Annotated in this window: 52 protein-coding genes and 1 pseudogene (1 of these 53 running past the window's edge); 38 read left to right on the forward strand and 15 right to left on the reverse strand. The window is 39.7% G+C overall.

What is annotated here, in order from left to right; translation table 11 throughout:
* From dnaA to recF, 3 genes are read left to right on the forward strand one after another with little or no spacing between them, the layout of a single operon-like run.
* On the forward strand, positions 1-1356 hold the full coding sequence (dnaA, locus tag NYR60_RS00005; protein ID WP_279466951.1) for a chromosomal replication initiator protein DnaA: 1356 nt from the start codon (positions 1-3) through the stop codon (positions 1354-1356).
* A gap of 16 nt (positions 1357-1372) precedes the next feature.
* Positions 1373-2476, forward strand: a complete 1104-nt coding sequence (gene dnaN, locus NYR60_RS00010; protein WP_279466952.1) for a DNA polymerase III subunit beta — start codon at positions 1373-1375, stop codon at positions 2474-2476.
* A 59-nt stretch (positions 2477-2535) separates the two neighbouring features.
* Positions 2536-3618, forward strand: coding sequence for a DNA replication/repair protein RecF (gene recF / locus NYR60_RS00015; protein ID WP_279466953.1), 1083 nt, complete (start codon positions 2536-2538; stop codon positions 3616-3618).
* A 53-nt stretch (positions 3619-3671) separates the two neighbouring features.
* On the opposite strand, the gene NYR60_RS00020 is transcribed toward recF, so the two are convergent.
* Positions 3672-4235, reverse strand: coding sequence for a superoxide dismutase family protein (locus NYR60_RS00020; RefSeq protein WP_279466954.1), 564 nt, complete (start codon positions 4233-4235; stop codon positions 3672-3674).
* 184 nt (positions 4236-4419) lie between these two features.
* Between NYR60_RS00020 and asd the strand changes: the two genes are divergently transcribed.
* The gene (asd, locus tag NYR60_RS00025; RefSeq protein WP_279466956.1) at positions 4420-5532 is read left to right on the forward strand and encodes an aspartate-semialdehyde dehydrogenase; all 1113 of its coding nucleotides are present in this window, start codon (positions 4420-4422) and stop codon (positions 5530-5532) included.
* Positions 5533-5601: 69 nt separating this feature from the next.
* On the opposite strand, the gene sohB is transcribed toward asd, so the two are convergent.
* Complete coding sequence (gene sohB / locus NYR60_RS00030) at positions 5602-6654, reverse strand: protease SohB (RefSeq protein ID WP_279466957.1); 1053 nt, start codon at positions 6652-6654, stop codon at positions 5602-5604.
* Positions 6655-6683: 29 nt separating this feature from the next.
* Complete coding sequence (gene lpxB, locus NYR60_RS00035; protein WP_279466959.1) at positions 6684-7865, reverse strand: lipid-A-disaccharide synthase; 1182 nt, start codon at positions 7863-7865, stop codon at positions 6684-6686.
* A gap of 148 nt (positions 7866-8013) precedes the next feature.
* Here lpxB and NYR60_RS00040 point away from each other — a divergent pair, with 148 nt between their 5' ends.
* Positions 8014-9144: a porin gene (locus NYR60_RS00040; RefSeq protein ID WP_279466961.1), complete on the forward strand. Its 1131-nt coding sequence runs from the start codon at positions 8014-8016 to the stop codon at positions 9142-9144.
* 81 nt (positions 9145-9225) lie between these two features.
* On the opposite strand, the gene NYR60_RS00045 is transcribed toward NYR60_RS00040, so the two are convergent.
* Complete coding sequence (locus tag NYR60_RS00045; protein WP_279466962.1) at positions 9226-10074, reverse strand: MBL fold metallo-hydrolase; 849 nt, start codon at positions 10072-10074, stop codon at positions 9226-9228.
* A gap of 140 nt (positions 10075-10214) precedes the next feature.
* Here NYR60_RS00045 and NYR60_RS00050 point away from each other — a divergent pair, with 140 nt between their 5' ends.
* Positions 10215-11159, forward strand: coding sequence for a GlxA family transcriptional regulator (locus NYR60_RS00050; protein WP_279466964.1), 945 nt, complete (start codon positions 10215-10217; stop codon positions 11157-11159).
* Between the two features lie 25 nt (positions 11160-11184).
* On the opposite strand, the gene mfd is transcribed toward NYR60_RS00050, so the two are convergent.
* Positions 11185-14634: a transcription-repair coupling factor gene (mfd, locus tag NYR60_RS00055; RefSeq protein ID WP_279466966.1), complete on the reverse strand. Its 3450-nt coding sequence runs from the start codon at positions 14632-14634 to the stop codon at positions 11185-11187.
* Positions 14635-14735: 101 nt separating this feature from the next.
* Between mfd and pepN the strand changes: the two genes are divergently transcribed.
* Entirely contained in the window at positions 14736-17345 is a 2610-nt protein-coding gene (pepN, locus tag NYR60_RS00060) for an aminopeptidase N (RefSeq protein WP_279466968.1), read from the forward strand.
* Positions 17346-17468: 123 nt separating this feature from the next.
* Here pepN and plsY read toward each other — a convergent pair whose 3' ends face one another.
* Positions 17469-18059 carry a glycerol-3-phosphate 1-O-acyltransferase PlsY gene (gene plsY / locus NYR60_RS00065; protein ID WP_279466969.1) on the reverse strand — a complete coding sequence of 197 codons (591 nt, stop codon included), beginning with the start codon at positions 18057-18059 and terminating at the stop codon, positions 17469-17471.
* A 72-nt stretch (positions 18060-18131) separates the two neighbouring features.
* Here plsY and folB point away from each other — a divergent pair, with 72 nt between their 5' ends.
* From folB to cdd, 3 genes are read left to right on the forward strand one after another with little or no spacing between them, the layout of a single operon-like run.
* Positions 18132-18485, forward strand: a complete 354-nt coding sequence (folB, locus tag NYR60_RS00070) for a dihydroneopterin aldolase (protein WP_279466970.1) — start codon at positions 18132-18134, stop codon at positions 18483-18485.
* Positions 18485-19402, forward strand: coding sequence for a DMT family transporter (locus NYR60_RS00075; protein ID WP_279466971.1), 918 nt, complete (start codon positions 18485-18487; stop codon positions 19400-19402). Before folB ends, NYR60_RS00075 begins: the two co-directional genes overlap by 1 nt.
* On the forward strand, positions 19402-20295 hold the full coding sequence (gene cdd, locus NYR60_RS00080) for a cytidine deaminase (protein ID WP_279466973.1): 894 nt from the start codon (positions 19402-19404) through the stop codon (positions 20293-20295). Before NYR60_RS00075 ends, cdd begins: the two co-directional genes overlap by 1 nt.
* A gap of 45 nt (positions 20296-20340) precedes the next feature.
* On the opposite strand, the gene ftsX is transcribed toward cdd, so the two are convergent.
* From ftsX to ftsY, 3 genes are read right to left on the reverse strand one after another with little or no spacing between them, the layout of a single operon-like run.
* A complete protein-coding gene (ftsX, locus tag NYR60_RS00085; RefSeq protein WP_279466975.1) occupies positions 20341-21279 on the reverse strand; it encodes a permease-like cell division protein FtsX in 939 nt (312 codons plus the stop codon).
* 9 nt (positions 21280-21288) lie between these two features.
* Positions 21289-21942: a cell division ATP-binding protein FtsE gene (gene ftsE / locus NYR60_RS00090; RefSeq protein ID WP_279466978.1), complete on the reverse strand. Its 654-nt coding sequence runs from the start codon at positions 21940-21942 to the stop codon at positions 21289-21291.
* Between the two features lie 51 nt (positions 21943-21993).
* Positions 21994-23730, reverse strand: coding sequence for a signal recognition particle-docking protein FtsY (ftsY, locus tag NYR60_RS00095; protein ID WP_279466979.1), 1737 nt, complete (start codon positions 23728-23730; stop codon positions 21994-21996).
* A gap of 77 nt (positions 23731-23807) precedes the next feature.
* Here ftsY and rsmD point away from each other — a divergent pair, with 77 nt between their 5' ends.
* From rsmD to tehB, 4 genes are all read left to right on the forward strand, one after another.
* A complete protein-coding gene (rsmD, locus tag NYR60_RS00100) occupies positions 23808-24401 on the forward strand; it encodes a 16S rRNA (guanine(966)-N(2))-methyltransferase RsmD (protein ID WP_279466981.1) in 594 nt (197 codons plus the stop codon).
* A gap of 62 nt (positions 24402-24463) precedes the next feature.
* Entirely contained in the window at positions 24464-24775 is a 312-nt protein-coding gene (locus NYR60_RS00105) for an HI1450 family dsDNA-mimic protein (RefSeq protein WP_279466983.1), read from the forward strand.
* Between the two features lie 15 nt (positions 24776-24790).
* Positions 24791-25303 (forward strand): 4-hydroxyphenylacetate 3-monooxygenase, reductase component, encoded by a 513-nt coding sequence (gene hpaC / locus NYR60_RS00110; RefSeq protein WP_279466985.1) that lies wholly within the window; start codon positions 24791-24793, stop codon positions 25301-25303.
* Between the two features lie 124 nt (positions 25304-25427).
* Positions 25428-26300, forward strand: coding sequence for an SAM-dependent methyltransferase TehB (tehB, locus tag NYR60_RS00115; protein ID WP_279466986.1), 873 nt, complete (start codon positions 25428-25430; stop codon positions 26298-26300).
* Positions 26301-26373: 73 nt separating this feature from the next.
* Here the strand turns inward: tehB and hslO are convergent, their stop codons facing one another.
* From hslO to NYR60_RS00130, 3 genes are all read right to left on the reverse strand, one after another.
* Positions 26374-27264, reverse strand: coding sequence for an Hsp33 family molecular chaperone HslO (gene hslO, locus NYR60_RS00120; RefSeq protein ID WP_279466987.1), 891 nt, complete (start codon positions 27262-27264; stop codon positions 26374-26376).
* Between the two features lie 129 nt (positions 27265-27393).
* Complete coding sequence (gene hslR / locus NYR60_RS00125; protein ID WP_279466988.1) at positions 27394-27801, reverse strand: ribosome-associated heat shock protein Hsp15; 408 nt, start codon at positions 27799-27801, stop codon at positions 27394-27396.
* A gap of 1 nt (position 27802) precedes the next feature.
* A complete protein-coding gene (locus tag NYR60_RS00130; RefSeq protein ID WP_279466989.1) occupies positions 27803-28732 on the reverse strand; it encodes a hypothetical protein in 930 nt (309 codons plus the stop codon).
* Between the two features lie 123 nt (positions 28733-28855).
* Here NYR60_RS00130 and nudE point away from each other — a divergent pair, with 123 nt between their 5' ends.
* The 7 genes from nudE to gnd all read left to right on the forward strand — a co-directional run bounded on the left by nudE (position 28856) and on the right by gnd (position 36585).
* Positions 28856-29410, forward strand: a complete 555-nt coding sequence (gene nudE / locus NYR60_RS00135) for an ADP compounds hydrolase NudE (protein ID WP_279466990.1) — start codon at positions 28856-28858, stop codon at positions 29408-29410.
* 12 nt (positions 29411-29422) lie between these two features.
* On the forward strand, positions 29423-30238 hold the full coding sequence (gene cysQ, locus NYR60_RS00140; RefSeq protein ID WP_279466991.1) for a 3'(2'),5'-bisphosphate nucleotidase CysQ: 816 nt from the start codon (positions 29423-29425) through the stop codon (positions 30236-30238).
* A gap of 65 nt (positions 30239-30303) precedes the next feature.
* Positions 30304-31791: a glucose-6-phosphate dehydrogenase gene (gene zwf / locus NYR60_RS00145; protein ID WP_279466992.1), complete on the forward strand. Its 1488-nt coding sequence runs from the start codon at positions 30304-30306 to the stop codon at positions 31789-31791.
* A 172-nt stretch (positions 31792-31963) separates the two neighbouring features.
* On the forward strand, positions 31964-32662 hold the full coding sequence (pgl, locus tag NYR60_RS00150; RefSeq protein ID WP_279466993.1) for a 6-phosphogluconolactonase: 699 nt from the start codon (positions 31964-31966) through the stop codon (positions 32660-32662).
* 132 nt (positions 32663-32794) lie between these two features.
* A complete protein-coding gene (locus NYR60_RS00155) occupies positions 32795-34117 on the forward strand; it encodes an MFS transporter (protein ID WP_279466996.1) in 1323 nt (440 codons plus the stop codon).
* A gap of 185 nt (positions 34118-34302) precedes the next feature.
* Entirely contained in the window at positions 34303-34836 is a 534-nt protein-coding gene (locus NYR60_RS00160; RefSeq protein ID WP_431831756.1) for a DUF1016 N-terminal domain-containing protein, read from the forward strand.
* Positions 34837-35130: 294 nt separating this feature from the next.
* Positions 35131-36585, forward strand: coding sequence for a decarboxylating NADP(+)-dependent phosphogluconate dehydrogenase (gene gnd, locus NYR60_RS00165; RefSeq protein WP_279466998.1), 1455 nt, complete (start codon positions 35131-35133; stop codon positions 36583-36585).
* Positions 36586-36657: 72 nt separating this feature from the next.
* Here gnd and cysZ read toward each other — a convergent pair whose 3' ends face one another.
* Positions 36658-37539 carry a sulfate transporter CysZ gene (gene cysZ / locus NYR60_RS00170; protein ID WP_279466999.1) on the reverse strand — a complete coding sequence of 294 codons (882 nt, stop codon included), beginning with the start codon at positions 37537-37539 and terminating at the stop codon, positions 36658-36660.
* A gap of 119 nt (positions 37540-37658) precedes the next feature.
* Here cysZ and zipA point away from each other — a divergent pair, with 119 nt between their 5' ends.
* From zipA to adk, 6 genes are all read left to right on the forward strand, one after another.
* Complete coding sequence (zipA, locus tag NYR60_RS00175) at positions 37659-38672, forward strand: cell division protein ZipA (protein ID WP_279467001.1); 1014 nt, start codon at positions 37659-37661, stop codon at positions 38670-38672.
* A 64-nt stretch (positions 38673-38736) separates the two neighbouring features.
* Positions 38737-40785, forward strand: a complete 2049-nt coding sequence (ligA, locus tag NYR60_RS00180) for an NAD-dependent DNA ligase LigA (protein ID WP_279467004.1) — start codon at positions 38737-38739, stop codon at positions 40783-40785.
* Between the two features lie 63 nt (positions 40786-40848).
* Positions 40849-41865, forward strand: coding sequence for a UDP-glucose 4-epimerase GalE (gene galE, locus NYR60_RS00185; RefSeq protein WP_279467005.1), 1017 nt, complete (start codon positions 40849-40851; stop codon positions 41863-41865).
* Positions 41866-41940: 75 nt separating this feature from the next.
* Complete coding sequence (locus tag NYR60_RS00190) at positions 41941-43221, forward strand: AmpG family muropeptide MFS transporter (RefSeq protein WP_279467007.1); 1281 nt, start codon at positions 41941-41943, stop codon at positions 43219-43221.
* Between the two features lie 196 nt (positions 43222-43417).
* Entirely contained in the window at positions 43418-45541 is a 2124-nt protein-coding gene (locus NYR60_RS00195; RefSeq protein WP_279467010.1) for a TonB-dependent receptor domain-containing protein, read from the forward strand.
* Between the two features lie 107 nt (positions 45542-45648).
* Complete coding sequence (gene adk / locus NYR60_RS00200; RefSeq protein WP_279467011.1) at positions 45649-46293, forward strand: adenylate kinase; 645 nt, start codon at positions 45649-45651, stop codon at positions 46291-46293.
* Between the two features lie 171 nt (positions 46294-46464).
* Here adk and mdh read toward each other — a convergent pair whose 3' ends face one another.
* Positions 46465-47418, reverse strand: coding sequence for a malate dehydrogenase (gene mdh / locus NYR60_RS00205; RefSeq protein WP_279467013.1), 954 nt, complete (start codon positions 47416-47418; stop codon positions 46465-46467).
* A 191-nt stretch (positions 47419-47609) separates the two neighbouring features.
* On the opposite strand from mdh, the gene argR reads away from it, so the two are divergent.
* Together argR and NYR60_RS00215 are read left to right on the forward strand one after the other, a co-directional pair.
* On the forward strand, positions 47610-48071 hold the full coding sequence (gene argR / locus NYR60_RS00210; protein ID WP_279467014.1) for a transcriptional regulator ArgR: 462 nt from the start codon (positions 47610-47612) through the stop codon (positions 48069-48071).
* Positions 48071-48961: a TIGR01777 family oxidoreductase gene (locus NYR60_RS00215; RefSeq protein ID WP_279467016.1), complete on the forward strand. Its 891-nt coding sequence runs from the start codon at positions 48071-48073 to the stop codon at positions 48959-48961. Before argR ends, NYR60_RS00215 begins: the two co-directional genes overlap by 1 nt.
* Positions 48962-48999: 38 nt before the next feature.
* Here NYR60_RS00215 and NYR60_RS00220 read toward each other — a convergent pair whose 3' ends face one another.
* Entirely contained in the window at positions 49000-50394 is a 1395-nt protein-coding gene (locus NYR60_RS00220; RefSeq protein WP_279467985.1) for a DegQ family serine endoprotease, read from the reverse strand.
* A gap of 257 nt (positions 50395-50651) precedes the next feature.
* Between NYR60_RS00220 and mlaF the strand changes: the two genes are divergently transcribed.
* From mlaF to dnaQ, 9 genes and pseudogenes are all read left to right on the forward strand, one after another.
* Entirely contained in the window at positions 50652-51455 is an 804-nt protein-coding gene (mlaF, locus tag NYR60_RS00225) for a phospholipid ABC transporter ATP-binding protein MlaF (protein ID WP_279445859.1), read from the forward strand.
* Positions 51394-52224, forward strand: coding sequence for a lipid asymmetry maintenance ABC transporter permease subunit MlaE (gene mlaE, locus NYR60_RS00230; RefSeq protein ID WP_279467018.1), 831 nt, complete (start codon positions 51394-51396; stop codon positions 52222-52224). The genes mlaF and mlaE overlap by 62 nt, the downstream gene beginning before the upstream one ends.
* An 18-nt stretch (positions 52225-52242) precedes the next feature.
* Entirely contained in the window at positions 52243-52767 is a 525-nt protein-coding gene (gene mlaD / locus NYR60_RS00235) for an outer membrane lipid asymmetry maintenance protein MlaD (protein ID WP_279467019.1), read from the forward strand.
* A gap of 71 nt (positions 52768-52838) precedes the next feature.
* Entirely contained in the window at positions 52839-53477 is a 639-nt protein-coding gene (gene mlaC, locus NYR60_RS00240) for a phospholipid-binding protein MlaC (protein WP_279467020.1), read from the forward strand.
* A gap of 10 nt (positions 53478-53487) precedes the next feature.
* A complete protein-coding gene (locus tag NYR60_RS00245; protein WP_279467021.1) occupies positions 53488-53847 on the forward strand; it encodes an STAS domain-containing protein in 360 nt (119 codons plus the stop codon).
* A gap of 6 nt (positions 53848-53853) precedes the next feature.
* Positions 53854-54114, forward strand: a complete 261-nt coding sequence (locus tag NYR60_RS00250) for a BolA family protein (protein ID WP_279467022.1) — start codon at positions 53854-53856, stop codon at positions 54112-54114.
* Between the two features lie 132 nt (positions 54115-54246).
* Positions 54247-55524, forward strand: coding sequence for a UDP-N-acetylglucosamine 1-carboxyvinyltransferase (gene murA / locus NYR60_RS00255; RefSeq protein WP_279467023.1), 1278 nt, complete (start codon positions 54247-54249; stop codon positions 55522-55524).
* 181 nt (positions 55525-55705) lie between these two features.
* Positions 55706-57375: pseudogene (gene ettA, locus NYR60_RS00260) on the forward strand (energy-dependent translational throttle protein EttA).
* A gap of 86 nt (positions 57376-57461) precedes the next feature.
* Positions 57462-57671, forward strand: partial view of a DNA polymerase III subunit epsilon gene (gene dnaQ / locus NYR60_RS00265; protein WP_279467024.1) — the 5' end (the start) only. Its footprint extends 564 nt past the window's final position; only the first 210 of its 774 coding nucleotides appear in the window; its start codon is at positions 57462-57464; its stop codon lies off the right edge, out of view.

Here is a 57671-nt window from a genome sequence, read left to right on the forward strand (position 1 = left end):
TTGGAGCAAATCGTGTCTTCCCTTTGGTCTGATTGTCTTAATCACTTACAAACGAAAGTATCGCCGACTGATTACAGCACTTGGCTACGCCCTTTGCAGGCAAGTTTTGCAAATGGGGAACTCACGCTTTATGCTCAAAACCAATTTGTTGAAAATTGGGTGAAGGATAAATTTTTGGCGGAGATTGTCGATCTTGCTCGTTTTTTATCCAAGAATGACAATTTAGCGGTTTCAATTCGTGTTGGGATTAAACCTGTAGAACATAAACCGACCTCTCCGAGTACGACAAGTACCGATTCAAAAGAAGAAGTACCAGAAACCAATAAGAATTTCAGAACAGGTTTAAACGAATCACTCACTTTTGAAAATTTTGTACAAGGTAAATCAAACCAGTTAGCCAAAGCGGTTGCTCAGCAGGTGGCGGATAATCCGGGTGAAAGCCACTGTAATCCGTTTTCACTTTACGGCGGTACCGGTTTGGGTAAAACCCACTTATTACATGCGGTCGGTAATGAAATTCTAAAACGTAACCCGCAAGCGAGGGTGGTTTATATTCACTCTGAGCGTTTTGTGCAAGATATGGTTAAAGCCTTGAAGGGTAATACGATTGAGAATTTTAAGAAATTCTATCGTTCGCTTGATGTACTGATGATTGATGATATTCAATTCTTTGCTAATAAAGAAGCCTCACAAGAAGAGTTTTTCCACACGTTTAATTCATTATTCGAGCGTAATAAACAGATTATTTTAGCTTCGGATAACTTCCCGAAAAATATTGAGAATATCGAAGAACGCATTAAATCTCGACTAAGTTGGGGCGTAAGCACTGCAATTGAGCCGCCTGAATTAGAAACTCGTGTGGCGATTCTGATGAAAAAAGCGGAAGAACGTGGGGTAGAGTTGCCGGAAGAAGTGGCATTTTTCATCGGGCAAAAATTGCGTACCAATGTACGAGAATTAGAAGGTGCGTTAAACCGTGTGATTGCATGGCGTAACTTTACCAAGCGTCAAATCACGATTGATGCGGTGCGTGAAGCCTTAAAAGATCTGATCGCTTCTTACGATCACTTAATTACGATTGAAAATATTCAAAAAACGGTTGCCGAATATTACAACATTAAAATGTCCGACTTAAAGTCGAAGAGTCGTACCCGTTCGGTCGCTCGTCCTCGTCAAATGGCAATGGCATTGGCAAAAGAATTAACCAATCACAGCTTACCGGAAATCGGTCGAGAATTTGGCGGACGTGATCACACTACCGTGATGCACGCTTGCAAAACGATTAATGAATTACGTGATACCGATAGCGGTATTCAAGAAGATTATACCAACTTAACCAGAAAATTATCGTCATAGGCGATAAGGGATTATTATGCAATTTACGATAACCAGAGAACAGTTACTTAAGCCTTTACAACAGGTCTGTGGCGTATTAAGCAGCCGCCCGACTTTGCCTGTGATTAATAATATTCTGCTTGAAATCGAAGGCGACCGCTTATCACTAACCGGCACGGACTTGGAAGTGGAATTAACCACGGTGGCAACCCTTGAACAAGCGGTCGATTTTGCCGGAAAATTTACCATTCCTGCGAAAAAATTCCTCGATATTTGTCGTAGTTTGCCGGAAGATAGCAGCATTTCGGTTCAATTCGAAGAAGATCGTGCTTTAGTTAGAGCGGCTCGCAGTAAATTTAATTTAGCCACATTACCGGCAAGCGATTATCCGAATTTAATGGATTGGAAGCCGGAAGTGGATTTTTCGATTGAACAATCCACCCTTGCTCGTTTGATTGATGCGACGCAATTCTCAATGGCGAACCAAGATGCACGTTATTTCTTAAACGGTATGAAGTTTGAAACCGAAGGTAATTTATTACGTACTGTGGCAACGGATGGACACCGTCTAGCGGTTTGTACCATGGCGTTAAATCAAGAGTTATTAACTCATTCGGTCATTGTGCCTCGCAAAGCGGTATTGGAATTATCTCGTCTTGTCGCTGTGAGCGATGAAACGGTACGTTTAGAAATCGGTACCAGCAATTTACGTGTATCAATGAACGGTGTGGTGTTTACCTCTAAACTGATTGACGGGCGTTTCCCTGACTATCGTCGAGTATTACCACGCAATGCAGATCGCATTTTAGAAGCGGAAACCGAAGTGTTAAAACGTGCATTAATGCGTGCGGCAATTTTATCGAATGAAAAATTCCGTGGCGTGCGTTTGGCGTTAAGCGAAAACTTATTGAAAATTACCGCCAATAACCCGGAACAAGAAGAAGCGGAAGAGATCATTGACGTGGCATATCAAAGCCCGGAAATGGAAGTCGGCTTTAATGTGAGTTATTTGTTAGACGTGCTGAACACCTTAAAATGCGAGCGTGTGCGTTTTAATTTGGTGGACGTAAGCTCAAGTTGCTTAATTGAAGATTGTGATAACAGCACTGCCGAATACGTTATTATGCCAATGCGTCTTTAATCCTATTTGCGGAGCTACAATTATTTCTGTGTAGCTCCGTGTTTTCCGTGGTTATTTTTATGCCCCTATCTAGATTAATCATCAATAATTTCCGTAATCTCCAATCTCTCGATCTTGAACTCAGTCCGAATTTTAATTTTATCGTAGGGCATAACGGCAGCGGTAAAACCAGTCTACTGGAAGCGATTTTTTATTTAGGACACGGTAGATCGTTCAAAAGCCATATCAGTAATCGAATCATTAATTACCAAGCGGAAGATTTTGTGTTGCACGGTCGTATAGATGAGGGACAACATCAGTGGTCGGTCGGGATTCAGAAAAAACGTTCAGGCGATACGCAACTCAAAATTAATGGTGAAGACGGTAATAAAATTTCCGATTTGGCACATCTATTACCGATGCAGGTGATTACGCCGGAAGGATTGACATTATTAAATGGCGGGCCGACTTATCGCCGAGCATTTTTAGATTGGGGGCTATTCCACCAATATAGCGAATTTTATAGCTGTTGGGCGAATTTGAAACGTTTGCTTAAGCAACGGAATGCCGCATTACATCAAGTACGTAGTTATGCCGAATTAAAGCCGTGGGATATTGAACTGGCGAAATTGGCGGAAACGGTAAGCCAAATGCGGGCAAACTATGCAGAAGCATTACGACCGGAAATTGAGAAAACCTGTCAGTTTTTCTTGCCTGAATTGGAAATAAGCGTGAGTTTCCATCAAGGCTGGGAGAAAGGTGCAGATTATGCCGAGATTCTTGCTCAAGGCTTTGAACGAGATAAAGTGATGGGGTATACCATGATTGGCCCGCAAAAGGCGGATTTTCGTTTTCGGGCGAACGGTTTACCGGTGGAAGATGTGCTTTCTCGTGGGCAGCTTAAATTACTGATGTGTGCGTTGCGTTTAGCTCAAGGCGAATATTTGGTGGCACAAAAAGAGCGTCAGTGTTTATTCTTGATCGATGATTTTGCTTCCGAGTTAGATCCGACTAAACGAGAACTGTTAGCGCATCGTTTGCGAGAAAGCGGTTCACAGGTGTTTGTGACAGCGATTACCAAAGACCAGCTAAACCAAATGCAATGGCAAGAAAGCGAACAAGATAGGTTGTTCCATATTCAACAAGGGATGCTAACTAAATAGCCAAAGGGGATGTGTTAAACATCCCCTTTTTCATACATTTAAATTTAATTATGTTATTTAATTACGCCACACGCCATACGAGGACCGCCACCGCCTAATGCTGCCGGGTGGTCAGAGTGATTATCGCCACCTGCGTGGATCATTAATGAATGGCCTTTAACATCCGCAAGTTTTGTTAAACGTGGTGCGAGTACAGGGTTTGTTGCCGTACCGTCTTGCATAACGGATAATGCTGGTAAGTCACCTAAGTGAGCGTTATCAGACCATGGGAAACCGTGCTGTTTTGCACCTTTAGGATCCCAGTGACCGCCTGCACCTAAACCAGCGACTAATTTACCGTCTTTTTCTTTTGCTTCACAGCTTGGGTTTTCATGAATGTGGAAACCGTGTAAACCTTGAGCTAAACCGGTTAAGTTCGGTGTAAACACTAAACCGTATGCAGATTCAGTAATTTCAACCGTACCTACATCTTTATTGCCTTTTACTGGGTCAAGTTGTTGTACTTGTACAACCAATTTTTCTGTACTTGGTGCTTCAGCTTTGTGTTCGGAATGAGCAACAGCTACCGCTGATGCACTAAAGAGTGCGATAGAAAACGCAAGTTTTGTTAATTTCATAGATTTTCCTTTTTATTCAATGACTAAGGGAGATTAATTCTAGCCTACTACAAAACATTTTGGTTATATTTTATAAATAGCCTAAAAGTCATTGCATTTTTACATAAAATCTTGTATTTATCACATCTATTTTCAAAATAAATTCAAACATAACTTTATACTTTTCAATTTAGGAGCAAACACAATGCAAAATGTAGGTTTTATCGGTTGGCGTGGTATGGTCGGTTCAGTTTTAATGGATCGTATGGTACAGGAAAACGACTTCGCAAACATTAACCCAATTTTTTTCACGACCTCACAAGCGGGTCAAAAAGCACCAGTTTTTGCAGGTAAAGATGCAGGCGATTTAAAGAATGCATTTGATATCGAAGAACTTCAAAAGTTAGATATTATCGTAACTTGCCAAGGTGGTGACTATACCACAGAAGTGTATCCTAAATTACGTGCAGTAGGTTGGAATGGCTATTGGATTGATGCTGCATCAACTTTACGTATGGAAAAAGATGCGATTATCGTTTTAGATCCGGTTAACCAACACGTGATTACAGATGGCTTAAAAAATGGCGTAAAAACATTTGTCGGCGGTAACTGTACCGTAAGTTTAATGTTAATGGCGATCGGCGGTTTATTCGAAAAAGATTTAGTTGAATGGGTTTCTGTCGCAACTTACCAAGCGGCTTCAGGTGCGGGTGCCAAAAATATGCGTGAGTTACTCTCACAAATGGGCGAATTAGAAGATTCTGTAAAAGCGGAATTAGCAAACCCTGCATCATCAATTTTAGATATTGAGCGTAAAGTAACGGCGAAAATGCGTGAAGATAGCTTCCCAACCGATAACTTCGGTGCGCCACTTGCCGGTAGCTTAATTCCTTGGATCGATAAATTATTAGAAAGCGGTCAAACCAAAGAAGAATGGAAAGGTTATGCGGAAACCAACAAAATTTTAGGTTTAAGTGATAACCCGATTCCGGTTGACGGTTTATGTGTGCGTATCGGTGCATTACGTTGCCACAGCCAAGCATTCACTATTAAACTGAAAAAAGACCTACCGTTAGCGGAAATCGAGCAAATTATTGCGGCACATAACGAATGGGTGAAAGTGATTCCAAACGACAAAGAAACCACTTTACGTGAATTAACACCGGCGAAAGTAACCGGTACATTAAGCGTTCCGGTCGGTCGTTTACGTAAATTAGCGATGGGACCTGAATATCTTGCGGCATTTACCGTGGGTGACCAATTATTATGGGGTGCGGCAGAGCCGGTACGCCGTATCTTAGTTCAATTAACTAAATAATTTGAGTTAACCAAAATGGACAAGCGGTCGGATTTTGTAAGAAAATTGCAAAATCCAACCGCTTATTTTTTACATCATTGTCGAACGGTTTCGATGTAAAACTTTCGCAATGATATTTTCAACAGACATCTCCACTTGTTCGCCTAAACGTTGTGTAAGATTTTTCTTTTGTTTGAATTTAAGTTCAATCACTTCTTTGTGTTTAACCGCATCAAGTAAGAAATCGTCACTCGTGCTGATTTCATCCACCAATTTAAGTTCCAATGCTTGTTTCCCAAACCAATGTTCTCCAGTGGCAATTTTTTCAATTTCTAATTGTGGACGATTTTGTGCCACAAATTGTTTAAATAATTCGTGGGTTTCTTCTAATTCTTGCTGGAATTTTTGTTTGCCTTTTTCAGTATTCTCGCCGACTAAAGTAACTGTGCGTTTATACTCACCGGCAGTCATCACATCTACATCAATATCGTGTTTTTTCAGTAAACGATGAATATTCGGCACTTGTGCCACGACACCAACCGAGCCGATAATTGCAAAAGGTGCAGAAACAATTTTGTTTGCTACGCACGCCATCATATAACCGCCACTCGCCGCTACTTTATCAACTGCAACCGTCAGCGGAATATTGTGATCACGTAAGCGTTGTAATTGAGAAGCGGCTAAGCCATAACCGTGTACTACACCACCAGGGCTTTCTAATTTGAGTAAAACCTCATCATCAGGTTTCGCAACAGATAAAATCGCACTAATTTCTTTGCGTAATGCACTTGCTGCACTCGCTTGAACATCGCCATTAAATTTTAAAACAAATAGGCGAGATTTTTCCGCTTCGGTTTTCTCTCCGCCTTCTTTTAAGCGTTTTTTCTCGGCTTTCGCTTTTTCTTTTGCAGCTTTTTTCTCATCTTTTTCAAGTTGTTTTTGTTCTGCTTCGCTTAAGAAGAAACCTTGCAGAGATTTTTGTTGCTCTTGATATTTTTCAGTTAAATTTGTAATTGAGATTGCACCGTTTTCAGGTTGTTTTCGTGCTTCTAAAATTAACATCACAACAACCGCAACAATGCCAAATACGGTGAGTAATTCTAATAAAAAAATACCATAATTAAGTAAAACTTCTTTCCACATCTTGTGAGATTCCTTTTGTAAAAATAAAATTAATTTTGACCGCTTGTTTCCGCTTCTAGCACATCGACTACAGCTTGTGCCGCCTGTGTATCCGCATCACATTGAATCAGTTTATGTAATTCAGTAAAACGTTGCTTTAATTCGTTTCGCTGTTTTATATGGTCTGCATCATCTGCTAAATAATTACCTAAATACCACGCTAAATTTTCCGGATTACATTCGTCTTGGATTAATTCAGGCACTAACATTTCATCCGCTAATAAATTAGGTAGCGAAATATATTTAGTTTTCACTAAACGTTTAGCCAGCCAGTAAGTCGTTGCTTTCATTTTATAACCGACTACCATTGGCGATTTGCATAACATTCCTTCTAACGCCGCTGTACCTGAAGCGAGTAGAGTAGCTTCTGCCGCAATCATTGCTTGGCGAGCATTGCCTTTTAGAATGTGTACATCTAGTTCTGGTGCAACTTGTGATTTAATTTGTTCAAATTGGGCAATGCGTTTATCGTTGACCAATGGCACTAAAAATTCCAATTCTGAATATTTTTGTTTAAGAAGCTGTGCGGTCTTTAAAAATGGCTCAGTTAAAAAACCAACTTCGCTTGCTCTGCTACCGACCAAAATTGCAAGATAACGTTTGTTTTCATCTAAATTTAACGTAGCACAAGCCTCTACACGATTCGGCTTAAGTGCAATCGAATCTGCCATTGTATGGCCGATAAAACGGCAAGGCACATCAAAACGATCATAGAACGCTTTTTCAAACGGTAAAAATGCCAATACTAAATTTGTTGCACGTGCAATTTTATGTACACGGCTCTGACGCCATGCCCAAACTGATGGACTAACATAATGAATGGTCTTGATTCCACTCGCTTTGAGTTTTTCTTCAACAGTTAAATTAAAATCTGGTGCATCAATACCGATAAAAATATCCGGTTTTTCCGCTAGCATTGTTTCAATCACTTGTTTACGGCGTTTAAGTAAACGGGGCAGATGTTTTACTACTTCCGCCAATCCCATTACTGCTAACTCTTCCATATCAAATAGCGTTTCGCAGCCAGCTTGTATCATTCGGGGACCTGCAACTCCAATAAAACGGGCATTCGGATAATGCAATTTAAGGGCGTTAATCAGCCCTGCACCGAGAATATCACCAGAAATTTCCCCGGCAACGAGGGCAATAAGCGGTGTATCTTTTGTCATCATAATTTTACTCTCATTAATTATTCATTAATTTACTTTTATTATAGGCGGATTATAACCAATCACAATATAAACTAACAAAATCACATTGATTGATGTTTTCACTCCAAGTAAACTATAACCTTTAATTTATATTTCATTTGGAGTGAATATGAAAAAAACAGCATTAGCCCTTTTTGCTTCTGCTTTTGTGGCAAGCTCAGCATCAGCAGTTGAATTATTTAACTTAGACTCAACCGGCACTAAAGCGGAATTTATCGGTTCTGCTCGTGTGAAATGGACAAGTAATTCGACAAAAGATACTTATCGTGATGGTTCAGTTGTTCGTAACCACGTAAATAAACCAGTACAAAATAACGGTTCACGTTTCGGTTTTCGTTTAACACAACAACTTGGCAATGGTTTCTATGCTTTAGGTCGTGTCGAATGGCGTTTACGTGGCGCTGACGAACGTGGTGCATCTCGTTCTCAACACGATTTTGATCATATCTATGCTCACCAACTTTATGCAGGTTTAGGTCATAAACAATATGGCGAAGTGACTTACGGTAACCAAACAGTGATTACCGATGAAGTAAAACAAACTGATATTCCGAATACTTTAAGTTTATCAGACGGTTTATTAGTTTCTGGTGCACGTCGTTCAGTACAATATGTTTATAAAGGTATTGAAGGCTTAAAAGTTGGTGCATACTACGGTGGTCATAACCAACGCTCAAATACAAATATGGACTTAAGCCAAGATCGTAAAGATGTATGGGGCTTCGGTTCAATTTATAATTATAAATTTGATGATGTTCAAAGCGTACAAGTGGCGACCGGTTTCTCTCGCGAACGTTTTGAACGTGTTGGTTCAGCACCGGCTTATGACCGTAATGCTTATTCGGTAGGTGCAGCATATACTTACGATAAAACTACTTTCGGTGTGGATTTAGAACGTAGTAAAACCGAAAACCAATCTGTACAGGGTAACGAACGTACTGAGAAAGAAGTACGTACTCTTGTGTATCATCGTTTAACCGATGACTGGCGTGCATACGGTATGTATGCTTATAAAACCAATCGACTAGAGCGTGCAATCGGTAGCGATAATAAAGAAAGAAAACATCAATTTATGGTGGGTACGGAATATTATTTACCTCAAGTTGTCGCTCAATTAAAAACCAAACTTTTCGTAGAGTGGCAAGCAACTCGTACTAAACATCCAGAAAGAAAAGTTGGAGATGGCGTAAGTAAATCTCGTGACTATACGACAGTTGTCGGTTTCCGTGCTTATTGGTAGCCTCAAATTTATCCTTAGCAAAAGAAAGCCCAAGCATTGCTTGGGCTTTTGCGTCTAGATCGTTTGTCTTTTCTATACAAATTAATATTTGAGTGTTTCGCCTTCAGTTGGCACGGCAACTTGTTTTAAGCCTTTCGTTTTCACAAATTCACGCATATCTTTGGTACTGACCGTTGCGTGGTTTACAGCGTCCATATGCACGGTAATGATGTCTGCTTTTGGTGCAACTTGACGCATTTTCGCTACATCTTCTTTACCCATAATGATTGCATCTTTTGGTTCTAACATTTCAGCACGACCTGTGTTCATCACGATCACTTCAGGTTTGAAGTCTGCAATTGCATTGTCCACTGATTGATTCCAAATGGTGTCGCCCACAACGTAAGTGGTTTTCTCGCCTTTTGCTTCCATCACGAAGCCCATCGCATCGCCTAACATTTCCGCTAACATTGGGTTAGCATACATTGCGTCTGTACCGTGCTGACCACCTTTAACACGCGTTAATTTCACGCCGTTAAATTCAGTGTGATTGCCCACTACACGCACATCTTTAAAGCCTTGACCACGAATGATTTTTGCATCATCCGCATTTTGTACGAAAATCGGTAAATCTTTTGGTAATTTCTCTTGAGCCGCTTTATCCCAGTGGTCATCGTGAGTATGAGTCACGATTACCGCTTGCACGCCTGTAATCACATCTTCCGCTGATTGTTTCATATCAATCAATGGGTTACGTTTTTCAAAGTTTACTGTACCAGCAAAACCTTCATAAGCACCTTTAGTCGCTAAATATGGATCAACTAAGAATGTTGTACCTGCGTAATTGATTTTCGCTGTTGCGTTACGAACGTGTTGATATTCCAATGCTGACGCGGAATTTGCGACGAATAAACCTAATGTTAATGCTGATAAAGTTGCTTTAAGTTTCATATTGTATCCTTTGTAAAATTTTTCCGAAAAACGACCGCTTGTTGCGGTGTAGGAATATTATGCAAAAATTCGAAGAGGAGAAAAATTGACTTTTAGGACAATAAGCGAAAGAATTGAGCCAAATTTCTTAGGAGAATGTTATGCCCTTAAAAATTGCTCTTGTATTACAGCAAAATCTTAATCTTTTCCAATTTTCCGTGCCGTATGCAGTATTTACCACCGCTTTGCCATCTGATGATTTATTTTCGATTACGCTCGTGGCAGAAGAGCCGAATGTAAAAAGTCATTTACTGAATGTGCAAGCAGAGCGTGGTTTGGATTATTTGACGGAAGCGGACATTGTAATGATAGCGGGGTGGTCAGATTTAAATGAACTACCGAGCCAAGCATTGCAGACAGCGCTACAAGAGGCCTATCAACGTGGAGCATATTTAGTAGGATTATGTTACGGCACTTATGCGTTAGCTTATGCAGGCTTACTAGATGGTAAACAAGCTACTACCCATTGGCACGGTGAAGCGGATTTTCGCCAACGTTTTCCACAAGTAACATTAGATGCCAATGCGCTTTATATAGAAGATGAGCGCTTGATCACCTCGGCAGGCACAAGTGCAGGATTAGATTGTTGTCTTTATATCATTCGTAAATTCTATGGCGTGAAAATTGCCAACCACGTTGCACGCATTATGGTTGCACCACCGCACCGAGAAGGTGGACAAGCACAATTTATTGAACCTCTGAAACTAGAAACTTCACAAAACGACAGATTGCACGAAATGTTGCAATATGTACGTCAAAATCTGCAAAAATCTCATAATATTGACGAGTTGGCTGAAATGGCGCACATTAGCCGACGCACTTTTACTCGCCATTTCCAGAAAATAACCGGTACAAGTTTCACTCAATGGCTTATCGCTGAGCGCTTACAAAAAAGCCTCGAATTACTAGAGAGTAGTGAGTTTTCTATCGAGGCTATCAGTGAAAAAATTGGCTTCCAAAGTGCAGTCAGTTTCCGTCAACACTTCAAACAACGCTTCCACGTTAGCCCAAATGAATGGCGGAAGACTTTTGGTGGCAATGAATGAACATAGGGGAGTAATCCCCTATGAGTTATACTAATTTCCCAATTAATTCTTCCACAAACGCCAAGCGTTCTGCATTATCGGCAAGCGGTAAATTAAAGCGGAATTTTTGCGCGCCTTCAAATTTATAGACATTCTTATCCGATTGGATCAGTTGTAAGAACTTCATTGGGTCAGGTTGTGCGTTTGGTTTAAATTCCAAATAGCCACCGTTAATCCCTGCATCAACTTTCTTCAAGCCGAGTGGTGTTGCCAAATGACGAAGCTGAGTAATTTGGAATAGATTTTTCGTTGCCTCCGGCAATAATCCGAAGCGATCGATAAGTTCGACTTTCAAATCTTTCAACGCTTCGACATTTTCCGCTGAAGCGATCCGTTTATAGAACGATAAACGCATATTCACATCCGGTACATAATCGTCCGGCAACAATGCCGGTATGCGTAACTCAATCTCGACCTGATTTTGTGTGATTTCTTCTAAAGTCGGTTCACGTCCTTCTTGTAACGCTTTTACCGCATTTTCAAGCAGATCCATATAGAGCGAGAAACCGATACTTTCAATCTGTCCGCTTTGTTCAGAGCCGAGCAATTCGCCCGCACCACGGATTTCTAAATCGTGAGTCGCTAGCACAAATCCGGCACCGAGATTATCAATCGAACTGAGTGCTTCCAAACGTTGTTGAGCGTCTTTGGTTAATGTTTTTGGCGGTGGTGTCAGTAAATAGGCGTAAGCCTGATGATGAGAACGTCCGACACGTCCACGTAACTGGTGCAGCTGTGCCAAGCCGAATTTATCCGCACGATCAATAATAATCGTGTTAGCGGTCGGCACATCAATTCCCGTTTCAATAATGGTGGAACAGACCAATAGATTAAAACGCTGATGATAGAAATCACTCATCACACGTTCCAATTCACGTTCACGCATTTGCCCGTGTCCAATCACAATCCGAGCTTCCGGCACGAGTTCCGCTAACTTAGTCGCACAATTTTCGATTGTTGCCACATCGTTATGTAAATAATACACCTGACCGCCACGCAGAATTTCACGCAAAATTGCCTCTCTTACGACTAAATCATCATGTTGGCGGACGAAAGTTTTAATCGTTAAGCGACGTGCTGGAGGACTAGCGATAATAGACAGATCGCGCATGCCGTTTAATGCCATATTCAGCGTACGAGGAATTGGCGTTGCGGTGAGCGTGAGAATATCGACATTGGCTCGCAATTGTTTGATTTTCTCTTTTTGACGCACGCCGAAACGGTGTTCCTCGTCAATCACGAGTAAACCGAGATCACGGAATTGTACGTCTTCTTGTAGCAGTTTGTGTGTGCCGACCAAAATATCCACTTTGCCTTCTGCCACCTTTTCCAAAATTGCTTTTTGCTCTTTGGCAGTTTTAAAACGAGAAAGCACTTCGACATTAATCGGATAGTTGGCAAAACGATCTTTGAAATTCTCGAAATGTTGTTGTGCCAAAAGCGTAGTCGGTACAAGCACGGCAACTTGTTTATGGTTTTCAACCGCTAGGAAAGTGGCTCGCATTGCCACTTCGGTTTTACCGAAACCGACATCCCCACAGACAAGGCGATCCATTGCTTTTGGCAAGCACATATCGCTAATGACCGCATTGATTGCGGTTTTCTGGTCTTCAGTTTCTTCAAACGGGAAAGTGTGGCTAAATTGCATAAAACTGTCTCGATCGTAGGCAAACGCAAAGCCTTTTTGCGATTCTCGTTTGGCATACACATCAAGTAATTCCGCCGCCACATCTCGGATTTTCTCCGCTGCTTTTTGGCGTGTTTTCGCCCATGCTTCCGAACCGAGTTTATGTAGTGGAGCGGTTTCATCCGCTCCACCGATATAACGGGAAATCAGATGTAATGAAGCAACCGGTACATAGAGCTTCGCCTCGTTCGCATAGAGTAAGACAAGGTATTCCGCTTTAATGCCGCCGGCGTCCAATACGGTGAGTCCTGCATAACGTCCAACACCGTTTTCTAAATGTACCACCGCTTGCCCGATTTTGAGTTCCGCAAGGTTACGAATGAGCGTGTCCGGATTGACCGTTTTGCGATTTTTCTCCGTACGTTTTGTTTGAACTTTTTCGCCCAAGAAATCCGTTTCGCAAATAATTGCTAAATTTTGACCGCTTGCATTTTCAATAATAAAGCCTTGATCAAGCGGTGAAATCATCAATGAAATTTGCGAATCAATTTCCGCTAATGATTTAACCTGTTTCGGTTTGATTTTGAGCGGTGCAAGTAATTCGAGCAAGGTTTCTCGGCGACCTTCACTTTCTACAGAAAATAAAAGCTGCCCATCAAATTTGCTACGGAATTTATTGAACGCTTCAAACGGATCTTTTAACTGCGAGTTAATCGCCAATTCCGGTAGCTTATCAACATTGGCATTTTGTTTAGTTACTGATTTTCTCACTTTTTCCGCACTTAGTGTCAAACGTGGATAAGCTTTTAAGCCACGATTGACTTCATCAACCGAGAACCATAATTTGTCTGGCGGTAATAATGGACGCATCGGATCCACTCGGCGACTTTCATAGCGTTGAGCGGTATCTTTATGGAATTGTTCCGCCTTTTCGGCAATGCCGTCAAAGGTAATAAATAGGGTATTTTCTGCTAAATAATCAAATAGGCTCGCCATTTCTTCAAAGAATAGTGGCTGCCAATATTCAATCCCTGCGTTCAAAATCCCTTTACTGACTTGCTGATAAATATGCTCCGGTTCACGGCGGATTTCACCGAATTGTTCACGGAATTTGCTTCTAAAATGCTCGATCCCATTGCTATCGGTCGGGAACTCGTGTGCCGGCAGTAAATTAATTTCGTTGATCTCGGCTATTGTGCGTTGGCTATCCACATCAAAGGTGCGGATCGAATCGATTTCATCATCAAAAAAATCTAAACGGAACGGACTTTCCGCTCCCATTGGGTAAAGATCAAGTAACGCACCACGTACCGCATATTCGCCGTATTCCAACACTTGTTCCACGGCACGATAACCGGCATTTTCCAACTGTAAACGTAACGATTGAATTGAAAAGCGGTCACCTTTCTTAATCAATAATACATTATTGGCGAGATAACTCGGCGGACAAACTTTCTGTAACAGCGTATTGATTGGCAATAGAAAAATCTGTTTATTGCCTTGTTGCAAATGAAACAAGGCGGAAAGGCGAGCGGAAATAATATCTTGATGCGGTGAAAAATTATCGTAAGGCAAGGTTTCCCAGTCCGGAAAGACTGAAACCGGTAATTTACTGAATTGTGTTAAGGCTTTTTCAAGGCGTAATGCGGTGCGGGTATCTGGCGTAACTACTACGCTCAAACCGTTAAATCGCTGAGTAGCTTGTGCAATAACAAGCGTGTCTGCGTGTCCGATTAGATTGCCAAGCGTTTGATGATCTTGGTATTTTCCTCCGATTTCCGGTAGGTTTAGATTAAAATGGAATGTCATAAGCGGTTAGATTTTTTGGAAAATTTGCGACTATTTTAGTACAATTATGTTCGCTTCTCTATGGTGAGTTTCTTCTTACCAAATCATTCAAGGAAAATAGTATGCAACCTAAAGCCAAATATAGAAAAGATTATCGTGCACCGGATTTTACTATCACTGATATTTATCTCGATTTTCAACTTGACCCTAACCGCACTTTCGTTACCTCAACCTTAACTGTCGAACGTAAAAATGAGGAAGCGACACATATTCGTTTAGACGGACATAGCTTTGATTTTCTCTCATTAAAATTAAATGGAGAAACCTTTGAGCGTTTTGAGAAAGATAGTGAATCATTAACCGTTGATGTTACCGGGGTTGCATCTCCATTTGAATTACAAATTGAAACCGGTTTAAATCCTGCACAAAACACGTCTTTACAAGGTTTATACCAATCCGGTGACGGCATTTGTACTCAATGTGAAGCGGAAGGCTTCCGTCAAATTACCTATATGTTGGATCGTCCGGATGTGCTTGCAAAATATCGCACAAAAATTACCGCTTCCAAAGCTAAATATCCGTTCTTGCTTTCCAATGGTAATCGCATTGCACAAGGTGATTTAGAAGATGGTCGTCATTGGGTTGAATGGGAAGATCCGTTCTTTAAACCAAGTTATTTATTTGCATTGGTTGCCGGTGATTTTGATCTGTTACAAGATAAATTTATTACTAAAAGCAGTCGTGAAGTTACATTAGAGATCTATGTTGATCGTGGCAATTTAGATCGTGCCGGCTGGGCGATGGAAAGTTTAAAACGTGCAATGAAATGGGATGAAGATCGTTTCGGTTTAGAATACGATTTAGATATCTATATGATTGTCGCAGTTGATTTCTTCAATATGGGCGCTATGGAAAACAAAGGCTTAAATGTTTTCAACTCTAAATTTGTGTTGGCAAAACCGGAAACGGCAACCGATACCGATTATTTAGATATTGAAAGCGTGATTGCCCACGAATATTTCCATAACTGGACCGGTAATCGCATTACTTGCCGAGATTGGTTCCAATTAAGTCTTAAAGAAGGTCTAACTGTATTCCGTGATCAAGAATTTACCTCAGATTTATGGTCACGTCCGGCAAAACGTATTGAAGATGTACGTTTACTACGAGCGGTGCAATTTGCCGAAGATGCCAGCCCGATGGCACACCCGATTCGCCCTGAAAAAGTGATTGAAATGAATAACTTCTATACTGTTACCGTCTATGAAAAAGGGGCAGAAGTGATTCGTATGATTCACACCTTATTGGGCGAAGAAAAATTCCAAAAAGGGATGCAATTATATGTTGCGGAAAATGACGGTTCTGCGGCAACGTGTGAAGATTTTGTATCTGCAATGGAACGTGCTTCAGGCGTTGATTTAAGCCAATTCCGTCGTTGGTATAGCCAATCTGGTACGCCTGAACTTAGTGTGAGTGATGAATATGATGAAATGCACCATATCTATCGTTTACATGTTTCGCAACATACGCCGGCAACCGCAGATCAGCTGGAAAAAGTCAATTTACATATTCCGTTAAAAATTGAGTTATACAGTCAACAAGACGGTTCGCCGATTGCATTACAGTTTGAAGGTACAACACTAAATAGTGTATTGGATATTTTGCAAGAGCATCAAATCTTTGAGTTTCATAATGTCATGCATAAGCCTGTTCCGGCATTATTATGTGATTTCTCGGCGCCGGTACGCTTAGATTATGCGTATAGTAATGCACAATTAATCGCATTACTCAAATTTGCTCAGAATGATTTTGTTCGTTGGGATGCAGCACAAACCTTATTTAACAATGAGTTACGTCTGAATTTAACTCGTCATCAATCGGGTGAGGCATTTACGTTCTCCGCTGATTTAACTGAGGCATTGGTTTATTTATTGGATAATTATGAGTCAGATCCGGAATTAACCGCTTTAATGCTGACATTACCGAAAGAAACGGAATTTGCAGAAGTGTTTAAAGTGATTGATCCAGTAGGTATTGCCGTCACCCGTGAATTTATGTTACGCAGTATTGCTGAAACATTGCGAGATCGTCTATTACACGTATATAACCGTAATCGTTGTGATGTTTATCGTGTTGTGGCTGAGGATATGTCAAAACGTGCATTACGTAATCTATGTTTATCTTATTTAGCCTTTACAGATTTAGGTAACGGATTAACTTATAAGCATTATCAGCAAGCGGATAATATGACCGATACTTTAGCGGCACTTTCGGCGGCGACTAAAGCACAATTAGCCTGTCGAGATCAACTATTAGCGGATTTTGAACAGAAATGGCAGCATGACGGTTTAGTTATGGATAAGTGGTTTATGTTGCAAGCGACACGTCCGGATGAAAATGTATTGGAAATCGTTCAAGGTTTGTTAGAACATCGTAGTTTTAACTTTAACAATCCGAATAGATTACGTTCATTGGTCGGTGCTTTTGCAAGCCAAAATCCTAAAGCATTTCATGCAATTGACGGTTCAGGCTATCGATTCTTAGTTGATGTTTTAATTAAACTGAATGATAGCAATCCGCAAGTTGCATCACGTTTAATTGAACCGCTAATTAAACTTTCTCGTTATGATAATCAGCGTCAAACCCTAATGAAACGTGGCTTGGAACGTCTTGGTAGCTTAGACGGTTTAGCACGTGATTTATATGAGAAAATTGAAAAAGCGTTACAATAAGATGATAATTGAATAGATAAAAGCCTAATTCAAACGAATTAGGCTTTATTTTTATAAGTGATACAAACGGTTGAATTAGCTAAATTTTTGTCAATTTTCCATTAAATTTGACCACTTGTTTAATTATCTTCTTGCCCAAAGCGGTTGTTCTTGTCCTCGCCATAAACGTTGAATATTTTCGTGGTGGCGATAGACCAATAAACAGCAGACTAATGCAACTGGAAAGGTAAACTCGGGGCGGAACCACCAAACGTAAAAAGGCAATAATAAGGCAGTTAAGACGGCACTTAATGATGAGTAACCAAATAACAGGAAGACAATCAGCCAGCTACATAATGCAACGGCTGAAACGGCTAAACTAATCGGTAATAACGCACCGAAGGCAGTTGCAACACCTTTGCCTCCACGAAATTGAAAAAATACTGGGAAGATATGCCCTAAACAAGCGGCTAAAGCAATAAAGCCGATGGCTGAAGGCGTTAAATCAAATAGAAATGCCAATATGACTGGCACAGTGCCTTTTAAAATATCAAATAACAACACGCCTAAAGCTAAAAATTTTCCACCGATTCGTAGTACATTGGTTGCACCAGGATTATGTGAGCCTTTTTCCCTCGGATCCGGCAAACCGGCTAAGCGGCATAAAATAATGGCACTTGAGATCGAGCCTAACAAGTAGGCAAATACAATTAACAAATAGGCGGTAATACTCATAAATTGTCCTTACATTGGCGTTCTATGCTATATTCTCGGCAATGTTATCATAAACTTATTAAGGAAACTAAAATGGCGGATAAAGTTTTTATTCACGAATTGACGGCGTTTGCTTCTATTGGAGCTTATGATTGGGAACATACGATCAAACAGCGTTTAGTTTTTAATATTGAAATGGAATGGGATTTTTCAAAAGCAGTAGAAACGGATGATGTGCAATATTGTTTAAATTATGCGGAAGTGTCAGAAAAAATCTTAGCTTTCGTTGAATCCAAACCATTTAAGCTGGTTGAAACGGTTGCTTATCAAGTCGCTGATTTGTTACAGAACAATTATGCCGTGCGAAATTTACGGATTGAGTTACATAAACCTAAAGCTGTTGCTCAAGCGAGTAGTGTCGGTGTGATTGTAGAGCGGAGATCCTAATGAATATTCGCCTTGGTTATTTAAGTTTGATTTTAGCTACCGCATTTTGGGGTGGTAACTTTGTATTAGGCAAAGTACTCAGTAATGTTATTCCTCCGATTACGCTGACTTATATTCGTTGGTTTCCTGCATTCATTATTTTAGTTATTGCCTTTTATCGACCAACGATACAGGCATTACCGATACTGAAATCAGCGAAGAAAGTGATGTGGGCATTGGGTATGTTAGGTATCGTACTTTTCCCCGCAACGCTTTATCAAGGATTAAAAACCACTTCAGCACTCAATGCGAGTCTTTATTTGGCAGTCGTGCCAGTCTTGGTTTTATTTTTAAATTTATGGGTATTTAAAGAGAAAATTAAACCGATGATTTTGAGCGGAGCCTTATTAAGTCTTATCGGTGTCTTTTGGCTATTAAGTCAAGGCAATTTTGAAAAATTAATGAATTTACAAATAAACCACGGCGATTTATGGACGATAGCCTCTGCGGTAAGTTGGGCGATATATTGCTGTATTATCCGCTTACGCTCGGCAAATATTAGCAATACGGCATTTTTGATAGCACTTGTCGGTTTAGCAGTAATTTCTCTGACACCGTTCTTTTTATATGAATTTTGGCAATCTTCTGTAGAAATTTTGCAAAATTTAACCGCTTATCAATGGTTTGGGATTGCCTATTTGGTTATCGGATCTTCTATCTTATCTTATGCTTTTTGGAACTTTGGTATTGCGATTGTCGGTTCGGCAAAAGGTGCAGTTATGACGAATTTTACACCGTTATTTGCCGCATTATTCAGTATTTTGTTGTTAAATGAATCAGTAAAAACATTTCACGTCATTAGTGCGATCTTGATCACAACCGGCGTATTAATTTGCAGTTATAATAAGTCCCCGTCAAACAAAGGAGAAAAAGCATAATGCCAACTTTATTTGCACTTAAAGAACGTATTACTCAAGTTGTTCAAGAAAAAAATAATCCTGTCATTACGGATGTCGCTTCAAAATTAGCGGAACAGCAGTACAACGCATGTTTTTCAGCAGAGCAGGTAAAATTATGGACACAGCAATTTAAACTATCACCAATTGAGTTAGCCCTCGAATGTTTACCTCTTGCCGCTTGTTATGCGCTTGTACCAATTTCTAAATTTTATGTCGGAGCAGTAGCAATCGGAGAATCCGGTCAATTTTATTTTGGGGCAAATCAAGAATTTACCGCACAGGCGATTCAACAAACAGTACACGCAGAGCAGAGTGCTATTTCCCATGCGTGGCTTGCCGGAGAAAAAGCGATTACGGATATGGTAGTAAATTACACACCTTGCGGACATTGTCGCCAATTTATGAATGAGTTAAATAGTGCAAAAACATTAAAAATTCATTTACCGCATAGCCAAAATAATTTGTTACAACAATATTTACCGGACTCTTTTGGTCCTAAAGATTTAAATATTAAAAAAGTATTATTTGATCCACAACAACATACTTTACAACAGCAAGGCGATGTTTTAACTCAAGCGGCAATCCAAGCAGCAGCACATTCTTATGCGCCATATAGTGAATCGTTAAGTGGTGTTGCTTTACAGGTCGATGCTCAGATTATTTGCGGACGTTATGCTGAAAATGCGGCGTTTAATCCAAGTTTCCTTCCTCTCCAAAGTGCATTGAATTATCGCCGTTTAAGCGGTAAATCAGGTACAGAAATTACACGAGTAGTCATGGCGGAGCGAAAAGGTACTACTAGCCATCGCCAAATGAGTGAAGCGTTAGTAGAAGGTTTTTTAGGACTTAAATTGGAATATGTAGAAGTTTAACCAAGTGAAATGAAAAAAGCACCAAAAGGTGCTTTTTTATATTGGTTAGTATTTAGAACCGATTCGGAATATATGTCGGTTAGTTGCAATTTTTGCTGACAACCAGCCGATAAAGATACAGGCTACGATCAAGAAGAACATTTCGCTGAAATCTAAACCGTTTAATTCAAATTTGACCGTGAACATATCGGTAACATATTTTACCACACCGGTAAAGTAGCTAATTAAAACCGCACTAAATAAAATCGCAAGTAAGCTACCGAAAAAGCCGTAAATCATACCGGTATACAGGAACGGACGAGCAATAAAGTGATCGGTTGCACCTAATAATTGCTGTACTTCAATCGAAGCCTTGCTATTTGCGACATCAGTACGCACGGCATTACCCACCACTAAAAACACCGCAATTAACATCAACACCGTACAAACCATTGCAATACGTGCGATTAACCAGGTTAAAGCGGTTAATTTTTCTAACCAGCCGTTATCTAAACGAACTTCTTGTACACCTTTAATTGCTTGTAAACCGTTACGTAATTCAAGCATTGTATCATTACCGGTAAATTGTTTTTTCGGTTTAAGCGTTACTACTGCTGGTAAAGGATTATCGTCAATAATATCTAATGCTTCTCCGAATCCTGACCAAGAACGAAATTCTTCCAAACTTTGTTGGCGAGAAATATAGTTTAGCGATTCAATTTTTTCCGCATCGAAATGACGAATACGTTCTACAACCGCATTGACATCGTGTTCAGCAAGATTTTTATGCAAATAAATAGTCAGTTCAGGTTCTGGATAAAATTCAGTTGCCGCCTGATGGGTATTTTTCCATAGCAAATAGCTTACGGTTGGAATCGTCAGTGATACTGCGATGACCAGTACGGTTAGAAAAGTGCCAAACTTACGTTTTTTCAGATCTTGCCAGACAGAACGTAAGGTATAACGAGTTTGGGCGCCAAGCGTTGTACTAAATGAACGAGCCATATTGTTTCCTTAATTTCTAAGATGACCTTGCTCTAATACTAAGCATGGTTTAGGACGTTTTGAAATAATATTCGTATCGTGAGTTGCAACTAATACGGTTGTGCCGGCGTGATTAAATTCTTCAAATAAACGAAAAATTTCAAATGATAGCTTTTCGTCTAAGTTACCGGTCGGCTCATCAGCTAAGAGCAAAATTGGGCGATGTACAATCGCACGAGCAATATCAACACGTTGCTGTTCACCACCAGAAAGGTGTAGCGGTAAATAATTGGCTTTATTGGCTAAGCCGACACGCTCTAACGCAATACGTGCTTCACGCTCAACCACTTGTTGATTCATACCTTGAATAATCAGCGGTAACGCAACATTATCTAAAATGGTACGATCAGTAAGTAAGCGATAATCCTGGTGAACCATACCGATTTGACGGCGTAAAAACGGTAATTCGTGTGCTTCGAGGCGAGTAATATCGTGCCCGTTAAACATTACTTGTCCACCATTTGCACGCTCAATACCCATAATCAGCTTAAGCAAGGTACTTTTACCTGCACCGGAGTGACCGGTTAAATATGCCATACCGCCGGCAGGTAAATGGAAATTAATCCCTTGTAATGCCGGTTTGCCACCTTTGTAGGCTTTACTTACATTTGTGAATTTAATCATTGTGTTTACCTTTTTCTATTACGTTTTTTGCAAAGAAAATATACGTAATAATTATTCTTCGTGTTCAAATAATGCTTCGATAAATTCTTCTGCATTGAACGGACGCAGATCCTCAATTTTTTCGCCTACCCCGATGAAACGAATTGGAATATTAAATTGGTCGGCAATCGCAAAGATCACACCACCTTTTGCGGTACCGTCTAATTTCGTTAGGGTAATACCGGTTAAGCCGACTGCTTCGTTAAATAATTTTGCTTGGCTAATTGCATTTTGCCCTGTGCCTGCGTCTAAAGTGAGCATAATTTCGTGCGGTGCGGTTTCATCGTATTTTTTCATTACGCGTACGATTTTTTTCAGCTCATCCATTAAGTTATTTTTATTCTGCAAACGACCTGCAGTATCTGCAATTAAGATATCAATGCCTTTTGAAGCAGCTGATTGCATTGCATCAAAAATAACTGAAGCAGAATCTGAACCGGTAGATTGTGCGACCACTGGAATATTATTCCGTTCACCCCAAACTTGTAATTGTTCCACCGCTGCAGCACGGAAAGTATCACCGGCAGCAAGCATTACGGATTTCCCTTCAGCTTGGAATTTTCGTGCTAATTTACCGATAGTAGTGGTTTTACCGACCCCGTTTACCCCAACCATTAAAATTACATATGGCTTTTTACTTGTATCGATTTCAAGTGATTGGCTAACTGGCTTTAATACTTCGCCCAGTTCGAGTTTTAATTGCTGATAAAGTAAATCAGCATCTTTAAGTTGTTTTTTAGAGGCGTGTTGAGTTAAGTTGTTGATAACTTTAGTGGTCGTTGGCATACCTAAATCAGCAACCAATAACTGTTCTTCTAGTTCTTCAAATAATTCATCATCAATTTTTTTGCCGCTAAAGAAATTACGGAAACCGGAACCGATACTTTGTTTGGTTTTAACTAAGCCTTTTAATAGACGGCTGAAAAAACCACCTTCGCTCGGTTTTTCTTGGTATTCGTCCGTTTTTTCTTCAGAGTGATCGTGTTCTGTTTTTTCCGTTTCAAGCTCAATTAGCTCTTCTAACTCTTCAAAGTTTTCTTCTGCATCAGACTTGGTTTTCACTTCGCCAGCAAGCTCAGCATCAACCACTTTTTCAACACGTTGTTCGATTTGTTGATGATGGTTGATTTCGTGTTCAGTTGCAGATTTTTCACTAGATTCAACCGCTTGCGGAATATCTTGAGGTTGTTCAAGGTTTTCTGAAATCGGTTGAGAGAGGTATGATTCTTCCGTTTGAGTAAGCGATTGCTCAATTTTTGCTGTATCAATAATAGATACTGACTCTTCTTTCTCTTGCTCGAAAGATTGTTCAACTTCGTTAACCGCTTCTTGGAGAAACGTTTTGGCTTCTTCTACTTTATCTTCAACGAATTGTTCGATATTTTCTGATTTTTGTTCAAAAAATTCTTCAACTTGTTCTAGTTTTTGCTCAATAGCCTCTTCAATACGCTCAACAAAATCCTCAACTTGTTCTGTTTTTTGTTCAACTGTTTCGGTAAATTCCTTGATTTCCGGTTGTGAGGTAATTTGCTCAAACTTATCTTCAATTTTATCTTCGAGATCTTCTAATTTCTGTTCTAGCGTTTCTTGTAATTGCTCAGCTTGTTGTTCTGCTTGTTCTAATTTTTGCTCTACCGTTTCTTCTGCGGCTGATTCAGTATGCTGTTCTGTTTGAATGTCTTCCTGTTTTGGTTCATCTTTTTTTCCAAAACCTAACCAAGACCAAAAACCTTTTTTCTTTTCTGCCATATTTTTCTCACTTTTCCTTTAAAATGGACTAAACTTATATAGTTTATCAAATAATCCTTATTTTTCCTTTAGTTAGTATGAAAAAAAATCGTAATTCCACTTTACAAAATAAGCCGAGCGGAGAAGTCCGTATCATTGCTGGACTTTGGCGAGGGCGAAAGTTGCCGGTGTTAAATGCGGAAGGTTTACGCCCGACTACCGATCGAGTAAAAGAAACCTTGTTTAACTGGCTAATGAATGATGTTGCAGGCAGTCGCTGTTTAGATTGTTTTGCAGGCAGTGGCTCACTTGGGATCGAAGCACTCTCTCGCCAAGCACAAGCGGTTATTTTTCTTGAAAAATTTGCAAATGCGGCAACGCTATTGAAAAATAATTTAAGCTCACTTAAAACGACTAACGGTACGGTAATTAATACCGATACGTTGCAATATTTAGCACAGAAAAATCCTGAGCAGGGATTCGAATTAGTCTTTGTCGATCCGCCTTTTAATCACGGCTTTGTGCCGAAAGTGTTAAAACTTTTAGCCGAAAATCAATGGCTTGCCGAAAATGCGTTGATTTATGTGGAAACGGAAAAGAGCCATCCACCGCTTGAATTACCGCATAATTGGCAAATTCTTAAAGAAAAAACTGCCGGACAAGTAATAAGTCGCTTGATCCAATGTCTATAAATTTGACTTTTCTAACCTTTATTGGCAAATTAAGTCGCTATTTTTACATAAAAGAAACAATTATGAACAAATTAACCCCAGATGAAGCGATTGATCTCGCTTATGATATTTTTCTTGAAATGGCAGCGGAGAATTTAGATCCTGCGGATATTTTATTATTCAATTTACAATTTGAAGAGCGTGGTGCTGTTGAAATGGTGGAAACCTCGGAAAATTGGGATCAAGAAATCGGCACGCTGATTGACCCTGAGGCATTTGCAGAAGTTTGGATCGGCTTAGTAAATGATAAAGATGAAATGGACGATGTATTCGCACGTTTCTTAATTTCTCATGATGCGGATAACCGAGAATATCATGTGATCTGGAAGGAATAATTTAAAAGGAGCTTTATGTCTTGTATTCTAAAACCTCAAGAGGTACCTGAATTTTCACAACAATTCCGTAATGCGATGGCACATCTATCCGCAGCGGTCAGTATCGTAACGACCAACGGTGCGGCAGGTAAAATCGGCATTACCGTATCATCGGTTTGCTCGGTTACCGATACACCACCGACATTACTTTTCTGTATTAATCAAAACAGCTCTGTACACGATATTATCAAGCAAAACGGTAAAGTCTGTATTAACGTCTTAAGTCATGAACAAGAAGAAATGGCAAAGCATTTTGCTTGTATGTTGTGTAGTAGTATGGAGGAACGCTTTGCTTGGGATATTTGGGACGAAGGTTTTGACGGACAGTCGGTGTTACGCGGTTCGATTTCATCTTTGCAAGGCGATATTGTAGATACTCATTCGGTTGGTACGCATACTATTTTTATTGTGGAATTGAAACATATTGATGTAACGCCAAATTCCAGCTTAGTTTATTTCGGTCGCCAGTTTAAAGGTGTCGAAATTTAAAAAAGCAACCTAATAAATCTTAGGTATTTTTGATATAACCGACTATTTTAGTCGGTTTTTTATTGCCTAGAAAAATCATAGGAGTAAAATTTGGCATTATTTTATTCGTTAGAGAGGACTCATTATGCAAAATTTAATTTGCTATAAACAAATGCCGGTTTGGACCAAAGATAGCCTGCCACAAATGTTTCAAGAAAAGCACAATACAAAGGAAGGAACTTGGGCAAAACTGACCATTCTTAAAGGCGAACTAAAATTTTATGAATTGACCGAACAAGGTGAAGAAGTCAATAGCGTTGTTTTTACCCCTGAAAATCAGCCGCCGTTTGTTGAACCTCAAATTTGGCATAAAGTTGAAGCACTTTCCGATGATTTAGAATGTCAGTTAGCCTTCTATTGTGAAGCGAAAGATTACTATGCGAAAAAATATAACCTGACCACTACACACTCCGAAGTGCTAAATGCGGTGAATTATGTGAAAGCCGGTAAAGCATTGGATTTAGGTTGCGGACGAGGACGTAATTCTCTCTATTTGAATTTATTAGGGTTTGATGTGACAGCGGTGGATCATAATGCCGAGAGCATCGAATTTTTAAATTATATGATTGAGAAAGAGAATCTAAGTAAGATCGAAACCGGTATTTATGATATTAACCAAGCCACTATCGGTAGCCAAAGTGGCGAATATGATCTGATTGTTTCGACAGTTGTGATGATGTTTTTAAACCGTGAGCGTATTCCAGCAATTATTGAAAATATGCAGAAAAACACTAAAGTCGGTGGCTATAATCTGATTGTCTGTGCGATGAGTACCGAAGAATATCCGTGTCCAATGCCATTCTCATTTACCTTCGGCGAGGGAGAATTAGCGAACTATTATCAAGGCTGGGAATTAGTGAAGTACAATGAAGATTTGGGTGAATTGCATAAAACTGATGCAAACGGCAACCGTATTAAAATGCGTTTTGCTACAATGTTGGCGAAGAAAATAGCGTAACTTGAATGATAAAACAGCGGTCTGATTTTTCGAGATATTCGCTAAAAATATAGTAAATCAGACCGCTTACTTTTTATAAACCTAATTGACTCAGTTTATCCGCTTCTTGTTTAAATTCCATAATTGCTGTTTTATCAAAGAAATATTGCGTACCGCAACATTCGCATTGCATATCAATTACGCCATTTTTTTCAGCAAGCATTTCCTCAATTTCTTCCATTGGTAACAATAAAATCGCATTGCCCGAACGCTCACGAGAGCAGCCACAATGGAATTTAGTATCTTGCGGTGGATAAACTTCGACTTGTTCTTCGTGATATAAACGGAATAAAAGTTCTTTGGCTTCTAAGCCAAATAATTCTTCGTCTTTTACGGTTTCAGCAAGTGTCATTAAATGCTCGAAATCTTCCGGTGTGCCGGTTCCGTCCGGCATAATTTGCAATAATAAACCGCCGGCTACCGCTTTGCCTTCATATTCGCCGGTGCGAATGATCAAGTGAGTTTGAAGCTGTTCCGAACGAATAAAATAGTCTTCTAAACATTCACGAATAGTCGGTTTGTCTAATGCGATCACACCTTGGTAACGTTCACCGTCATTCGGCATAATCGAAATAACCAACACGCCGTTGCCAATCATTTCACTTAAAGTTGCATCGTCGGCAATTTCTGCTTGCGTACGTGCTAATGCACGTAATTGTTGTTGTTCGTTACTGTTTACCACCGCTAATTTGAGTGGGCCGTCACCTTGAATTTGTACGGTAATCGTCCCTTCAAATTTCATAATCGCAGTAAGTAGGCTAGTTGCGACCACCATTTCACCTAATAAATTTTGTACTGCTTTTGGATATTGGTGAGTATTCAGCGTTTCGGTAAAGGTATCGTTTAAACGCACCCATTCACCACGCACGGCACGGTTTTGGAATAAATAGCGATAAAGTTTGTCGTTGTCTTTTGTATAACTCATGGTTTTTCCTAGTAAAAGCGGTAGGATTTGCAAAAAAATTTGCCAATTTGACCGCTTGTTAAGATAAAAGAAGGCACACGTAAAACGTGCGCCATAAACTTGTCGTTAATATGGGGATCAATTTATAAATTACAATATTTGATCTTTAAATTTTACTAAATCACGGCGCTCTTTTTTATTCGGGCGGCGATCCGGATGCGGCATCGAAAGCGCATTTGCTTTGCGAGCAAAGGCAATCGCTTCACGTTGTTTAATACTTTTTTCAGTTTCTTGGTAAAGCAATTGTGCTTCCGGCGCACCTCGGCGTTGGTCGCTGAGTGCGGTAATGATCACTTCTTTTTCATCATTACCTTGGCGGAGTTTAACCGTTGCCCCAACTTCTACCGTTTTACTGGTTTTGGCTCGCTGTCCGTTATAATGTACCTTACCGCCTTCGATCATTGCTTTGGCAATCGAACGAGTTTTATAAAAACGGGCTGCCCATAACCATTTATCAAGACGAACTTCGTTATCTTCTTTTGATTGTTGCTGCTTCATTTTATTTCTCTTTAGTTAATTCTTGATAGGCAATTTTAGCAATTGTTCCGGAAAGAGGGACAAAATAATTTGCCACTTCAACAGCTAATTCTGAACCTAATTCCGCAACGCTGTCTTTGTTTAAGTTAAGATTAGGGAACATCGGATTACGGATAATTTCACCGGTCACGGCATTAAATTTAATGATTTTGTTATATATGCCTTTTGACGGTTGTGTATAACTGAACAAATGGATCGGAATCAGATACAGATTAATTTCTTCAAATTTTAAATGATCTTTGAGGATACGATCCGCCTTGATATCTTGTGCTAATAAATGAGCTTGTGCATCATTTATCAATTTATCCAGGGAAATCTTAAAACGAGTCACTTTTTCTGTTTTTACATTATCAATATTAACTTTATTAAAACGATAACGTTGTTTGCCAAGATAAATATCACTAAAATTATCGTCAATTTTAGCCGCATCATTACTTAAAAAGTGGCGATATTTTTTGACCGTCTGGCAATGTTCGGTCACTTTTAACTCAATACGCTTTTCTTCAACATTAATAAGTGATTTTGGACTCAGATTATTAATTTGGATTGTCATCGCATCTCTATTTTTAGATTCTAAGTCGTAGATTTCGTCACATTCATAATTTAAATGACGTTCAAGATTGATATACCAATAAGAATCAAAAAGCGAATCAAGATAATGTAGTTCAATATCATCTTTTTGACCGCTACGTAAACTATTGAATTTCCCTTTTACAAAGCCTTTCATACTTTCGAGAGATTTCATATTACCAATAAGAGATTCCAATTCTTTGGTAATGGAAATATCGGCTAAATTTTTATCATAATTGGCTTTAAATTTATAAATAATCAGCTTGGGAAGCTCGGAAAAAGTAGTAGGGGAAATATTGATGGATGTGGGTTGTAACTGCATATCGGATCCTTTTTAACGCACATTAAAATCCAGAAAGTGGTATGATAACAAGCTCATAAAAAAGAACAAATAATTTTCAGTAAATGTGGTATCTTAGACATTTATTTGAGGTGGGAGTCAAATATGCAAACTCAACAGCTTCCGGATATTTTAAAGGTTGAAACAATCGCGAAAACTCGAATTTTTGAGGTGCAAGCGGTCGATTTACGTTTTTCAAACGGCGAAGAACGTACCTTTGAACGTTTAACACCTCAACGTCGTTCGTCTGTAATGGTGATTCCGATTCAAAATCAAGAGCTTATTTTGATTAAAGAATATGCGGTGGCTTCTGAGCGTTATGAATTAGGCTTCCCAAAAGGTATCGTTGATGTGGGTGAAGAACCGATAGAGAGCGCTAACCGTGAATTACAAGAAGAAATCGGTTTCGGTGCAAAACGGATTGAATTTTTACGCTCGCTTTATACGGGACCTAGCCATATGTTCGGTTTAATGCATTTATTTGTGGCTCAAGATCTTTATCCGTCTAAATTAGAAGGTGATGAACCGGAGCCATTGGAAATCGTGCGTATACCGCTAGCAAAAATAGATGAGCTACTCGCTGATCCGAATTTTGCAGAATCAAGAAATTTAGCCGCCCTGTTTATGCTAAGAGAGTATCTGACAAGCGGTCAAAAATAGGGAAATTTTAGTATGCAACCATTAAATTCAACACTTTTACAGGCGGTTAAACATATAGCGATAGAAGCCGGAGAATATCTTAAAGGTTTTTATCAACGTTCGGTGGAAATCAAAATTAAAGCGGATCAGACACCGGTAACGGAAGCGGATCTCTTTATCAGCCAATTTCTTACGGAAAAATTACGTGAGCTTACGCCAAATATACCGATTTTATCGGAAGAGAATTGTAATATCCCATTGGAAGAACGCCAGTCTTGGCAAGAATATTGGATTATTGATCCGTTAGACGGTACGCAACAATTTATTGATCGTACCGATCAATTCTCTGTTGTGATCGGCTTAGTGCAACAAAATTGTCCGGTATTAGGTGTGATTCATTCACCGATTTTAGATAAAACTTATTTTGCAATGCGTGCAAGCGGGGTATTTTTGCAAGAAAATGGAGAAATTCGACCGCTATCCGGTCATCAAGGATTACTCAAAACAGACTGTCTACAAATTACGATGGGTGTTTCGGCACAGAATGAGGTGTTAAATTCGGTTAATCAATCTTATCAAACTGAAATTTTCCAATACGGATCGAGCAGTTTAAAAGTCGGCTTACTGGCGGAAGGAAAAGCAGATTGTTATGTCAGATTCGGCGATACCGGTGAATGGGATACTGCTGTAGCGGAAGTTATTTTGGCAGAAATCGGCGGTAAAATTTTTGATTTGAATTTTGCACCGCTTACTTATAATCAGCGTACGACGTTTGTTAATCCGCATTTTGTGATGGTGGCGGATAAGAGCTTGAATTGGGAAACAATTTTCCAATTTAATTCACCATAGGTATACGCAATCTTTGCTATTTATTACATATAAAATCATTCATAAACTCGGGATAAGAAGAAAAAATGAATATCGAAAATAGTTGTATTGTTATTTTTGGTGCATCAGGCGATTTAACTTTTCGTAAGTTAATTCCGGCACTCTATAACTTATTTAAAATTGGACGATTAGGGGAACATTTTTCAGTATTGGGCGTGGCACGTTCAGAACTGACGGATGATTCTTTCCGAATCAAAATGCGTGACGCTTTAATTAAATTTGAGAAAGCGGAAGGACAATCTTTAGAAGATTTTTGTACTCACCTTTATTATCAAACAGTTAACACTTCTGATGCGTTAGATTATGCAAAATTACTGCCTCGCTTAGATGAGTTACATGATAAATACGGTAGTTGTGGTAATACGCTTTATTACCTTTCTACTCCGCCAAGTTTATACGGTGTAATCCCGGAATGTTTAGCTGCCCACGGCTTGACTACGGAAGAGTATGGCTGGAAGCGAATCATTGTGGAAAAACCGTTCGGTTATGACATTAAAACCGCTAAAGAATTAGATGAAAAAATTCATCATTACTTTGAAGAGCATCAAATCTACCGTATCGACCACTATTTAGGTAAAGAAACGGTTCAAAATTTATTGGTATTACGTTTTTCAAACGGTTTATTCGAGCCTTTATGGAACCGTAACTTTATTGATTACGTGGAAATTACAGGTGCGGAAGCGATCGGTGTTGAAGATCGTGGTGGTTATTACGACGGTTCGGGCGCAATGCGTGATATGTTCCAAAATCACTTATTACAAGTGTTAGCGATGGTCGCAATGGAACCACCGGCAATTATTAATGCGGATTCAATGCGTGATGAAGTGGCGAAAGTGTTACATTGTTTACATCCGTTAAGTGCAGAAGATGTGAAAAATAATGTGGTGCTAGGTCAGTATGTAAAAGGTGAAGTGGATGATCAAATCGTTGCCGGTTACTTAGAAGAAAAAGGCGTTCCTGCGGATTCAAATACGGAAACCTATATCGCAATTAAATGTGAAATTGATAACTGGCGTTGGGCAGGCGTACCGTTTTATGTACGTAGCGGTAAACGTTTACCGACTCGAGTTACCGAAGTTGTGATTCATTTTAAAACTACACCACATCCGGTCTTTAGTCAAAATGCACCGGAAAATAAATTAATTATTCGTGTGCAGCCGGATGAAGGTATTTCGATGCGTTTTGGTTTGAAAAAACCAGGTGCCGGTTTTGAGGCAAAAGAAGTTTCAATGGATTTCCGTTATTCGGATTTAAGTTCAGCATCAAGTCTATTAACCGCTTATGAACGTTTATTATTAGATGCGTTAAAAGGTGATGCGACTTTATTTGCCCGTACGGATGCAGTACACGCTTGCTGGAAATTTGTGCAACCGATTTTAGATTATAAAGCAGAAAGAGGCAGAGTATATGAATACGAAGCCGGCACTTGGGGACCGACCGAAGCAGATAAACTTATTGCAAAACACGGTAAAGTCTGGCGTAAACCGTCAGGTATGATGAAGAAAAAAGTATAAAAAATGATACTCTCGTCCGTTTGTGAGCGAGAGATAGATAAAATTGCGTAAGGCAATTTTTATCAGGGAGAGGGGAAAAAATAGTAACATAGCCCTCTCCCTCCGAAAATCCTACGGATTTTCTCCTCCCTCTCCCCGTAAACGGGCGAGGGGAAAAAACAATGGAGATAAAATGAATTACATCACCTTCCCATCCGCTCAGCAAGCGGTGGAAAAAATTGCACAAGAATTTGTGTTATACAGCCAATTAAACCGTCCGGTACATATTTCATTATCCGGTGGTTCAACCCCGAAATTACTATTTAAAACATTAGCACAAGCACCATTTAATACGGCAATCCAGTGGCAAAATCTGCATTTTTGGTGGGGCGATGATCGCATGGTGTTACCAACCGATCCTGAAAGTAATTATGGTGAAGTGCAAAAGTTACTCTTCGATCATATTCAAATTCCTCAACAAAATATCCACCGCATTCGCGGTGAAGAGCCGGTAGAGCAAGAACTTGCAAGATTTTCACAAGAATTGACCGCTTGTGTGCCTGATTTAGCTTTTGATTGGATCATTCTCGGCATGGGGAATGACGGTCATACTGCTTCACTTTTCCCTCATCAAACCGATTTTAATGACCCGAATGTTGCAGTGATAGCCAAACATCCTGAAAGCGGTCAAATTCGTATTTCAAAAACTGCTAAATTGCTTGAGCAAGCGAAACGTATTACTTACTTAGTCACAGGTGCAGCAAAAGCGGAAGTTTTGAAAGAAATTAATGAAACTGAGGCGGAAAAACTACCGTATCCAGCAGCTCGTATTAAGGCAAAAAACGGTGTAACCGAATGGTATTTAGACCAAGAGGCAGCAAAATGCTTATAAGTTAAAAATTATGAATAAAATTCATAATCTAGCTTAATATTTTTCAATGCGATTATTGTAGATTTACATTGTTCTTTGCAATCGTTTCATTTAGGATTCCAATTAAATGAAAATCTTTAATAAGGAAGACCTATGACGATTCAAACATTACAAAATACAAATAATTTAAGGTTTGTGATTGATCACGGACGTATGGGCGTGTATCAATGGGCAATTGTGATTATGGCTGCCGTGATGAACTTTTTAGACGGCTTTGATGTATTAGCGATTGCTTTTACCGCAACTAATATTTCTAAAGAGTTCGGTTTATCTAAAACCGAATTTGGTGTGTTAGTCAGCGCCGGTTTAGCTGGTATGACGATTGGTTCGCTTTTCCTTGCACCACTTGCCGATAAATTTGGTCGCCGTCCGTTATTGTTACTTTCCGTGGCATTATCGGCGATTGGTTTATTAATTTCAGGTTTAGCAAGCACGCCATTTTTACTCGGTTTTTCACGTGTCATTACCGGTTTAGGTGTTGGTGGTATTTTAGTCGGCACCAATGTGATTACCAGCGAATATTCATCCAAAAAATGGCGTAGTTTTGCGATTAGCGTTTATGCAGCAGGTTTTGGTATCGGTGCAATGATCGGCGGTATGCTAGCAAAAGAATTACAAGCAGCTTATAGCTGGCACGCAGTATATTTTGCTGGTGCAGCGATGACGTCTTTAGTATGGCTTGTATTATTTATCTGGTTACCAGAGTCGATCGATTTTTTAACCACTAAGCAACCGATAAATGCGAAAGCACGTTTAAATAAAATTGCGACAAAAATTGGGTTTAACGGTGAATGGGATTTACCGGTAAAAGTAGAAGCGGTAAAAACCAAACTGCCGATTTCACAATTGTTTAATGATAAATATCGCCGTTCGACCTTACTTTTATGGCTTTCATTCTTTGCCATTATGTTTAGTTTCTACTTTATTAGCTCGTGGACGCCTGCATTGCTCAAAGAAGCGGGAATGACGGTGGAAGACAGTATCAACGTGGGAATAGCAATTTCGATCGGCGGTGCTGGTGGCTCATTAATCTACGGTTTAATTGCTAGCCGTTGGCAGGCAAGAGCGGTATTAATGTTATTTACCGTGTTATCAGCGATTGCGATTGTGGTATTTATCCTTTCATCTTCAGCACTTGGTGTGGCGATGGCAATGGGCGTGGTAGTTGGTGCGTTGGTAAATGGTTGTATCAGCGGTTTATACACCATCAATCCGGCAACTTACGATGCGGATATCCGTAATACCGGTGTGGGTTGGGCGATTGGAGCAGGGCGTGCAGGCTCAATTCTTGCACCGACAGTTGCGGGAATGTTGCTCGATGGCGGCTTGGCAAAACAAGATTTATACATCGCTGTAGCAGCTGTAATGTTATTATCTACCCTTGCGTTAGCTTTCAAGCGTGAAAGTAAAATTTGATTGTAGAGCATATTAAATTTGCTTAGAACGGAAGTAGAAAGTTATTTCCCAAATACAATCAAAAGCGGTCGAATTTGTAATTTTTTTGCAAATTCGACCGCTTGCGTGTATAAGAGTGTTGTTTTTTTAAAGGGGGGTGTATAAAAAATAATCTAACAACATCTTATCTTAATGAAATTAAACAGATTCTACATTTCGCTCGTCAACAGGCCTGTGCGGCGGTAAATTCCGCTATGGTGGAAGCCTACTGGAAAATCGGTGAGAGAATTGTATTGGAAGAACAGAATGGCTCAGATAGAGCGGAGTATGGTAAAGAAATTATTAAAACGCTTTCGGCTGAGCTAACTGCTGAATTTGGAAAGGGTTTTAGCAAGCGTACGTTATGGGAAATTCGTCAATTTTATTTGCTTTTTCCTGATTACCCAAAACTGCGAACGGCGTTCGCACAATTAAGCTGGTCGCATTTTCAGCGTTGTTTAAAAGTATCAAATGATAAAGCACGCCTTTATTATTTAACCGAAGCGGCAGAAAATCATTGGTCGGTGCGAACTTTAGAACGCAATATTTCTACACTCTATTATGAGCGTTTGCTTGCAAGCCAAGACAAAGAACTTGTGCAAGCAGAAATGCAAGAAAAAACACAAAAGTTACAAGCGAGTGATTTTATTAAATCGCCGACCGTATTAGAATTTCTGAATCTGCCGACTTACTTAGCTTAATATGGCATACTTACCGAGCGAAGAAGAGTTGGTTCGAGAAATAGAACAACAGAAAATCATTTTTGAACTGCAATTTGAAAAATAGCAGGATTATAACCTATCACTTATATATTAGGTTACATATAGTGTTGATACGCTATGGCAAATACAAATGAAAGATTAATTTGGTTGCAAGGCAACCACACAAATTTATCACCCCATATGTTAGTGTGGGGAACAGTAAGCGGTTGAATTTACAAAAAATCTTGCAAATTCAATCGCTTGCAACGAATTAAAAACCAACAGGAGAAAACAATGTCAGTAAAAGGCGATATCGGCGTTATCGGTTTAGCGGTAATGGGCCAAAACTTAATTTTAAATATGAATGACAACGGCTTTAAAGTGGTAGCGTATAACCGTACGACTTCAAAAGTGGATGAGTTCTTAGAGGGCGCGGCGAAAGGTACAAACATTATCGGTGCTTATTCGTTAGAAGATTTAGCGGCAAAATTAGAAAAACCGCGTAAAGTGATGTTAATGGTACGTGCCGGTGAAGTGGTGGATCAATTTATTGATGCGCTTCTTCCGCATTTAGAAGAAGGTGACATTATTATTGATGGCGGTAACTCAAACTATCCAGATACTAATCGTCGTACTGCTGCGTTAGCAGAAAAAGGTATTCGTTTTATCGGTACCGGTGTTTCAGGCGGTGAAGAGGGCGCTCGCCACGGACCTTCAATTATGCCAGGTGGTAACATTGAAGCGTGGGAACACGTTAAACCGATTTTACAAGCAATTTCAGCGAAAACTGACAAAGGCGAGCCTTGCTGTGATTGGGTGGGCAAAGAAGGTGCAGGTCATTTCGTGAAAATGGTTCATAACGGTATCGAATATGGCGATATGCAATTAATTTGTGAAGCTTACCAATTCTTAAAAGACGGTTTAGGTTTAAGCTACGATGAAATGCAAGCCATTTTCCAAGAGTGGAAGAAAACCGAATTAGACAGCTACTTAATCGACATCACTACCGATATCTTAGGCTACAAAGACGAAGACGGTACGCCATTAGTTGAGAAAATCTTAGATACCGCAGGTCAAAAAGGTACAGGTAAATGGACGGGTATCAACGCGTTAGATTTCGGTATTCCATTAACTTTAATCACTGAATCGGTATTCGCTCGTTGCGTATCTTCATTTAAAGATCAACGTGTTGCTGCGTCAAAATTATTCAACAAAACAATTAGCCCAGTAGAAGGCGATAAAAAAGTATGGATTGAGGCAGTTCGCAAAGCATTACTTGCTTCAAAAATCATTTCTTACGCACAAGGCTTTATGTTAATTCGTGAAGCGTCAGAAAACTTCGGTTGGGATATCAACTACGGTGCGACCGCATTGTTATGGCGTGAAGGCTGTATCATTCGTAGCCGTTTCTTAGGTAATATCCGTGATGCGTATGAATCGAATCCGGAATTAGTATTCTTAGGTTCAGACGATTACTTTAAAGGCATTTTAGAAAATGCGATGGCAGACTGGCGTAAAGTGGTCGCGAAGTCTATCGAAGTAGGTATCCCAATGCCATGTATGGCGTCAGCGATCACGTTCTTAGACGGTTATACTTCAGAGCGAGTGCCAGCAAACTTACTGCAAGCACAGCGTGATTACTTCGGTGCGCACACTTATGAACGTACTGACAAGCCACGAGGTGAGTTCTTCCATACTAACTGGACAGGCCGTGGCGGTAACACAGCTTCAACGACTTATGATGTGTAGTGATTAATCAAGCATAAAAAGAAAAAGTGGGTAAATTTACCCACTTTTTGTTATCTATCTGTGCCAGAAAGCCTAGTGAGGCTTAATATCACCGTTACGCACATCAGGATTTACCGCACCGGAACGAGTTTCTGTGCTGACTTCTCTGCCGGTTTTATTTGTATAGTCTGCACCGTCAAAATCGCTGTTTCGTCCTAACATAAAATTACGATATTCTTCGACCCACATTGCAGTTGCTCCACATACAGCAACCGGCATCACGACTAAATTCACAAAAGGTAAAGCGGTAAAAATACTCACAAATGTGCCGAAGGTGAAATTTAGAATCTTACGTTGCCCGAGGGCATTACGCATACGTTTAAAATTGATTTTGTGATTATCAAACGGGTAGTCACAATATTGAATCGCTAATAACCAAGCCCCGAAAATAAAGGTCAAAACCGGTACCACCGTTTGTCCAATAACGGGTATAAAACTTAATAAAAACAGGGCAATAAAACGAGGAATACTGTATGCCATTTTTTGCCATTCACGTTTTAACATACGAGGTACATCTTTCAGCATTTCCATGGTTGTCATGCTGTTAAGCTGTTCACCGGTTAGTTGTAATTCGACTTTTTCTGCCAGTAGAGCATTAAACGGGGCGGCAATGAAATTCGTGATCGTGGTAAAAGTAAAATAAAACAACATAATTAATGAGAGTACCGCAAGTGGTACTAAAATTATTGTCAGCCAATCTAGCCAGGCCGGCATAAAGCTAACTATCCAGTCCGCCCAACCAACAATATTACCGACAAAAAACCAAAGTAAAGCAATCATCAATACACTATTGATCGCAATTGGAATGAGGATAAATGGTAATAATTCACGCTGTAACATCAGTCGCCAGCCATAAATAAAATAATGAAAACCTAGACCTAAGTCGCTTTGTGGTTCGTTAAATGCAGATGACATATCGATTCTATCCTTAATTTGTTAAAAATCCGCAAAGAAATATGTTAAGCTACGCACATTATTTTCGCAAATAGTGAAATTCAATTTTATAGATTATTTCAAATAAGAGAGGACCTCAAATGGAGCTTCATATTCTTTTCTTTATTTTAGCTGCGTTACTGATTGCAGTATTGATCGGTTTTAGTTTATGGTCGGCACGTCGTGAAAAGTCACGTATTTTTTCAAATACGTTTTCAACTCGTCCTCCTTCAACACCTATTAATAATGTAGTATCTGATGTGCCAGCGTCATTACACGCTCAATCTTATTCCCAAGATGTTGGACAACATCAAGAGTTTGAAGTAGAAAATCCGGTTCAGATTCAGCAAGAAGTAGAAAGCTCATTACGTGAGATTAAAATTAATTTACCAGGGCAAGAGGCAACAGCTTATCAGCAGGCTTCTGTACCACAAAATACGCCAATTTATAGTGGGCAACCGTTACAATCTGCACCACAAATGCAGTATCAAACGCAAGCTCAATCTTATCCGCAACAGCATGCAGAACCGGTATTTTCCGCACAGCCGACACCGATAGCTCAGAGCGGTTCGGTATTAGAACAATCAGTTGAAGAATTAGAGCGTCAAGCTGATCGTGGTGAGGTAGATATTTATGCGGATGAATCAGTTAGGGTTGGATTAGCAAAAAACTCAATGCAAGCAGAGCCAATAAAAGAGCAAAAAAACATTGCAGAAAATAATATGATTATGCTTTATGTGGTCGCACCGGAAGGTCAGCAATTCCGTGGTGATTATGTTGTGCAAAGTCTTGAAGCGTTAGGCTTCCAATATGGCGAATATCAAATTTTCCACCGTCATCAACATTTAGGTAACCATACTTCTCCGGTTATTTTCAGTGTCGCGAATATGATGCAACCGGGCGTGTTTGATTTAACTAAAATTGAGCAGTTCTCAACCGTCGGTTTAGTGTTATTTATGCACTTACCGTCAGAAGGTAATGATGCGGTGAACCTCAAATTATTACTCAAAACGACAGAGAACCTTGCCCAAGCACTCGGCGGTTTCGTATTAAATGAACATCGAGAAATTTTTGATGAGAACTCACGCCAAGCCTATTTAGCTAGAGTAAGCTAATTTGCAAAACTTTTAGCATAAATGACCGCTTGTTAAGCGGTCTTTTTTATCGAGAATTTTCCCAATGCCTTTATTATCACAAATGCAAGCTCAAGCGGACACAACTTTCGCATACCTAGAAACACTACGTCAAAAATTACGAGAATACGAATATCATTATCACGTATTGGATAATCCGTTAGTGCCGGATGCGGAATATGACCGCTTAATGAATGAATTAAAAAATCTGGAATGGCAACATCCAGAATGGATTACCGCAGATTCACCGACCCAACGAGTCGGGGCAAAACCATTGGATGGTTTTGCACAAGTGACGCACGAAATGCCAATGTTATCGTTAGATAATGCGTTTTCTGATGAAGACCTAGATGGCTTTCTACGTCGTATGGAAAGCTATATTACAGAAAATCCTAACTCACTTTCTTTCTGTTGTGAGCCAAAATTAGACGGTTTAGCCGTCAGTATTTTGTATGTGGACGGTGTATTAAGCCAAGCGGCAACCCGTGGCGACGGTACAACCGGCGAAGATATTACCTCGAATATTCGTACTATTCGTAATATTCCGTTAAAACTGAATATGGACAATCCGCCGGCACGCTTAGAAGTGCGTGGTGAGGTGTTTATGCCGCAAAAAGGCTTCGAAGAACTGAATGAACGTGCGTTGGAAAAAGGCGAGAAAACTTTTGCCAACCCACGTAATGCAGCGGCAGGTTCATTACGTCAGTTAGATCCGAAAATTACCCGTCAGCGTCCACTCGTGTTAAATGCTTATGGAATCGGTGTGTATGAATCGGATGATGAATTACCGGCAACCCATTTTGAACGTTTGCAATGGCTGAAATCTATTGGTATTCCGGTCAATAACGAAATTCGCTTGGCAACAGGGCGTGAGCAGTTACTTGCGTTTTATGCGGATATTCAAGCTAAACGTCCGACACTCGGTTATGACATTGACGGCACGGTGCTAAAAGTGAATGAGATTGGCTTACAAGAGCAGCTTGGTTTTATTTCTCGTTCGCCACGTTGGGCGATAGCTTATAAGTTTCCGGCACAAGAAGAAATGACGGTGCTGAATGATGTGGAATTTCAGGTGGGTAGAACCGGGGCGATTACGCCGGTCGCGAAATTAGAACCGGTATTCGTTGCCGGTGTGACGGTAAGTAATGCCACTTTACACAATAGCGATGAAATTGAGCGTTTAGGCATTGTTATCGGCGATACGGTAATTATTCGCCGTGCTGGTGATGTGATTCCTCAAATTGTTGGGGTGGTGATGGATCGCCGTCCAGAAAATGCAAAAAAAATTGAATTTCCGACCGCTTGTCCGGTCTGTGAATCAGCGGTAGTACGAGTCGAAGGCGAAGCAGTTGCTCGCTGTACCGGCGGTTTATTCTGTGCGGCACAGCGTAAAGAAGCGTTGAAGCATTTTGTTTCTCGTAAAGCAATGGATATTGACGGCGTTGGCGAAAAATTGATTGAGCAATTGATGGAACGTGAGCTGGTGCATACGCCAGCGGATCTGTTTAAACTCGATCAAACTACTTTAATGCGTTTGGATCGAATGGGCGAGAAGTCAGCACAAAATGCGTTAAACAGTATCGAAAAAGCAAAGAATACCACTTTAGCTCGTTTCCTATTTGCATTAGGGATCCGTGATGTTGGCGAAGCTACGGCACAAAACTTAGCGAATCATTTCCATAATTTAGAGGCGATTCGTGCAGCAACTTTTGAGCAATTGCAAGCGGTACAGGACGTTGGTGAAGTGGTCGCCAATCGTATCGTACGTTTTTGGCAAGAACCTCATAATGTTTCTGTGGTCGAAGATCTGATTTTGCAAGGCGTTCATTGGCAGGACGTGATTCAGGTTGAAATTGAAGATAATCCGTTAAAAGGTAAAAGTGTCGTTTTAACCGGTACGCTGACTCAGTTAACCCGAGATCAAGCAAAAGCGTTCTTACAAAGTTTCGGTTGCAAAGTGTCAGGCTCGGTTTCAAGTAAAACCGATTATTTAATTGCCGGTGAAAAAGCCGGCTCCAAATTGGTAAAAGCACAAGAACTCGGTGTAAAAATATTAACTGAACAAGAATTTATCGCTCTAACCGGCGAAAATTAAATTATCGCTTGTAAGCAAAAAAGCGTAAAATACAAGCGGTCGAATTTCTAAGAGGATTTACAAATGGCTATTTTAGTAACTGGTGGTGCAGGTTATATCGGCACACATACGATTGTGGAATTATTAAATATTAATCGTGAAGTGGTTGTATTGGATAATTTACATAATTCATCTGAAGTTTCGCTTGAACGAGTAAAACAAATTACAGGTAAAGCGGTGAAATTTTATAAAGGCGATGTATTAGATCGTGAAATTTTACGTAAAATTTTTGCTGAACATCATATTGAATCGGTTATTCACTTTGCCGGTTTAAAAGCGGTAGGCGAAAGTGTTCAAAAACCACTTTTCTATTATGAAAACAATGTTGGTGGTTCTATCGTTTTAGTTGAAGAAATGCTTAAAGCTGGTGTAAATACGATTGTATTTAGTTCTACTGCAACTGTTTACGGCGTGCCAGAAGTTGTGCCAGTTACTGAAGCGTGTCGTGTCGGCGATACAACAAGTCCTTATGCGACCTCTAAATATATGGTTGAACGAGTATTAGCAGATACGGTAAAAGCAAATCCTCAATTTAGTGCAGTAATTTTACGTTATTTTAATCCGGTGGGTGCGCATGAAAGCGGTTTAATCGGCGAAGATCCGAATGGTATTCCAAATAATCTTATGCCATTTATCAGCCAAGTTGCTGTAGGTAAATTACCACAACTTTCAGTATTTGGTGGTGACTATGAAACACATGACGGTACTGGTGTTCGTGATTATATTCATGTGGTCGATTTAGCTATCGGGCATTTAAAAGCATTGGATAAACACCAAGATGATGTTGGTTTACATATCTATAATTTAGGTACGGGTATTGGTTATTCTGTATTGGATATGGTAAAAGCATTCGAAAAAGCTAATGACATTAAAGTACCTTACCAAATTGTTGCTCGTCGTGCTGGAGATATTGATTCATACTATTCAAATCCGCAAAAAGCACTTGAGGAGCTAGGTTGGAAAACCGAACGTGGTTTAGAGCAAATGATGAAAGATACTTGGAATTGGCAAAAAAATAACCCGAATGGTTATAAAGGCTAATTAATTTTAACCACGGATTTACCTAAGAATATTTAGTGTTGTCCGTGGTTTTATTTTGCAAAATAATAGGAAAAAATGACCGCTTCTCACTCCCCGATTCAATCTTCAATTTGGCGACAAATTTTTACTAAAAATATGTTGCTGTGTATTTATACCGGTTTTTGTTCTGGTTTACCTTTATTTGTGCTGATTCAATTAATGCCGGCTTGGTTTACCTCGGCAAATCTCGATATTAAAACCATTGCTGCTTTTACTTTGACCTCGCTTCCTTATACGTGGAAATTCTTATGGGCGGCATTATTGGATCGCTATTTCCCTCCGTTTTTGGGTCGTCGTCGCAGCTGGATTTTTCTCTCTCAATTAGGCTTATTGGCAATTCTAGCCGGCTTCGGCTTTTTTGATCCAGTAGCGGATATTGGTATGATTACCGTGCTTTCGGTAATTTTAGCCTTTTTATCTGCTACACAGGATATTGTGGTGGACGCTTATCGTCGAGAAATCTTATCAGACAATGAATTGGGCTTAGGTAACTCGATTCACGTGAATGCTTATCGTATCGCTGGATTAATACCGGGTGGTTTATCGCTTTTCTTAGCGGATCATTACCCATGGCAAACGGTATTTCTTATTACCGCCGCATTTATGTTGCCTTGTCTATTGGTGACTTTATTGGCTAGCGAGCCACAAAGTAAACCGATTGACCGTAGTAAACCGTTTTATATGGCGTTTGTTGATCCGTTTAAGGAATTTTTCAGCCGTAAAGGTGTATGGGGTGCAGTAGGACTTATCCTATTTATTTTCTTATATAAATTAGGTGATTCGCTGGCGACTTCGTTACAAACCAAATTTATCTTAGATATGGGTTTTACTAAATCGCACATTGCGGCAGTGGTAAAAACCACTTCACTTTGGTGTAGCATCGGTGGCGGTATTATTGGCGGTGTAGCAATGCTGAAATTGGGAGTAAACCGTGCATTATGGCTTTTTGGGACAGTGCAGTTGATTACTATTCTAGGTTTTGCTTATCTTGCAAGTTTTGAGTATTTTCCGACCGCTTCTATCGGTTCAGCAGAACTCTTTAAATTAGGTATCGTAATGGCGGGTGAATATCTCGGTGTTGGCTTAGGTACGGCAGCCTTTGTTGCTTTTATGGCACGAGAAACCAATCCGATGTATACCGCAATGCAATTGGCGATTTTTACCAGCCTTGCAGCGTTACCAAGTAAATTCTTAGGGGCTTATACTGGACATTTAGTTGAAACCTTCGGTTATTATCAGTTTTTTTGGCTTTGTTTCTTTATTGCGATTCCGGGTATGTTGATGCTGATTAAGGTAGCACCGTGGCGTGAGAAGTAACGAATAGTGTATGAAAGTGATATAAAAATCAGATAACGATGTATTAAAGCCCTTTTGTTGCCAAACAGAAGGGTTTTTTATATATTTTAGTTATAAATTTATTCGAAAATGAGATTGACTCGCATTATACATTTAAGTATATTTACAGAACTTTATTACAAATACGATTAATTCTCAAAATTAATAAGGCGGTTAAATGCGATTCTCTCCATCAAAACTCTCTATGGCAGTATTTCTTGCAACAACATCTGTGGCTTATGCTCAAGAAAATACAGTAAATTTAGATGTTATTTCTGTTGTGTCAGAAAATGCCGGAGCTAAAAGTAAAACCAATGTCGTCACTTTAAAAGATTTACATAAAGGCACAAAAGAAGATTTACGTGGTGTGTTAAGTGCTGAGCCAGCAATCAATTTTGGTGGCGGTACAGGCGGTACTTCACAATGGACAACGATTCGTGGTATGGGACAAGACCAAATTGATATTAAAGTAGATAATACTTACTCTGACGCTCAGATTTTCCACCACCAAAGCCGTTTTATGTTAGATCCATCATTAATTAAACGTATTGATGTGCGTAAAGGTGCAGGATCTGCCAGTGCTGGTATCGGTGCTACCAGTGGATCGATTGAAGCGACAACTGTCGATGCACAAGATCTATTAAGAGAAGGACAAGATTTCGGTTTTAAATTAAATGCCGGTGTAAGTAGCAATAAAGGTCATTCACAAGGTGCGAGTGTTTACGGTAAATCCGGAGCATTTGATGCCTTATTAAGCGGTAACTGGGAAACCGCTGAAAATTATAAAGGCGGTAAAGGCTACTCCAACAAGGAAGGTAGCGATACGGTTAAAAACAGTGCATTAGGTCAGCGTGGGTTATTAGCTAAATTCGGTTTTGATATTAATGAAGATCATCGTGTGGTATTAAGCCATCGTCAAGAGCGTTATCATGGCGAACGTGCATTACGTGAAGAATTTGATTTTTCTCAGGACTGGACTACAACAGCGAGTTTAACGCCTGAACAACTTGTTAACGGATATAAATTAGGTGCTGCTGCAGGTACGGATCGTAGTGGACGTCCAACGCGTTATTTACTTGATAAAAATGGTGCTTTAGTTGCAAATGATGCGAATAATGAGCCTCGTTACCGTATTACCACTCAAAATACTACAAATCTTGAGTATATCGGTAAAAATTTAGGCTTTATCAATGAAGTAAAAGCGAATGCTTACTTATTAGAAAACTCTCGTGAAGAAACCGATACGAATTCAAAAACAAAAGTAGTTACCAAGGGAGCGAATATCAATTTTGATTCTGAAATCGGTAGCGATCATTTCGTAAAATATGGTGTGAATTATCGCCATCAAGAAGGTAAACCAAATTCATTAGAAGCCTTTGCCGAAAACCGTAGAACAAGAAGATTAGAAGCGACAGGTGTAACCAATCGCCAAGAAAAAGAAGATATTGGTGCTTATGTAGAAGGCATTTGGGGCTTTGGTCCGGTAACGATGACAACCGGTTTACGTTATGATCATTTTGACTTTAAAGCTAATGACGGTAAAAAAGTTAGTGATGGTGCATTTAGCCCAAGTGTCGGTTTAATCTGGGAAGTAGCTCAAGGTTTAAGTTTAAATACGAACTTAAACTATGCAACACGTAGCCCACGTTTCTACGAAGTGGCATTAAGTGGTAGCACCGCTCGTAGTGTTGCAGATGACCTAAAAGCAGAAAAAGCACGTAATACCGAGATTGGTTTTAACTATGATTTCAATGATAGTCTGTCAGTTAACGGTAGCTACTTCTGGCAAAAAGTAAAAGATGCACACGCCGTATTAAATAATACCTTGGTTAATTCCGCTTTATTACGTAACAAAGGTTATGAGCTAGGGGCGGCGTATAAATATAACGGTTTAACATTCCGTTTAGGTGTGGCGGATAGCAAACCTGAAACTTGGGTATTTAATGATGCAAGTTTAGATAGTACAGTCTATGCGGTAGCAACCGGACGTACTTGGACAACAGGTCTTTCTTATAAATTTGAAAATCCAAGTTTAGAAATCGGTTGGAAAGGTCGTTTTGTTGAAGGTGAAACCGGTACGCCAAGCCGTGGTTCAAATGCGACAAACGCACCCGTTAAACAATCTGGCTACGGTGTAAATGATTTCTATGTAAGTTGGGATGCGAATAAAAACTTAACGCTTAATTTTGCGGTAAATAATGCGTTTAATAAAAACTATAAGAGCCATAGCCAACGTGCAGGGGCAACCAGTTTACCGTCTGCAGGTCGTGACTTCCGCTTAAATGCAAGTTATACCTTCTAAGTAGCGGTCAAATTGAGTAAAACATTTGCAATTTAAGGCAGTAATCGGTAAGGTTACTGCCTTAGCTTTTTTATTCGTTATATTTTCATTTCTACGAGGTTTTTCCTATGAAAATTATTCTTTTAGGTGCGCCGGGTGCAGGTAAAGGCACACAAGCACAATTTATTATGAACAAATTCGGTATTCCGCAAATTTCAACGGGCGATATGTTTCGTGCGGCAATTAAAGAAGGTACGGAACTTGGTAAACAAGCGAAAGCATTAATGGATGAAGGTAAATTAGTACCGGATGAATTAACCGTGGCATTAGTAAAAGACCGTATCGCACAACCGGATTGTGCAAACGGCTTCTTATTAGACGGCTTCCCTCGTACAATTCCGCAAGCGGATGCCTTAAAAGATTCAGGTGTAAAAATCGATTTAGTGTTAGAGTTTGATGTAGCGGATGAAGTAATTGTTGAACGTATGAGCGGTCGTCGTGTTCACCAGCCGTCAGGTCGTACTTACCACGTGGTTTACAATCCGCCTAAAGTAGAAGGTAAAGATGATGTAACCGGTGAAGATTTAATTATTCGTCAAGATGACAAACCTGAAACCGTATTAGAGCGTTTAGCGATTTACCACAAACAAACTAAGCCGTTAATTGCATACTATACGGCGGAAGCTGAAGCGGGTAATACACGCTATGAACGTTTAGACGGTACAAAACCGGTTGAAGAAGTGAGTGCGGAATTAGCAAAAATTTTAGACTAATTTAAACAACATATTAGCGGTCATTTTTAGTAAGCATTTTACAATTTTTTTGCTAAAAATGACTGCTTTGTTATGACGTTTAGCGACATTGCTATAGGATAGAAATAACAAAGGGTTGAATGTAATAATACATTCAACCCTTCTTTTAATTAATCTTTATAGAGATTTTGCTTATGGATTCACAAAATTTTTACCTAATGCGATATCGGCATCAAGCACCGGTTTTAATTCTGCTAATTTAGCTTGCTCATATTCACTTAATTGACCAATCGGAAGGATTTCTTCCACACCAGTTAAACCGAAACGTACAGGGTGTGCGAAAAATTCTGGATAATCAGAACCTTCTTTACTTTCTACATAAGCGTAACGAACGCAATCTTCACCTAATAATGCTTTGAATACAGCAACAGCGAAACGAGCACCGGATTCTGCCATTGAAAGTGTTGCTGATCCGCCGCCTGCTTTCGCTTCAACCACTTCAGTACCAGCATTTTGAATACGATAGGTTAATGCTTCAATTTCTTCTTGTGTGAATGAAAGTGAAACGCCTTCAGCCAGTGCTTGAGAAAGTAACGGAAGAATCGTTGTTCCTGAGTGACCACCGATAACCGGAACTTTAACGGTTTCAACATTTTTACCTTTTAATTCAGAGGTAAAGGTTTTCGCACGAACCACGTCTAATGTTGTTACGCCGAATAATTTACGTTTATCGTAAACACCGGCTTTACGTAATACTTCTGCCGCAATCGGTACAAGTGTATTTACAGGGTTAGTCACGATACCGATACATGCTTGAGGACAAACTTGAGCTACTTTCTCAACTAAGTTTTTAACAATATCCGCATTGATATTGAATAAATCCGCACGCGTCATACCCGGTTTACGTGCTACGCCGGCAGTAATGATGACAAGATTCGCATCTTTAAGAGCTTCGCTTGGATCTTCACCAGAATAACCAACTGCATTTACAGAGGTTGGGATATGGCTGATATCCACCGCAATACCTGGTGTGACCGGCGAAATATCATATAACGCCAAGTCCGTACCTACCGGTAAACGAAGTTTTAATAATAGAGCGAGAGTTTGACCGATACCACCGGCAGCGCCTAAAAGTGCAACTTTCATAAGTAACTCCTAATCAATAATGGTTATAAAATAAAACTGAGCTAAGTTTACCAAACATTTCTAAAGATTGATGCTTAATAAACCAATTTTTTCTAAAAATATTTCTAATGTTTGATTTAGATTGATTTTTTCCTATCAGTAAGCAAAAATTATGCATTAAAGTTGAATAGATATTGCATAAAAGGACAAATATGGAAAAACTTGATAAGTTATCCGAAGCATTTAAAGCATTGCTAAAACAGGAGAAATTCGGTTCTCAGAGTGAAATTGTCAGTGCATTACAAGAACTAGGTTTTGAGAATATCAACCAATCCAAAGTGTCCCGAATGTTATCGAAATTCGGTGCGGTCAGAACCCGTAATACGAAAATGGAAATGGTTTATCAATTACCGGTGGAATTAGGTGTACCGACAACCTCCAGTCCGCTTAAAAATTTGGTGGTGGATATAGATCATAATGATGTACTTATCGTGGTAAAAACAAGTCCGGGAGCGGCACAGCTGATTGCACGTTTACTTGATTCAATGGGCAAAAGTGAGGGGATTTTAGGCACGATTGCCGGGGACGATACTATTTTTATTACCCCAACAAAAGAAACGTCAATGGTACAGTTGATGCAAAATATTACTGAATTATTCGAGTCATCTTTTTAATGAATATTTTCTTAACCGGTGGCACGGGGTTTATCGGACAGGCTTTAGTAAAAGCATTGTTGGCAGAGGGACATTACTTGACGATCTTAACTCGTCAATCTTTACCTAAAACTAGCTTTCCGCAAGCGGTTAAATTTTGCCAAAATTTAGATGAGTTTCGTGATTTTAATCAGTTCGATGCGGTCATTAATTTAGCTGGTGAACCGATTTTTGATAAGTCTTGGAGCAAACAACAAAAACAAATTTTATTAAACAGTCGGATTCAATTAACCGCTGAATTAGCACGTTTGATTAATGCTAGCGAGCATCCGCCACACACTTTTCTCTCCGGATCGGCAACTGGTTTCTATGGCGATTTAGATTCAGTTGCAAATTTTTATACGGAATCGACCGCTTGTGGTGCAAATTTTAGTGCGATGATTTGTGAGCAATGGGAGCAACAAGCGTTATTAGCAAGCAGTAAGACTCGAGTTTGTTTACTAAGAACAGGAATAGTCTTGGCGGAACATGGTGGCGCTTTAGCAAAAATGTTGCCTTTATATCGTTTAAATTTAGCCGGTAAATTAGGGAGTGGAAAGCAGTATTGGGCTTGGATTAGCTTGGAAGATCATATTCAAGCGGTCTTATTTTTATTAAAAAATGCAAAATGTCACGGAGCATTTAACTTAGTAGCACCCAAGCTAATTACCAATAGTGAGTTTAATCGGAAATTAGCTACTTTCTTAAAGCGATATGCGATTTTTGCCGTACCAAGTTTTATGTTAAGGCTGTTACTTGGGGAACGTTCGCAATTATTATTGGATAATCAACCGCTTGTACCGAAAAAGTTGTTGGATGCTGGTTTTAAATTTACTTGTCCTCATTTGGATTTTTCGCAAATTCTGAAATAAAAAATCCCACTATTGGTGGGATTTTTTAGGTATCTATCTTATTGAAGAATCAAGTAGAAATTTGCGTTGCCACGTAAAATATTTAATGCAACGACAGAAGGTTTTGAATCTAACACTTCACGTAATTGATTAATATTTTCCACAACGACACGGTTTACACCGACGATAATATCGCCTTCTGCCAATCCTCTATTTTCAGCTAATGAACCTTTGGCAATCTTAGCAATTTCAACCCCTTTGATACGATCTTTATCAAAGTTTGTTAATTCTGCACCTTTTAGCCCTGGAATCAGATCTTTTACATTCGCTTGTGCTGTTTTACCTTGTTCCGCCTGTAAAGTCACTTTAGCTTTTTCTTGTTTACCGTCACGTAAGTAGGTTAACTCAATCTCTTTACCTACGCCTGAAGTTGCCACTTTTGCACGTAATTCGCTAAAACTACGGATTTTTTGACCGTTGATTTCAGTAATTACATCACCGGCTTTTAGTCCTGCTTTCGCAGCAGCAGAATCGGTCAATACTTCACTGATAAATGCACCTTGTTGTGCGTTGATATTAAATTCTTTAGCGAGATCTGCATTGAGTTCACCGCCTTTAATACCTAACATACCACGTTTAACTTCGCCGTATTGAATAATTTGTTGTACTAAATTATTCGCCATATTCGCCGGGATCGCAAACGCAATACCTGCATTACCACCGCTTGGAGAGATAATCGCGGTATTAATACCGATTAATTCACCGTTTAGGTTGATTAATGGGCCACCTGAGTTACCTTGGTTTACTGCCGCATCGGTTTGGATATAGCTTTCGTAACCTTCGTCAATACTGCCGGTTGAACGTCCTAATGCCGAAATAATGCCTGAAGTTACCGTCTGACCTAAACCGAATGGATTACCGATTGCTACGCTGAAATCACCGACACGTAATTTATCCGAATCGGCAAATTTTAATTCGGTTAAATCTTTCGGGTTTTCCATTTGGACTAATGCTACATCAGATAACGGATCCGCACCGACCAATTTGGCTTTAAATTCACGACCGTCTTCTAATTTGATGGTAATTTTATCTGCATCTTTTATCACGTGGTTATTGGTAATGACATAACCTTTTTCGGCGTTAATAATCGCACCTGAGCCTTGCCCACGGAAGTTACGTGGTGTGCTTCGTTCACCAAACATATCAGGGCCGAAGAAAAATTCAAATTCTTCGGGAATATCTCTACGATATTGTGCATTTTCTGTTTTTGTTTTGCCTTCAACTGAAATGCTGACCACTGCCGGACGCACTTTTTCGATCATCGGTGCAAGACTTGGTACTGCTTGTCCTTCAACAGCAGTCGGTAATGTTGCATTGACGATGCTAGGTGTAGCAAACATCCCTAGACCAAGAACGAAAGACGCTAAAATTGATTTTTTCATTGTTTTATTCATCATAAATCCTTTGTTTTCATGGTGATGTTAATTTCTCACAAACAAGTTTGTTGTTCGTGTTCGTTAAGACCAAATAATTTGGGGGCAGTTCATCTGAAAACAAGGAAAATCGGAAAATAATACCTTCATATTGATTTATGAAGGCTAAATTCATCATTAAATTGTGCAAAATTTGTCAAATTTTAAAAAACCTTTGACTTTAAGATTGAGTTAATAGAGTATTGCCAACCATTTTCTATTTAATAAAGAAACTTCTCATGCGTGATAATGAATACTTAGTTGAAGTAAAAAATCTTACCTTCAAACGAGGGGAAAGAGTTATTTATGACAACTTAAATCTGCGAGTGCAGAAAGGGAAAATTACAGCGATTATGGGGCCTTCCGGTATCGGTAAAACGACATTATTACGTTTAATAGGCGGTCAGATTTTACCGGAAATCGGCGAAATATTATTTGATGGTGAAGATGTTTGTACAGCCTCGAACAGTAGGTTATATGCAATTCGCCAACGTATGGGTATGTTATTCCAGTCAGGTGCATTATTTACTGATTTATCTACCTTCGATAATGTTGCTTTCCCTATTCGTGAACACACGAAATTACCTGAAAAATTAATTCGGAAATTAGTGTTAATGAAATTAGAATCGGTCGGCTTACGTGGTGCGGCAGATCTTATGCCGGCAGAACTTTCCGGCGGTATGGCACGCCGAGCGGCACTTGCTCGAGCGATTGCACTTGATCCAGAATTAATTATGTATGATGAACCCTTTACCGGACAAGATCCGATTAGTATGGGGGTTATTGTTGAATTAATTAAAAAACTTAATCAGGCATTAAATTTAACCTCAATCGTGGTGTCACATGATGTAACGGAAGTATTAAGTATTGCTGATTATGCTTATATCGTAGCGGATAAGAGAGTTATTGCGGAAGGTACACCGGATGCTTTAAGAGCAAGTCAAGATCCGCAAGTCGTTCAATTCTTGGCGGGTAAAGCGGATGGTCCGGTACGTTTTCATTACCCAGCTAAAGATTATACGGAGGAGCTGTTTAGTGATTAATTTTATCAGTAGTATCGGCTCTAGCGTTATCGGATTTATTCGAGCCTTTGGGCGATCAACTTTTATGTTACTCGGGGCTCTTATCGGAAAACCACAGTTCCGTAAGCATACACCGTTATTAATTAAGCAGTTATATGTGCTAGGTGTACAATCTTTATTGATTATTATGCTCTCCGGCTTGTTTATCGGTATGGTACTAGGGCTGCAAGGTTATGTCGTATTGGTTGATTTTGCCGCAGAAACTAGTTTAGGAACGTTAGTTTCTCTGTCTTTATTGCGAGAACTCGGTCCGGTTGTAACCGCATTATTATTTGCCGGTCGAGCCGGTTCGGCATTAACCGCCGAAATTGGTTTAATGAAAGCAACTGAGCAACTTTCTAGCCTTGAAATGATGGCGGTTGATCCACTAAGACGAATTATCGCACCACGTTTTTGGGCAGGTGTGATTTCAATGCCGATTTTGGCCGCGATTTTTACCGCAATTGGGATCTGGGGAGGTTCGCTTGTCGGTGTGGATTGGAAAGGCGTTGACGGTGGCAGTTTTTGGTCGGTGATGCAAAATTCGGTTGATGCCAGCGATTTAATTAACGGCTTTGTAAAAAGTATTATTTTTGCATTTGCTGTTGTATGGATTGCGTTATTTAACGGTTATGACTCAACGGCAACATCGGAAGGTATTAGCCAAGCGACCACACGTACGGTAGTTCACGCTTCATTAGTCGTGTTAGGACTGGATTTTATTTTAACCGCGATTATGTTCGGTGGTTAATTCACTAAGGAAAAGACAATGCGTCAATCAATTAAATATGAATTTTGGGTAGGTTTATTCGTATTACTCGGCTTAGCGGCTTTAGTATTTTTAGGATTAAGAGTGGCTAATGTGCAAGGATTTACTTCTGAAAAAACTTATACCCTCTATGCAACTTTTGATAATATCGGTGGACTAAAGGTTCGTGCGCCGATTAAAGTCGGAGGAGTAGTTGTAGGGCGAGTTTCCGATATTAGTTTAGATGCTCAAACTTATACACCGAAAGTGTCACTTGCTGTTAATGAGGATTTTAATAAAATTCCTGACACAAGTTCACTTTCAATTAAAACTTCGGGTTTATTAGGCGAACAATATATTGCGTTAAATATCGGCTTTATGATGGAAGGCGAAACGGAATATATGAAAGAAGGCAGTAGCTTTTCTGATACAAATTCGGCAATGGTATTGGAAGATTTAATCGGTCAGTTCTTATACGGCGATAAAAAATCGGATAAAACTGACGGAGAAAATGCAGAAGGCAAAGAAGAGCCTAAAGCACAATAATTGCAAAGTGACATTCACGGCGTAATATTTTATTTTAGGTGGGATGACCACCTTACATTTGGAGATTTTAAATGTTAAAAAATATCAAAAAAGCAATCGTAACTGGTTTTGTAGCATTAGCAACGTTATTTTCAGCACAGGCATTTGCAGAAACTAGTCCTTATACGTTAACTCAACAAGCAGCAGATAAATTATTTGGTGATATTAAAGCGAATCAAGGTAAAATTAAGTCAAATCCTGAATACTTACGTACTATTGTACGCAATGATTTAATGCCTCATGTACATGTAAAATATGCAGGTCAGTTAGTGTTAGGTAAAAACTTATCTTCGGCGACAGATGCTCAACGTGAAGCATTCTTTAACGCATTTGGTCAATTTGTTGAGCAATCATACGCACAAGTATTAACACAATATACTGATCAACAAGTTCAAATTGAAAATGAAAAACCGACTGACGGTAAAACAATCGTGAGTATTCGTGTGAATTTAATTCAATCAAATGGTGCTCAACCGGTTAAATTAGACTTCAAATGGCGTAAAAACAGTAAGACTGGCGAATGGCAGGCTTACGATATGGCAGCTGAAGGTGTAAGTATGGTAGCAACCAAACAAAACGAATGGAGTGGTGTATTACGTCAAAAAGGTATTGACGCTCTAACTGCTCAAGTTGCACAATCAGCAAAACAACCGATTACATTAAGTAAATAATTATAGTTTTATGAAGCCGCAAAAAACATTACAATGGGGCATTCAGCAAAATAATGAAAGCTTATTTGTAAAATTATCCGGTGAATTAACTCGAGACACGTTGCTTCCGCTTTGGAAGCAGCGTGCTTCTTTTTTATCGCCGAAAGGTAATCAACATATTTATTGGGATTTAAAAGATCTTGAACGTGTTGACTCAGCCGGATTTACATTACTTGCCGAATTACTCAATCATTATCAAAAACAAACGCCGAACTGTTTAATCAATGTGCCGGAAGTTGTTAAAACGTTGGCAGAATTGTTTGATTTAACTGTATGGCTAAATACATTCTTAGTGTGTGAAAGTAAACACTGTACTAAACCTCAAGGATAGGAATAGATGGAACCAAAACAACTTGAAGAAATTTTAAAGAACGCATTATCTCATGCAAGTGAAGTTCATGCTCAAGGCGAAAATTCACATTATGGCGTAATCGTCGTCAGTAATGAACTTGCACAATTATCAAAAGTAAAACAACAGCAAGCAGTATATGCACCATTGGGCGAATATTTTGCGACTAATGCAATCCATGCTTTAACGATTAAAGTATTTTCAAGCGAACAGTGGAAAAAAGAGCGTTTACTTAATCTAGCAGGTTAACTTTTTTACAATTAATGGATAATTGATAATGAATTAAAGCGGTTAAATTTTTTGTGAAATGTATAAAAAATCGCTTATCTTCCTTCATTATTGATTGTCCATTACTTATTTCTAAATTTCTAAGGATTTATAATGGAAAAATTTCGTGTTCACGGCCCTTTCACATTAAGCGGAACCGTTGATATTTCTGGTGCTAAAAATGCAGCACTGCCAATTCTTTTCGCAGCTATTTTGGCTACTGAACCTGTGACTTTAACGAATGTGCCGGATCTTAAAGATGTGGACACGACCTTTAAAATCTTACGTAAATTAGGTGTGGTCGTTGAACGTGATGAAAACGGTGCGGTGCAAATTGATGCAAGCAAAATCGATCACTATATTGCACCTTATGAATTAGTTAAAACCATGCGAGCTTCAATTTGGGCATTAGCACCACTTGTTGCACGTTTCCACGAAGGTCAAGTATCACTACCAGGAGGCTGTACAATCGGTGCTCGTCCGGTTGATATGCATATTTCTGGTTTAGAAAAAATGGGTGCTGTTATCGAATTAGATGACGGCTATGTGAAAGCAACTTCAAACGGTCGTTTACACGGTGCGCGTATTTATATGGATAAAGTGAGTGTAGGTGCGACTTTATCTGTGATGATGGCAGGTACCTTGGCGGAAGGTACGACTGTAATTGAAAATGCGGCACGTGAACCTGAAATTGTTGATACAGCATTATTCTTAAATGCAATGGGAGCGAAAATCTCCGGAGCGGGTACGGATACGATTACGGTTGAAGGTGTAGAACGTTTAACCGGCTGTCAGCATCGTGTTGTGGCTGACCGTATTGAAACTGGTACATTCTTGGTTGCTGCAGCAGTGTCGGGTGGTAAAATTACGTGTCGTGGTACTAAAGCAGATACAATGGATGCTGTTATCGAGAAATTACGAGAAGCCGGTATGGAAGTGACTGTAACGGAAGATACCATTACTTTAGATTCAAAAGGTCAGCGTCCGAAAGCAGTAAATATTCGCACAATGCCACACCCGGGTTTTCCAACCGATATGCAGGCGCAATTTACTTTACTAAATGTTGTGGCAGAAGGTACAAGCCGTATTACCGAAACGATTTTTGAAAATCGCTTTATGCACATTCCTGAGTTGAATCGTATGGGAGCGAAAGGTGAAATCGAAGGCAATACAGCGATTTGCCACGGTGTTGAGAAATTAAAACCTGCAGAAGTAATGGCAACAGACTTACGTGCATCAATCAGCTTAGTTTTAGCTGGCTGTATCGCTTCAGGAGAAACTATCGTTGATCGTATTTATCATATTGATCGCGGTTATGAGCATATTGAAGAAAAATTACGTGGAATCGGGGCGAAAATCGAACGTTTTTCTGAACCGTTCACAGGTGAATAGTTTTTTATAAAATGGGAAAGGTCGCTTTATGCGGCCTTTTTTATATCAGAGGCATATATCGGTTTAAATATCTTATAGTAAGCGGTTGAATTTTGTGGATTATTTACAAATATCAGAATCCCTATATTTCAACCCTGTTTTCAAGTAAAATAGATAAGATTTTTTCTATGAGGAATACATAATGTCAACTCAATTTGTATATACGATGCACCGTGTCGGCAAAGTTGTGCCACCGAAGCGTCATATTCTTAAAGATATTTCTTTAAGTTTTTTCCAGGTGCAAAAATCGGGGTACTTGGTTTAAATGGTGCGGGTAAATCAACCTTATTACGTATTATGGCTGGCGTGGATAAAGAGTTTGAAGGTGAAGCTCGTCCGCAACCAGGAATTAAAATCGGTTATTTACCGCAGGAGCCAAAATTAGATCCACAACAAACTGTACGTGAAGCGATTGAAGAAGCGGTTTCGGAAGTAAAAAATGCGTTAACTCGTTTAGATGAAGTTTATGCGTTATATGCTGATCCGGACGCGGATTTTGATAAGTTAGCTGCAGAGCAAGCTAACTTAGAAGCGATTATTCAAGCACATGACGGTCACAATCTTGATAACCAATTAGAACGAGCAGCGGATGCGTTACGTTTACCGGAATGGGATGCAAAAATCGAACATTTATCGGGTGGTGAACGCCGTCGTGTGGCACTTTGCCGTTTATTACTCGAAAAACCGGATATGTTATTGTTAGATGAACCGACCAACCACTTGGATGCGGAATCGGTAGCGTGGTTAGAACGCTTCTTACATGACTATGAAGGTACAGTCGTCGCGATTACCCACGACCGTTACTTCTTAGATAACGTAGCAGGCTGGATCTTAGAGCTTGACCGTGGTGAAGGTATTCCTTGGGAAGGTAACTACTCTTCTTGGTTAGAGCAAAAAGAGAAGCGTTTAGAACAAGAAGCGGCGGCGGAATCTGCTCGCCAAAAATCGATTGCGAAAGAATTGGAATGGGTGCGTCAAAACCCGAAAGGTCGCCAAGCGAAAAGTAAAGCACGTATGGCACGTTTTGACGAGCTTAACTCAGGCGAATATCAAAAACGTAACGAAACCAACGAACTCTTTATTCCGCCTGGTCCACGTTTAGGTGATAAAGTTATCGAAGTGAGTAACTTAACTAAATCTTATGGTGACCGCACATTGATTGATGATTTGTCATTCTCGATTCCAAAAGGTGCGATCGTAGGGATTATCGGTGCCAACGGTGCGGGTAAATCGACCTTATTCCGTATGCTTTCAGGTCAAGAACAGCCTGATTCAGGCTCAATCGTAATGGGTGAAACGGTAGTGTTAGCCTCTGTAGATCAGTTCCGTGATTCGATGGACGATAAGAAAACCGTATGGGAAGAAGTGTCGAACGGTCAAGATATTTTAAATATCGGTAACTTTGAAATTCCAAGCCGTGCTTATGTTGGTCGTTTCAACTTTAAAGGTGTGGATCAGCAAAAACGTGTTGGTGAGTTATCCGGTGGTGAACGTGGTCGTTTACACTTGGCGAAACTTCTGCAACGTGGCGGTAACGTATTGTTATTAGACGAACCGACCAATGATTTGGACGTTGAAACCTTACGTGCGTTAGAAAATGCGATCTTAGAATTTCCAGGCTGTGCAATGGTTATTTCGCACGACCGTTGGTTCTTAGACCGTATCGCAACCCACATCTTAGACTACGGCGATGAAGGTAAAGTGACCTTCTACGAAGGTAACTTCTCTGATTACGAAGAGTGGAAGAAGAAAACTTTAGGTGATGCGGCAACGCAACCTCACCGTATCAAATATAAACGTATTGCGAAGTAATACTTGAATAAGCGGTCGGTTTTTGGTGGAAATTTGCAAATTTCCCTTGAAATTCGACCGCTTGCATCTTTTGATTAGGCAATAAAATGAGTGAACAACCGATAGTAAGACAGGTGGTGCTGGATACCGAAACAACCGGTATGAGTTTTAGCGGACCACCACAAATTGGGCATAATATTATTGAAATCGGTGCGGTTGAAGTGATTAACCGTCGTTTAACCGGCCGTACTTTTCACGTCTATATTAAACCGCCGCGAGAAGTGGATGAAGAGGCGATTAAAGTTCACGGTATTACC

The sequence above is a fragment of the Actinobacillus genomosp. 2 genome (assembly GCF_029773605.1).
Lineage (GTDB): Bacteria > Pseudomonadota > Gammaproteobacteria > Enterobacterales > Pasteurellaceae > Actinobacillus.

Coding starts and splice junctions, on each gene's coding strand:
- cdd (WP_279466973.1), top strand. CDS start 19,402: ATGCCAACTTTATTTGCACTTAAAGAACGTATTACTCAAGTTGTTCAA.
- mfd (WP_279466966.1), bottom strand. CDS start 14,634: ATGACATTCCATTTTAATCTAAACCTACCGGAAATCGGAGGAAAATAC.
- NYR60_RS00215 (WP_279467016.1), top strand. CDS start 48,071: ATGAATATTTTCTTAACCGGTGGCACGGGGTTTATCGGACAGGCTTTA.
- cysZ (WP_279466999.1), bottom strand. CDS start 37,539: ATGTCATCTGCATTTAACGAACCACAAAGCGACTTAGGTCTAGGTTTT.
- mlaD (WP_279467019.1), top strand. CDS start 52,243: ATGCGTCAATCAATTAAATATGAATTTTGGGTAGGTTTATTCGTATTA.
- ftsX (WP_279466975.1), bottom strand. CDS start 21,279: ATGGCTCGTTCATTTAGTACAACGCTTGGCGCCCAAACTCGTTATACC.
- rsmD (WP_279466981.1), top strand. CDS start 23,808: ATGAAAAAAAATCGTAATTCCACTTTACAAAATAAGCCGAGCGGAGAA.
- NYR60_RS00250 (WP_279467022.1), top strand. CDS start 53,854: ATGGAACCAAAACAACTTGAAGAAATTTTAAAGAACGCATTATCTCAT.
- NYR60_RS00105 (WP_279466983.1), top strand. CDS start 24,464: ATGAACAAATTAACCCCAGATGAAGCGATTGATCTCGCTTATGATATT.
- gnd (WP_279466998.1), top strand. CDS start 35,131: ATGTCAGTAAAAGGCGATATCGGCGTTATCGGTTTAGCGGTAATGGGC.
- NYR60_RS00040 (WP_279466961.1), top strand. CDS start 8,014: ATGAAAAAAACAGCATTAGCCCTTTTTGCTTCTGCTTTTGTGGCAAGC.
- NYR60_RS00245 (WP_279467021.1), top strand. CDS start 53,488: ATGAAGCCGCAAAAAACATTACAATGGGGCATTCAGCAAAATAATGAA.
- pepN (WP_279466968.1), top strand. CDS start 14,736: ATGCAACCTAAAGCCAAATATAGAAAAGATTATCGTGCACCGGATTTT.
- cysQ (WP_279466991.1), top strand. CDS start 29,423: ATGCAACCATTAAATTCAACACTTTTACAGGCGGTTAAACATATAGCG.
- NYR60_RS00195 (WP_279467010.1), top strand. CDS start 43,418: ATGCGATTCTCTCCATCAAAACTCTCTATGGCAGTATTTCTTGCAACA.
- galE (WP_279467005.1), top strand. CDS start 40,849: ATGGCTATTTTAGTAACTGGTGGTGCAGGTTATATCGGCACACATACG.
- zipA (WP_279467001.1), top strand. CDS start 37,659: ATGGAGCTTCATATTCTTTTCTTTATTTTAGCTGCGTTACTGATTGCA.
- NYR60_RS00190 (WP_279467007.1), top strand. CDS start 41,941: ATGACCGCTTCTCACTCCCCGATTCAATCTTCAATTTGGCGACAAATT.
- sohB (WP_279466957.1), bottom strand. CDS start 6,654: ATGTGGAAAGAAGTTTTACTTAATTATGGTATTTTTTTATTAGAATTA.
- zwf (WP_279466992.1), top strand. CDS start 30,304: ATGAATATCGAAAATAGTTGTATTGTTATTTTTGGTGCATCAGGCGAT.
- argR (WP_279467014.1), top strand. CDS start 47,610: ATGGAAAAACTTGATAAGTTATCCGAAGCATTTAAAGCATTGCTAAAA.
- NYR60_RS00075 (WP_279466971.1), top strand. CDS start 18,485: ATGAATATTCGCCTTGGTTATTTAAGTTTGATTTTAGCTACCGCATTT.
- NYR60_RS00130 (WP_279466989.1), bottom strand. CDS start 28,732: ATGCAGTTACAACCCACATCCATCAATATTTCCCCTACTACTTTTTCC.
- plsY (WP_279466969.1), bottom strand. CDS start 18,059: ATGAGTATTACCGCCTATTTGTTAATTGTATTTGCCTACTTGTTAGGC.
- NYR60_RS00020 (WP_279466954.1), bottom strand. CDS start 4,235: ATGAAATTAACAAAACTTGCGTTTTCTATCGCACTCTTTAGTGCATCA.
- nudE (WP_279466990.1), top strand. CDS start 28,856: ATGCAAACTCAACAGCTTCCGGATATTTTAAAGGTTGAAACAATCGCG.
- tehB (WP_279466986.1), top strand. CDS start 25,428: ATGCAAAATTTAATTTGCTATAAACAAATGCCGGTTTGGACCAAAGAT.
- NYR60_RS00045 (WP_279466962.1), bottom strand. CDS start 10,074: ATGAAACTTAAAGCAACTTTATCAGCATTAACATTAGGTTTATTCGTC.
- mlaF (WP_279445859.1), top strand. CDS start 50,652: ATGCGTGATAATGAATACTTAGTTGAAGTAAAAAATCTTACCTTCAAA.
- dnaN (WP_279466952.1), top strand. CDS start 1,373: ATGCAATTTACGATAACCAGAGAACAGTTACTTAAGCCTTTACAACAG.
- ligA (WP_279467004.1), top strand. CDS start 38,737: ATGCCTTTATTATCACAAATGCAAGCTCAAGCGGACACAACTTTCGCA.
- NYR60_RS00155 (WP_279466996.1), top strand. CDS start 32,795: ATGACGATTCAAACATTACAAAATACAAATAATTTAAGGTTTGTGATT.
- folB (WP_279466970.1), top strand. CDS start 18,132: ATGGCGGATAAAGTTTTTATTCACGAATTGACGGCGTTTGCTTCTATT.
- asd (WP_279466956.1), top strand. CDS start 4,420: ATGCAAAATGTAGGTTTTATCGGTTGGCGTGGTATGGTCGGTTCAGTT.
- hpaC (WP_279466985.1), top strand. CDS start 24,791: ATGTCTTGTATTCTAAAACCTCAAGAGGTACCTGAATTTTCACAACAA.
- lpxB (WP_279466959.1), bottom strand. CDS start 7,865: ATGATGACAAAAGATACACCGCTTATTGCCCTCGTTGCCGGGGAAATT.
- mlaE (WP_279467018.1), top strand. CDS start 51,394: ATGGTCCGGTACGTTTTCATTACCCAGCTAAAGATTATACGGAGGAGC.
- NYR60_RS00050 (WP_279466964.1), top strand. CDS start 10,215: ATGCCCTTAAAAATTGCTCTTGTATTACAGCAAAATCTTAATCTTTTC.
- pgl (WP_279466993.1), top strand. CDS start 31,964: ATGAATTACATCACCTTCCCATCCGCTCAGCAAGCGGTGGAAAAAATT.
- hslO (WP_279466987.1), bottom strand. CDS start 27,264: ATGAGTTATACAAAAGACAACGACAAACTTTATCGCTATTTATTCCAA.
- murA (WP_279467023.1), top strand. CDS start 54,247: ATGGAAAAATTTCGTGTTCACGGCCCTTTCACATTAAGCGGAACCGTT.
- recF (WP_279466953.1), top strand. CDS start 2,536: ATGCCCCTATCTAGATTAATCATCAATAATTTCCGTAATCTCCAATCT.
- hslR (WP_279466988.1), bottom strand. CDS start 27,801: ATGAAGCAGCAACAATCAAAAGAAGATAACGAAGTTCGTCTTGATAAA.
- NYR60_RS00220 (WP_279467985.1), bottom strand. CDS start 50,394: ATGAATAAAACAATGAAAAAATCAATTTTAGCGTCTTTCGTTCTTGGT.
- mdh (WP_279467013.1), bottom strand. CDS start 47,418: ATGAAAGTTGCACTTTTAGGCGCTGCCGGTGGTATCGGTCAAACTCTC.
- ftsE (WP_279466978.1), bottom strand. CDS start 21,942: ATGATTAAATTCACAAATGTAAGTAAAGCCTACAAAGGTGGCAAACCG.
- adk (WP_279467011.1), top strand. CDS start 45,649: ATGAAAATTATTCTTTTAGGTGCGCCGGGTGCAGGTAAAGGCACACAA.
- mlaC (WP_279467020.1), top strand. CDS start 52,839: ATGTTAAAAAATATCAAAAAAGCAATCGTAACTGGTTTTGTAGCATTA.
- ftsY (WP_279466979.1), bottom strand. CDS start 23,730: ATGGCAGAAAAGAAAAAAGGTTTTTGGTCTTGGTTAGGTTTTGGAAAA.